The organism is Pseudomonas sp. SHLD1 (assembly GCF_028640935.1).
GTDB classification, from domain to species: domain Bacteria; phylum Pseudomonadota; class Gammaproteobacteria; order Pseudomonadales; family Pseudomonadaceae; genus Chryseomonas; species Chryseomonas aestiva.
Window position 1 is genome coordinate 386,374 of sequence record NZ_JAQZAD010000032.1, and the last position, 55,222, is coordinate 441,595.

General features: G+C 66.2%; 54 protein-coding genes, 1 tRNA gene and 1 pseudogene (2 of these 56 running past the window's edge). 21 read left to right on the top strand and 35 right to left on the bottom strand.

Annotated elements, in window-relative coordinates:
* Positions 1–1,369, bottom strand: the 5' portion of a protein-coding gene (locus PVZ77_RS22710; protein WP_273807025.1) for a mechanosensitive ion channel family protein. The gene continues 785 nt to the left of window position 1, outside the view; the window shows 1,369 of its 2,154 coding nt (coding positions 1–1,369); the start codon lies at positions 1,367–1,369; its stop codon lies beyond the left edge, outside the window.
* 70 nt (positions 1,370–1,439) lie between these two features.
* Positions 1,440–2,816, bottom strand: a complete 1,377-nt coding sequence (locus PVZ77_RS22715; RefSeq protein WP_273807026.1) for an MATE family efflux transporter — start codon at positions 2,814–2,816, stop codon at positions 1,440–1,442.
* A gap of 130 nt (positions 2,817–2,946) precedes the next feature.
* Between PVZ77_RS22715 and pdxB the strand changes: the two genes are divergently transcribed.
* A complete protein-coding gene (gene pdxB, locus PVZ77_RS22720; RefSeq protein ID WP_273807027.1) occupies positions 2,947–4,110 on the top strand; it encodes a 4-phosphoerythronate dehydrogenase PdxB in 1,164 nt (387 codons plus the stop codon).
* A gap of 68 nt (positions 4,111–4,178) precedes the next feature.
* On the opposite strand, the gene ppnP is transcribed toward pdxB, so the two are convergent.
* Entirely contained in the window at positions 4,179–4,460 is a 282-nt protein-coding gene (gene ppnP / locus PVZ77_RS22725; RefSeq protein WP_273807028.1) for a pyrimidine/purine nucleoside phosphorylase, read from the bottom strand.
* Between the two features lie 82 nt (positions 4,461–4,542).
* Positions 4,543–5,094, bottom strand: a complete 552-nt coding sequence (locus PVZ77_RS22730) for an exonuclease domain-containing protein (RefSeq protein WP_273807029.1) — start codon at positions 5,092–5,094, stop codon at positions 4,543–4,545.
* Between the two features lie 185 nt (positions 5,095–5,279).
* Here PVZ77_RS22730 and PVZ77_RS22735 point away from each other — a divergent pair, with 185 nt between their 5' ends.
* Together PVZ77_RS22735 and PVZ77_RS22740 are read left to right on the top strand one after the other, a co-directional pair.
* On the top strand, positions 5,280–5,534 hold the full coding sequence (locus PVZ77_RS22735; protein WP_027597778.1) for a YkgJ family cysteine cluster protein: 255 nt from the start codon (positions 5,280–5,282) through the stop codon (positions 5,532–5,534).
* A 50-nt stretch (positions 5,535–5,584) separates the two neighbouring features.
* Complete coding sequence (locus PVZ77_RS22740) at positions 5,585–6,184, top strand: START domain-containing protein (protein ID WP_273807030.1); 600 nt, start codon at positions 5,585–5,587, stop codon at positions 6,182–6,184.
* A gap of 163 nt (positions 6,185–6,347) precedes the next feature.
* Here PVZ77_RS22740 and msrQ read toward each other — a convergent pair whose 3' ends face one another.
* The 3 genes from msrQ to PVZ77_RS22755 all read right to left on the bottom strand — a co-directional run bounded on the left by msrQ (position 6,348) and on the right by PVZ77_RS22755 (position 10,345).
* Positions 6,348–6,959 carry a protein-methionine-sulfoxide reductase heme-binding subunit MsrQ gene (gene msrQ / locus PVZ77_RS22745; protein ID WP_273807031.1) on the bottom strand — a complete coding sequence of 204 codons (612 nt, stop codon included), beginning with the start codon at positions 6,957–6,959 and terminating at the stop codon, positions 6,348–6,350.
* The gene (gene msrP / locus PVZ77_RS22750; protein ID WP_273807032.1) at positions 6,959–7,969 is read right to left on the bottom strand and encodes a protein-methionine-sulfoxide reductase catalytic subunit MsrP; all 1,011 of its coding nucleotides are present in this window, start codon (positions 7,967–7,969) and stop codon (positions 6,959–6,961) included. Before msrP ends, msrQ begins: the two co-directional genes overlap by 1 nt.
* Before the next feature lie 126 nt (positions 7,970–8,095).
* A complete protein-coding gene (locus PVZ77_RS22755; RefSeq protein ID WP_273807033.1) occupies positions 8,096–10,345 on the bottom strand; it encodes a xanthine dehydrogenase family protein molybdopterin-binding subunit in 2,250 nt (749 codons plus the stop codon).
* A gap of 109 nt (positions 10,346–10,454) precedes the next feature.
* Between PVZ77_RS22755 and PVZ77_RS22760 the strand changes: the two genes are divergently transcribed.
* Entirely contained in the window at positions 10,455–12,152 is a 1,698-nt protein-coding gene (locus tag PVZ77_RS22760; protein ID WP_273807034.1) for a dihydroxyacetone kinase family protein, read from the top strand.
* On the opposite strand, the gene PVZ77_RS22765 is transcribed toward PVZ77_RS22760, so the two are convergent.
* The 3 genes from PVZ77_RS22765 to speB all read right to left on the bottom strand — a co-directional run bounded on the left by PVZ77_RS22765 (position 12,149) and on the right by speB (position 16,190).
* Positions 12,149–13,528, bottom strand: a complete 1,380-nt coding sequence (locus tag PVZ77_RS22765) for a sodium:solute symporter (protein WP_273807035.1) — start codon at positions 13,526–13,528, stop codon at positions 12,149–12,151. The two genes, PVZ77_RS22760 and PVZ77_RS22765, sit on opposite strands and share 4 nt — an antisense overlap.
* A 63-nt stretch (positions 13,529–13,591) precedes the next feature.
* The gene (locus PVZ77_RS22770) at positions 13,592–15,097 is read right to left on the bottom strand and encodes a purine-cytosine permease family protein (protein ID WP_273807036.1); all 1,506 of its coding nucleotides are present in this window, start codon (positions 15,095–15,097) and stop codon (positions 13,592–13,594) included.
* 142 nt (positions 15,098–15,239) lie between these two features.
* The gene (speB, locus tag PVZ77_RS22775) at positions 15,240–16,190 is read right to left on the bottom strand and encodes an agmatinase (protein ID WP_273807038.1); all 951 of its coding nucleotides are present in this window, start codon (positions 16,188–16,190) and stop codon (positions 15,240–15,242) included.
* A 136-nt stretch (positions 16,191–16,326) separates the two neighbouring features.
* On the opposite strand from speB, the gene PVZ77_RS22780 reads away from it, so the two are divergent.
* From PVZ77_RS22780 to PVZ77_RS22795, 5 genes and pseudogenes are all read left to right on the top strand, one after another.
* Positions 16,327–17,226 carry a LysR family transcriptional regulator gene (locus PVZ77_RS22780; RefSeq protein ID WP_273807039.1) on the top strand — a complete coding sequence of 300 codons (900 nt, stop codon included), beginning with the start codon at positions 16,327–16,329 and terminating at the stop codon, positions 17,224–17,226.
* A 107-nt stretch (positions 17,227–17,333) separates the two neighbouring features.
* Positions 17,334–17,663: pseudogene (locus tag PVZ77_RS26230) on the top strand (PAS domain-containing protein); the annotation flags it as partial.
* Between the two features lie 93 nt (positions 17,664–17,756).
* Complete coding sequence (locus tag PVZ77_RS22785; RefSeq protein ID WP_405046282.1) at positions 17,757–18,899, top strand: methyl-accepting chemotaxis protein; 1,143 nt, start codon at positions 17,757–17,759, stop codon at positions 18,897–18,899.
* A 60-nt stretch (positions 18,900–18,959) separates the two neighbouring features.
* Positions 18,960–19,571, top strand: coding sequence for a tRNA-uridine aminocarboxypropyltransferase (locus PVZ77_RS22790; protein ID WP_273807041.1), 612 nt, complete (start codon positions 18,960–18,962; stop codon positions 19,569–19,571).
* Between the two features lie 57 nt (positions 19,572–19,628).
* On the top strand, positions 19,629–19,805 hold the full coding sequence (locus PVZ77_RS22795; protein ID WP_273807042.1) for a hypothetical protein: 177 nt from the start codon (positions 19,629–19,631) through the stop codon (positions 19,803–19,805).
* Positions 19,806–19,871: 66 nt separating this feature from the next.
* Here PVZ77_RS22795 and PVZ77_RS22800 read toward each other — a convergent pair whose 3' ends face one another.
* Positions 19,872–20,270, bottom strand: a complete 399-nt coding sequence (locus tag PVZ77_RS22800; protein ID WP_273807043.1) for a YbaN family protein — start codon at positions 20,268–20,270, stop codon at positions 19,872–19,874.
* Positions 20,271–20,273: 3 nt separating this feature from the next.
* Positions 20,274–20,858: a UPF0149 family protein gene (locus tag PVZ77_RS22805; RefSeq protein ID WP_158895048.1), complete on the bottom strand. Its 585-nt coding sequence runs from the start codon at positions 20,856–20,858 to the stop codon at positions 20,274–20,276.
* Between the two features lie 162 nt (positions 20,859–21,020).
* Between PVZ77_RS22805 and recQ the strand changes: the two genes are divergently transcribed.
* The 3 genes from recQ to PVZ77_RS22820 all read left to right on the top strand — a co-directional run bounded on the left by recQ (position 21,021) and on the right by PVZ77_RS22820 (position 26,117).
* Positions 21,021–23,159, top strand: a complete 2,139-nt coding sequence (gene recQ / locus PVZ77_RS22810; protein WP_273807044.1) for a DNA helicase RecQ — start codon at positions 21,021–21,023, stop codon at positions 23,157–23,159.
* A 73-nt stretch (positions 23,160–23,232) separates the two neighbouring features.
* Positions 23,233–23,670 (top strand): MarR family transcriptional regulator, encoded by a 438-nt coding sequence (locus tag PVZ77_RS22815; protein WP_007162293.1) that lies wholly within the window; start codon positions 23,233–23,235, stop codon positions 23,668–23,670.
* A gap of 239 nt (positions 23,671–23,909) precedes the next feature.
* The gene (locus tag PVZ77_RS22820; RefSeq protein ID WP_273807045.1) at positions 23,910–26,117 is read left to right on the top strand and encodes a FimV/HubP family polar landmark protein; all 2,208 of its coding nucleotides are present in this window, start codon (positions 23,910–23,912) and stop codon (positions 26,115–26,117) included.
* Here PVZ77_RS22820 and PVZ77_RS22825 read toward each other — a convergent pair whose 3' ends face one another.
* A complete protein-coding gene (locus PVZ77_RS22825) occupies positions 26,118–28,316 on the bottom strand; it encodes a patatin-like phospholipase family protein (protein ID WP_273807046.1) in 2,199 nt (732 codons plus the stop codon). It abuts the gene before it with no gap.
* Between the two features lie 71 nt (positions 28,317–28,387).
* Between PVZ77_RS22825 and PVZ77_RS22830 the strand changes: the two genes are divergently transcribed.
* The gene (locus tag PVZ77_RS22830; RefSeq protein ID WP_273807047.1) at positions 28,388–28,708 is read left to right on the top strand and encodes a SelT/SelW/SelH family protein; all 321 of its coding nucleotides are present in this window, start codon (positions 28,388–28,390) and stop codon (positions 28,706–28,708) included.
* 2 nt (positions 28,709–28,710) lie between these two features.
* Here PVZ77_RS22830 and cspD read toward each other — a convergent pair whose 3' ends face one another.
* The gene (gene cspD / locus PVZ77_RS22835) at positions 28,711–28,986 is read right to left on the bottom strand and encodes a cold shock domain-containing protein CspD (protein WP_133859227.1); all 276 of its coding nucleotides are present in this window, start codon (positions 28,984–28,986) and stop codon (positions 28,711–28,713) included.
* 221 nt (positions 28,987–29,207) lie between these two features.
* On the opposite strand from cspD, the gene clpS reads away from it, so the two are divergent.
* Together clpS and clpA are read left to right on the top strand one after the other, a co-directional pair.
* Positions 29,208–29,564 (top strand): ATP-dependent Clp protease adapter ClpS, encoded by a 357-nt coding sequence (gene clpS, locus PVZ77_RS22840; protein ID WP_007162298.1) that lies wholly within the window; start codon positions 29,208–29,210, stop codon positions 29,562–29,564.
* Between the two features lie 48 nt (positions 29,565–29,612).
* A complete protein-coding gene (gene clpA / locus PVZ77_RS22845) occupies positions 29,613–31,883 on the top strand; it encodes an ATP-dependent Clp protease ATP-binding subunit ClpA (protein ID WP_133859226.1) in 2,271 nt (756 codons plus the stop codon).
* 71 nt (positions 31,884–31,954) lie between these two features.
* On the opposite strand, the gene infA is transcribed toward clpA, so the two are convergent.
* The 3 genes from infA to aat form a co-directional block, all read right to left on the bottom strand.
* Positions 31,955–32,173 carry a translation initiation factor IF-1 gene (gene infA, locus PVZ77_RS22850; protein ID WP_002553999.1) on the bottom strand — a complete coding sequence of 73 codons (219 nt, stop codon included), beginning with the start codon at positions 32,171–32,173 and terminating at the stop codon, positions 31,955–31,957.
* Between the two features lie 95 nt (positions 32,174–32,268).
* On the bottom strand, positions 32,269–32,976 hold the full coding sequence (locus PVZ77_RS22855) for an arginyltransferase (protein WP_273807105.1): 708 nt from the start codon (positions 32,974–32,976) through the stop codon (positions 32,269–32,271).
* Between the two features lie 35 nt (positions 32,977–33,011).
* Positions 33,012–33,701, bottom strand: coding sequence for a leucyl/phenylalanyl-tRNA--protein transferase (gene aat, locus PVZ77_RS22860; RefSeq protein ID WP_273807106.1), 690 nt, complete (start codon positions 33,699–33,701; stop codon positions 33,012–33,014).
* A gap of 256 nt (positions 33,702–33,957) precedes the next feature.
* Between aat and PVZ77_RS22865 the strand changes: the two genes are divergently transcribed.
* From PVZ77_RS22865 to cysG, 5 genes are read left to right on the top strand one after another with little or no spacing between them, the layout of a single operon-like run.
* Entirely contained in the window at positions 33,958–36,441 is a 2,484-nt protein-coding gene (locus PVZ77_RS22865; protein WP_273807107.1) for a DNA translocase FtsK, read from the top strand.
* Positions 36,442–36,458: 17 nt separating this feature from the next.
* Positions 36,459–37,082, top strand: a complete 624-nt coding sequence (lolA, locus tag PVZ77_RS22870; RefSeq protein WP_007162303.1) for an outer membrane lipoprotein chaperone LolA — start codon at positions 36,459–36,461, stop codon at positions 37,080–37,082.
* 9 nt (positions 37,083–37,091) lie between these two features.
* Positions 37,092–38,420, top strand: a complete 1,329-nt coding sequence (locus tag PVZ77_RS22875) for a replication-associated recombination protein A (RefSeq protein ID WP_273807108.1) — start codon at positions 37,092–37,094, stop codon at positions 38,418–38,420.
* Between the two features lie 47 nt (positions 38,421–38,467).
* The gene (gene serS, locus PVZ77_RS22880; RefSeq protein ID WP_187979147.1) at positions 38,468–39,745 is read left to right on the top strand and encodes a serine--tRNA ligase; all 1,278 of its coding nucleotides are present in this window, start codon (positions 38,468–38,470) and stop codon (positions 39,743–39,745) included.
* Positions 39,745–41,139, top strand: coding sequence for a siroheme synthase CysG (cysG, locus tag PVZ77_RS22885; RefSeq protein ID WP_273807109.1), 1,395 nt, complete (start codon positions 39,745–39,747; stop codon positions 41,137–41,139). The genes serS and cysG overlap by 1 nt, the downstream gene beginning before the upstream one ends.
* A gap of 2 nt (positions 41,140–41,141) precedes the next feature.
* Here cysG and PVZ77_RS22890 read toward each other — a convergent pair whose 3' ends face one another.
* The 7 genes from PVZ77_RS22890 to PVZ77_RS22920 all read right to left on the bottom strand — a co-directional run bounded on the left by PVZ77_RS22890 (position 41,142) and on the right by PVZ77_RS22920 (position 45,273).
* Positions 41,142–42,143 (bottom strand): glutathione S-transferase family protein, encoded by a 1,002-nt coding sequence (locus PVZ77_RS22890; protein ID WP_273807110.1) that lies wholly within the window; start codon positions 42,141–42,143, stop codon positions 41,142–41,144.
* A 65-nt stretch (positions 42,144–42,208) separates the two neighbouring features.
* Positions 42,209–43,192 (bottom strand): glycosyl transferase family protein, encoded by a 984-nt coding sequence (locus PVZ77_RS22895; protein ID WP_273807111.1) that lies wholly within the window; start codon positions 43,190–43,192, stop codon positions 42,209–42,211.
* Complete coding sequence (locus PVZ77_RS22900) at positions 43,189–43,503, bottom strand: TusE/DsrC/DsvC family sulfur relay protein (RefSeq protein ID WP_273807112.1); 315 nt, start codon at positions 43,501–43,503, stop codon at positions 43,189–43,191. The genes PVZ77_RS22895 and PVZ77_RS22900 overlap by 4 nt, the downstream gene beginning before the upstream one ends.
* A gap of 2 nt (positions 43,504–43,505) precedes the next feature.
* Positions 43,506–43,805 carry a sulfurtransferase complex subunit TusB gene (gene tusB / locus PVZ77_RS22905; RefSeq protein ID WP_273807113.1) on the bottom strand — a complete coding sequence of 100 codons (300 nt, stop codon included), beginning with the start codon at positions 43,803–43,805 and terminating at the stop codon, positions 43,506–43,508.
* Positions 43,802–44,158, bottom strand: a complete 357-nt coding sequence (gene tusC, locus PVZ77_RS22910) for a sulfurtransferase complex subunit TusC (RefSeq protein WP_273807114.1) — start codon at positions 44,156–44,158, stop codon at positions 43,802–43,804. Before tusC ends, tusB begins: the two co-directional genes overlap by 4 nt.
* 1 nt (position 44,159) lies before the next feature.
* On the bottom strand, positions 44,160–44,555 hold the full coding sequence (tusD, locus tag PVZ77_RS22915) for a sulfurtransferase complex subunit TusD (protein WP_273807115.1): 396 nt from the start codon (positions 44,553–44,555) through the stop codon (positions 44,160–44,162).
* Positions 44,556–44,604: 49 nt separating this feature from the next.
* Positions 44,605–45,273 (bottom strand): Bax inhibitor-1/YccA family protein, encoded by a 669-nt coding sequence (locus tag PVZ77_RS22920; protein WP_273807116.1) that lies wholly within the window; start codon positions 45,271–45,273, stop codon positions 44,605–44,607.
* A 127-nt stretch (positions 45,274–45,400) separates the two neighbouring features.
* On the opposite strand from PVZ77_RS22920, the gene PVZ77_RS22925 reads away from it, so the two are divergent.
* Positions 45,401–45,488: transfer RNA gene (locus PVZ77_RS22925), tRNA-Ser, on the top strand.
* Between the two features lie 445 nt (positions 45,489–45,933).
* Here PVZ77_RS22925 and PVZ77_RS22930 read toward each other — a convergent pair.
* The 11 genes from PVZ77_RS22930 to PVZ77_RS22980 all read right to left on the bottom strand — a co-directional run.
* Complete coding sequence (locus PVZ77_RS22930; RefSeq protein WP_273807117.1) at positions 45,934–46,152, bottom strand: hypothetical protein; 219 nt, start codon at positions 46,150–46,152, stop codon at positions 45,934–45,936.
* Positions 46,153–46,450: 298 nt separating this feature from the next.
* Complete coding sequence (locus PVZ77_RS22935; protein ID WP_273807118.1) at positions 46,451–46,600, bottom strand: hypothetical protein; 150 nt, start codon at positions 46,598–46,600, stop codon at positions 46,451–46,453.
* 350 nt (positions 46,601–46,950) lie between these two features.
* Entirely contained in the window at positions 46,951–47,532 is a 582-nt protein-coding gene (locus PVZ77_RS22940) for a hypothetical protein (protein WP_273807119.1), read from the bottom strand.
* A 295-nt stretch (positions 47,533–47,827) separates the two neighbouring features.
* Positions 47,828–48,091: a hypothetical protein gene (locus PVZ77_RS22945; protein ID WP_273807120.1), complete on the bottom strand. Its 264-nt coding sequence runs from the start codon at positions 48,089–48,091 to the stop codon at positions 47,828–47,830.
* A 112-nt stretch (positions 48,092–48,203) separates the two neighbouring features.
* Complete coding sequence (folE2, locus tag PVZ77_RS22950) at positions 48,204–49,109, bottom strand: GTP cyclohydrolase FolE2 (RefSeq protein ID WP_273807121.1); 906 nt, start codon at positions 49,107–49,109, stop codon at positions 48,204–48,206.
* A 14-nt stretch (positions 49,110–49,123) separates the two neighbouring features.
* Complete coding sequence (gene zigA, locus PVZ77_RS22955) at positions 49,124–50,359, bottom strand: zinc metallochaperone GTPase ZigA (protein ID WP_273807135.1); 1,236 nt, start codon at positions 50,357–50,359, stop codon at positions 49,124–49,126.
* A 198-nt stretch (positions 50,360–50,557) separates the two neighbouring features.
* The gene (locus tag PVZ77_RS22960; protein ID WP_273807122.1) at positions 50,558–51,292 is read right to left on the bottom strand and encodes an SDR family NAD(P)-dependent oxidoreductase; all 735 of its coding nucleotides are present in this window, start codon (positions 51,290–51,292) and stop codon (positions 50,558–50,560) included.
* A gap of 129 nt (positions 51,293–51,421) precedes the next feature.
* A complete protein-coding gene (locus tag PVZ77_RS22965; RefSeq protein ID WP_273807123.1) occupies positions 51,422–52,393 on the bottom strand; it encodes a LysR family transcriptional regulator in 972 nt (323 codons plus the stop codon).
* Positions 52,394–52,485: 92 nt separating this feature from the next.
* The gene (locus tag PVZ77_RS22970; protein ID WP_273807124.1) at positions 52,486–54,006 is read right to left on the bottom strand and encodes a tripartite tricarboxylate transporter permease; all 1,521 of its coding nucleotides are present in this window, start codon (positions 54,004–54,006) and stop codon (positions 52,486–52,488) included.
* Positions 54,003–54,521, bottom strand: coding sequence for a tripartite tricarboxylate transporter TctB family protein (locus tag PVZ77_RS22975; RefSeq protein WP_273807125.1), 519 nt, complete (start codon positions 54,519–54,521; stop codon positions 54,003–54,005). The genes PVZ77_RS22970 and PVZ77_RS22975 overlap by 4 nt, the downstream gene beginning before the upstream one ends.
* 28 nt (positions 54,522–54,549) lie before the next feature.
* Positions 54,550–55,222, bottom strand: the 3' portion of a protein-coding gene (locus PVZ77_RS22980) for a tripartite tricarboxylate transporter substrate binding protein (protein ID WP_273807126.1). It continues 326 nt past the right edge of the window; the window shows 673 of its 999 coding nt (coding positions 327–999); its start codon lies off the right edge, out of view; the stop codon is at positions 54,550–54,552.

Sequence of the window (55,222 nt, forward strand, 5' to 3'; positions counted from 1 at the left end):
TCCACACCAGCCAGGCCAGCAGCAGGGTGCCACCCAGGCCAAAGAACTTGCTGGCGACCGCATGGCCGTCACCCTGGCTGAATCTCAGCAGCGAAAGATTCCAGGCGCGCAGCGCCAGCTCGATCCCCACCAGCCAGATGACGATACCCAGCACCAGCACGAAGAAGGCCCGCAGCCGTTCGGCATAGGCCTCCTGGATCCGGCCGTGCGGTCGCCGGCGCAGCAGGCGCGCCCGCACCAGGGCGTTGAGCCCCAGGGCGGCGCCCATGGTCACGGCGAACAGCAGCGCCCGGCGCAGGGCGTCGCTGGTATCGCCGGCGGAGACAAAGGTGGCCACCACCGAGACCGCCACCAGGATCAGCAGCGGCAGGTGCCAGAGGCGGGCGATCAGATGGCGCACGCCCTGCAGCCCGTGCAGCGCCTGGCGCTTGGCCAGCGGCTGGTTGCGGATCAGGTGGGCGATGGGTCGGCGGAATCTCAGGGCGAACTGGGCGGTGAGCAGCGCCGCGCAGATGTTGGCGCCGATGGCGATGACCGCGGCCAGGTGTGGCCCCAGGGTCTCGGCCAGGTGCGGATCGCTGGCGGCGCCACCCAGGGCCGCCAGGCTGCCGATGATCCATAGCGGGCGAAAGGCGCGGCGACGCAGGATCAGCAACGCCCGGCTGCGGTGAGCGCCGCTGGGCAGGGAGCAGATCACCACCACCGTTGCCGCGAACAGCGGGCCAATGACGGCGGCATAGGCCAGGGTGACGGCGACGGTCTTGCCCAGGGAGTCCGGCATCCACAGGGATACCAGCAGGGTGATGACGAACGCCAGCAGCCAGGGTGCCAGCTTGCGCAGGGCGAAACGCACCAGGTCCAGGGTCCGTGGCCTGAGCGGGAGTTCCTCGGAGAGCCTGAACCTGATGCGCAGCCGATGACTGATGCTCTTCAGGCCCAGGGCGCAACCGGCCCAGAAGGCCAGGGTGATGACGAAGCCCGAGAGCAGATTGAGTCGCTGTTCGGGCGCGGGTGCCAACATGGCCAGCTCCGCGCCCGCCTGCTCCAGCTGGAATTGCCAGCGCTCGCGCAGGTTGTCGCGCTGCAATTGCTGCTCGACCACCGTCATGGTGTCGGTGATCAGCCCGATCACGCCCTGGGAGGCGCTGGGTTCGGCCTTGGCCTGGGCCGCCTGTAGCTTCTTGAGATCCGCCAACAGACGATTGCGCTGCTGCTCGCTTTCCAGGGTCTTGATGACCTGGTCCAGGGACTGGCCGAATTGCGGATCGACCTGATCCTTCTGGGCGCCCGGCAGCCCGGGGAGGGCGGCCTGGACCGGGCCGATGAACAGGAAGCAGAGGCAAAACAGCTGTAGCAGGCGAAAGATCATCGAAGCCGCACGCTCGCGAAAGGGGGAAACGCCCGTCCTGAACGGCCCAGGGCCGTCCGACGAGAGGGGGTCAGTGTAGCAAGGGCTTGGCGCTGTGGATGCGTCGCCGGGCACTGCGGGCCAGCCGCACCGAGAGCAGGATGGCCGCGCAGGTCAGCCCCAGTACCAGACCCTGCCAGAGGCCGGCCGGACCCCTTGGTGCCCCGAACCAGTCGCTCAGCCCCAGCGCCCAGCCCACCGGCAGGCCCACGCCCCAGTAGGCCAGCAGGGTGATGACCATGGTCGCGCGGGTATCCTGATAACCGCGCAGGGCGCCCGCGGCGGTCACCTGGATGGCATCGGAGAACTGGAAGATGCCGGCGAACACCAGCAGCGAGGCCGCCAGCTGGATCACCGCCTGGTCCTGGGAATAGAGGCCGGCGATAGCCGTGCGCGCGGTCAGCATCAGGGTGCAGGAAACGCAGGCGCAGAGCAGTCCGGCGGCCATGCCGACCCCGGCGGAAAAGCGCGCCTCGCGCGGTTCGCCGCGCCCCAGCGCCTGGCCGACCCGCACCGTCACCGCCATGCCCAGGGCCAGGGGCACCATGAACACCAGGCCGGAGAAATTGAGCGCCACCTGGTGCCCGGCGACCACGGTCGGACCCAGCTCGCCGATCAGCAGGGCCACCACGGAAAAGATGCTGGATTCGGCGAACACCGCGATGCCGATGGGCACGCCGATGGCCAGCAGGGCGCGCAGCGTGGGTCCGTGCGGTCGCTCGAAGCGGGCGAAGATGGCGCAGGCGCGATAGCGCTCGGTGCGGATGATCGCCAGCATGGCCAGCAGCATCGCCCACATCACCGTGCCCGAGGCGAAGCCGCACCCGGCGCCGCCCAGGGCTGGCATGCCCAGGTGCCCATGGATGAAGATCCAGTTCAGCGGCACGTTCAGGGCCAGTCCGGCGAGGCCCACCAGCATCGCCGGCCGGGTACGCCCGAGACCGTCGCTGAAGCAGCGCAGCACATAGTAGAAGGCCGTGGCGGGCAAGCCCATGGCGATGCCCTTGAGATAGAGCAGGGTCGGCCCGATCAGCTGGGCGTCGACGTGCATGGCCACCAGCAGCGGTCGGGCGTTGAGCAGCAGCAGGCTGGCGATGAGGCCGCAGCCCAAGGCCAGCCAGAGCGCCTGGCGGACCAGCGGGCCGATCTCCTGGCTGCGGCCGCCGCCATGGCGCTCGGCCACCTTGGGCGTGGTCGCCAGCAGGATGCCGGTCATCAGCAGGAACACTGGAATCCACACGGAATTGCCCAGGGCGACGGCGGCGAGGTCCAGCGGGCCAACGCGACCGGCCATGACGGCGTCGACGAAGCCCATGGCCGAATGGGAGAGCTGGGCGATGACGATGGGCGCGGCCAGGGAGAGCAGGGCGCCGAATTCACGTCTGATGCGGGGCAGGGAGGCGGTCACTTGATCGTTCGGTCAGCTTCGGGGCCGATAGTCTAGTCCTCATGGCCCGGGTGGCAACCCTCGCGGCGACCGTTGCCTGCTGCCGGTGGCCTGCTAAAGTGCCGGTCCCCGCCCTTGCGAGTGCCCAGGCATGCACATTCTCGCCGACGAAAACATACCGCTGCTGGACGCCTTCTTCGGCACCCACGCCACTCTCGAACGCCTTCCCGGTCGCGCCTTCGACCGCGCTGCCGTGAGTCGCGCCGATGCGCTGCTGGTGCGCTCCATCACCCGCGTCGACGCGGCGCTGCTGGCCGGATCTCGGGTCGGCTTCGTCGGCACCTGCACCATAGGTACCGATCATCTGGACCTCGGCTATCTGGAGCAGGCGGGCATCCGCTGGAGCAATGCGCCCGGCTGCAATGCCCGCGGCGTGGTGGACTGGGTGCTCGGCGCCCTGCTGGCGCTGGCCGATGGCGCTGGCGCCGATCTGGCCGGGCGCACCTATGGCATCGTCGGCGCCGGCCAGGTCGGGGGCCGCCTGGCCGAGGTGCTGCGCGGACTGGGCTGGACGGTGCTGGTCTGCGATCCCCCACGTCAGGCGATTGAGCAGGGCGACTTCCACCGCCTCGACGAGCTGGTCGAGCGCTGCGACGTGCTCTGTCTGCACACCCCGCTGATCCGTGATGGCGAGCGGCGCACCCTGCACCTGTTCGATGGCGCTCGCCTCGCCAGCCTGCGTCCGGGAACCTGGCTGCTCAATGCCTGCCGGGGCGAGGTGATCGACAACGCTGCGCTGCGTGCCCATCTGGCGGGTGGCGCCGAGCTGGCGGTGGCACTGGATGTCTGGGAAGGCGAGCCCGGTATCGATCCTGAATTGGCCCGTCTCTGTCAGCTGGTGACGCCCCATATCGCCGGGCACAGCCTGGAAGGCAAGTGGCGCGGCACGGCGCAGATCTACGAGGCGTTCTGCGCCTGGACCGGGGAAACGCCGCGGCTGGGTCTGGGCGATCTGTTGCCGCCGCAGCAGTTGGAGCGCCTGGTGTTTGGCGCGGATACGCCCGAGGCGACGGCCTTCAGGCGCGTCTGTCGTGCGGTCTATGACCCGCGCGACGACGATGCGGCGCTACGCGCGACCCTCGCCTTGCCGGCCCAGGCGCGGGCTCAGGCGTTCGACGCGTTGCGCAAGGGCTATCCCATGCGTCGGGAGATTCCGGGGCTGGTGCTCGAAGGGGCGGGCATGGCTCGGCTGGCGAAGGCCCTGGGCTGCGACTGGCGACATGGCGACGGTTCCGAAAGCGGCGGTGTCGCTTAGGACCGGGGCGAAGCGGAAGCGTTCAGGCGGGACAACGGACTCCCGCCTGCCGGCTCGGGCGGCCGAACTCAGTGGTATTCGCAGAGGTAGGCGGTGTCTTCCGCGACCTTGAGCTGGAACTTGGCGTTGGCCGGCACGGTGAACTGGCTGCCCGCGGCGAAGGTTTCCCAGGTCTCGCTGCCCGGCAGCTTCACGGTCAGGGCGCCGGCCACCACGTGCATGATCTCCAGCTGGCTGGTGCCGAATTCGTATTCGCCGGGGGCCATGACGCCCAGGGTGGCAGGCTTGGACTTGAGGCTGAAGGCGATGGATTTGACGGTGCCGTCGAAGTATTCGTTGACCTTGAACATTGGATTTCCTTGTGCGAGAGCGGTTAGAACCGTCGGCGAGTATGCCCAAGGCCGAGGCCCACTGTCACCGCTCCAGACGAGGCTAGCGCGCGAGCGCCGGCAGGCTGGCCGGTATCAGCTTGGCGGTGTTGCGCGCGTCGGTCTCGGCGCGGTGCAGCACCCCGGTAAAGGCCAGTCCGGCCGATTCCAGGGCGGCGGTGAGACCCAGCGGACGCGCCAGGCCACGGGCCTTGGCGAAGGCCTGCTTGAGATTGCGATGCGGGACCCGGGCGAGGTGGGTGTGCAGATCGTATTCGCGCCAGGCCCGCTCCAGCAGACGGCGGTCGAAATCGCCCCAGCTGCACCAGCCGGCGAGGGTGGTCTCATAGGCGCCCAGCCAGGCCTCGAACGCCGGCCAGGTACTTTCCAGGGGCTCGGCGCCATCGACGTCGGCCTGGCTGATATGGGTGAGGTCGCGGCAGAAGGGCGTCAGCAGCGGCAGGCGCCGGGGCTGGACGAAACTCTGATAGCGACCGAGCTCCTGGCCCTCGGTATCCACCATCACCGCGCCGATCTCGATGATCTCCATCAACTCCAGCGGCCAGCCGCCTTCGTCGGTGGTCGCTTCCAGGTCCAGCACCAGCCAATGCTTCATCGTCACGCCCTCGGGCAGCCGCCTCGCTCGTCGCAGATAAGACGGTGGAAAGGCCGCGGGGTTGCGTGGCGAGGTGCGAATGGACGTTACATTCATGACTCGATAGCGACATCTGGTCACGATTCGCTTGTGAGGCCCCAGCCTTGCTCTTAAGCTTGAACCCTCTTTCTCTGCGAGTTTCACCCATGGAGTGCCGTCCGGGTTGTGGCGCCTGTTGCATCGCGCCCTCGATCTCCTCACCGCTGCCACGCATGCCCCAGGGCAAGCCCTCCGGGGTGCGCTGCGCTCATTTGGACAGCACCAATCGCTGCGACCTGTTCGGCTCGCCGCTGCGCCCGGCGGTGTGCGGCGGCTTCCAGGCCGAACTGGCGTTCTGCGGTACCAGCAGCGCCGAGGCCATGGCCATCCTGCTGCGCCTCGAAGGTGAAACCGCTGCCTGATCCGGTTTTGAATTGCGCTCTCCGACAACCACAACAACAAGGGACGTCCCATGCACAAGCCGCTTCGCTCCATCCTCGCCCTGACTCTGCTCGCAGCCACCGGCCTGGCCCAGGCCGAGGACTGGGAACTCGCCAAGCAGGAAGACGGGATCCAGGTCTATACCCGGGCCGTCGCCGGCTCCAAGTACAAGGCCTACCGCGGCGTGGTCCAGATCAAGGCCGATCCGGCCACCATCGCCAAGCGGCAGGACGATCCGGTGGGCTCCTGCAAATGGATCTTCCGCTGCCAGTCGCTGCAGGTGCTCAAGCGCCAGGACAACCAGGCCTGGACCTACATGCGCATCGACATGCCCTGGCCGGTGACCGCCCGTGACGTGGTGCTGCACATTACCGAGCAGAAGACGCCCGATGGCGGCTTCACCCGCACCCTCGAAGGCCAGCCGGACTATCGTCCCGCCGCCGACGGCTACGTACGGGTTGCCAGCTTCCAGGGCCAGTGGCGCGTGGTACCGAAAAACGGCGGCTCGGAAGTGACCTACGAGGCCCAGAGCGAGCCGGGTGGCAGCGTGCCGTCCTGGCTGGCCAACAGCTTCGTGGTGGATGCCCCGCTCAACACCCTGAAGGGCCTGCGCCAGGCCGCGCAGCGCTGACCGACCGCCTCCAGGGCAACGGCCTGGCCCGCTGGCGCCAGGCCTATTTATGACCGCCCTGTGAGCCGTGGCAGTCCACCCGCACTCCTGAATAGCTGTATTTAATACCACCCCTATGGTCTTGAGGCATGAAGGGTCGACCCCTCCGTCTCGGCAGTGGTAATCAGCGCGCAGGGACGGTCGCTGCCCGACTGCGCCTTTTACGGCGCCATCCATCCACCAGGCGGAAGGCCAGCAGCGCGGCGCCGATGGCGGCGTAGATCGCCCACTCTTCCAGGTCCGAGCGCACGATCCAGAGGTAGTGCAGCAGGCCCAGGCCCAGCACCAGGTAGGCCAGCCGATGCAGCTCCTTCCAGCGCTTGCCCAGGCGGCGCATGGCCGGGCGATTGGAGGTAACGGCCAGGACCAGCAGGATCAGCAACGCCGCGGCACCGACGATGATGTAGGGGCGGCGCTGCAACTCCACGCCCAGTTGCGACAGGTCGAAGCCCAGCACGAAGGCCAGGTAGCCCAGGAAGTGCAGCAGGGCATAGGTGAAGGTCCAGAGGCCGAGCTGACGGCGGATCACCGGCCAGAGCTTCCAGCGGGTGAGGCGCGACAGCGGGGTCAGACTCAGCGTCAGCAACAGCAGCACCAGGGCGCCGGTCCCTAGCTTGTCCACCAGCGCCTTGCCCGGATCCGGGCCAAGGGCGAAGATCCAGGCCTGGTACAGCCACCACAGCGGCGGGCAGAGTGCGGCGACGAACACCGCGACCCGCCAGAGCAGCAATCCCATCAGTAGTTTCTCCGCAGATCCATGCCGCTGTAGAGCGACGCCACTTCCTCGCCATAGCCGTTGAACATCAGTGTTGGTCGCACGTTGGGGCTGAACAGGCCGCTGGGTAGCCGGCGTTCGCGGGCCTGGCTCCAGCGCGGGTGATCCACTTCCGGATTGACGTTGGCATAGAAGCCGTACTCGTTGGGTGCCATGCCTTGCCAGGTGGTGCGGGGTTGCTCTTCCACCAGGCTGATGCGCACGATGGACTTGATGCCCTTGAAGCCGTACTTCCAGGGCACGATCAGCCGCAGCGGCGCGCCGTTCTGGTTGGGCAGCACCCGGCCGTACATGCCCACCGTCATCAGCGTCAGCGGATGCATGGCTTCATCCAGGCGCAGGCCTTCCACATAGGGCCAGTCCAGCAGGGCGAAGCTGGAATTCATGCCGGGCATGTGCTGCGGGTCCTTTAGCGTCTCGAACTTCACGTAGCGCGCCTTGCCCGTGGGTTCGACCCGCTTGAGCAAACTGGCTAGCGGAAAGCCCAGCCAGGGGATGACCATCGACCAGGCCTCGACGCACCTCATGCGGTAGATGCGCTCCTCCAGGGTATCGGGCCCGAACAGGTCTTCAAGACCGTAGGTGCCGGGTTTGCCCACCTCGCCATCGACCACCACGCTCCAGGGCTGGGTGGGCAGCTGAGCGGCGTGGGCGGCGGGATCGCTCTTGTCCGGCCCGAACTCATAGAAGTTGTTGTAATGGGTGGCGTCCTTGAAGGGCGTGATGTCCTCGCCCTTCACCGTGGCCGCCTGCCAGCGGGTAGCGGGCAGCTTGCGTTCGAACCAGTCCGGGCCCTTGGCGGCTTCGACGTCGCCATAGCTGGAAGCGGCCGCCAGCGCCCAGCCGGGCAGGGCGGCGCCGGCGAGCAGGGCGCCGCTGGCCCCGAGCAGCTGGCGCCGGGACAGGTAGACGGCTTCGGGGGTGATCTCCGACCCCAGGCAGGCAGAGCGCGGAACGATCTTGATCGGCATGACGGACCTCGGCGGGGAATGCGCGCAGGAGAGCGGCTGGCTAACAGCGTGAGACATCCCGGTCCTGAAAAGCTTCCCAGCGCAGACGATAGCCTGCCGCCCCGGTCGGGCGGAAGGTCGTTTCGCTCAGCCGAGCAGCCGGTCCAGGGTGATGGGCAGCTGCCGTACCCGTATGCCCGTGGCATGGAAGACGGCATTGGCGATGGCCGGGGCGACGCCGACCACGCCGATTTCGCCGAGGCCCTTGATGCCCAGGGGATGCCCGCGGCTGTCGTCTTCGTCCAGCAGCAGGGCCTGCAGCTCGGGCACATCGGCCTGGGTGGCCACCAGGGCTTCGGCCAGGTCGGCGTTCATCCAGCGCCCCTGGCTCGGGTCCAGTCGGCTCTGCTCCAGCAGGGCCTGGCCCAGGCCCCAGAGCATGCCGCCTTCCAGCTGGTTCTGCGCCAGCCGGCGATTGACGACACGGCCGCCGGCGAAGGCCCCCACCAGCCGGCGCACCCGCACCGTACCCAGCTGCGGGTCCACCGCGACCTCGGCGAACTGGGCGCCGAAGGCGGCGCGACCGAGGGCGGGACGATTCGCCAACTGGCCGGCGGTGCTGGCTTCGACGCTCACCTCCGCGAGGTCATGGCGGCGGAGCAGTTCCACCAGGGCGTGACGTTGCCCGGGGGCCGTGCGGCTCACCAGGGCGCCCTTGGCGAGTCGCCAGTCCCCGGCGTCGGGCGAGGGGGTATCGACCAGTGCGGCCAGGCGCTGGCGCAGGTGGTCGGCGGCCGCCTGGATGGCCGCGCCCAGGCTGAGGGTGGTGGAAGAGCTGGCGGTCAGCGAGCTGTAGGGCAGGTCGGTGTCGCCGCCATGCAGGCGCACGAGTTCCAGGGGCAAGCCGAGGGCTTCGGCCGCGAGTTGGCTCAGGGCCGTCCAGCTGCCTTGGCCCAGTTCGTGGGTCGAGCTTTCCACGTCCGCCGTGCCGTCCGCCTGCAGCCGGATGCGCGCCGAGGCCGCCATCTGGGCAACGTGGTAGACCGCGGTCGCCATGCCGTAGCCGATCAGCAGCTCGCCATCGCGCATGGCGCCGATGCCGGGATCGCGGTCCGCCCAGCCGATGGCCGCCGCACCGGCCGCATAGCACTGGCGCAGACTCTTGCTCGACCAGGGGTTGCCACTCTGGGGCTCCACCTCGGCATGGTTGCGCAAGCGGACCTCCAGCGGGTCGAGACGCAGATGGTGGGCCCATTCGTCCAGGGCACTCTCCACGGCGAACTGGCTGACTGCCACCCCCGGTGCGCGCAGCCAACTCGGGGCATTGAGCGGCAGCCGCACCGTGGCGTGGCCGGTGCGCAGGTGTGGGCAGGCATAGAGCTTTGGCGTCATCTCGCCGACCGGTTCGATGAAGTTGGAGGTGTGGGCGTTCTGGATCAGGGCATCCTGCAGCAGCACGCTGAGCTGGCCATCGCGGTGGCCACCCAGGCGCAGTCGCTGGCGGGTCGCCCCGCGATAAGGCATCAGGGCGAAGGTCTGGCGTCGACTCAGCACCAGCTTCACCGGGCGGCCGAAGAGCTTGGCGGCCATGGCCGCAAGCAGCGGATGGGCATTGCCCTTCTTGCCACCGAAGCCCCCACCGACCAGTGGCGAACGAAAACGGATGTGGGTGGAGAAGTCGGGCTCGGCGCGGCCCGCGCGCATGACCGCCGGAAAGTCCTGGCTGACGCCAAGCGCGAAGGCCTGCGCCAGGGCGTAGGCGTCGCCATAGGTGAATTGGGTGCCGGCATCCACGACCAGTCGGCCCCGATTGTCCCAGGCTGCCAGGGCGGCGCCGGGCTCCAGGGCATTGTGGTGCTGGGGCTCCGTGGTGTACTCCAGCTCCAGGCGTTCCGGCGCCGCTGCCCAGGCGACGTCGGGTTGGCCGCGCTCGGTGATCGCCGGTTCGCCGGCGCCGACCACTTCCGGATACTCGACGGGCAGTCGGGTGAAGTCGAAGTCCTGGCCCAGCGACTCCGCGCCGTACTCCACCTCGATCAGCTGGGCGGCGAACTCGGCCTGGTCCGCTCGCTCGGCCACCACCACCGCGACGACCTGCCCGCTGTAGTGGAGGCGGTCGTCCTGCAACGGCAGAAAGCGCCCCAGTTCGCCGCCGGGCAGGGTGGTGATCGGTTGCAGGCGCGGGGCGTTCAGGTGCGTCATGACCAACAACACCCCGGGCGCCTGCTCGGCGGCTGCCACTGCCAGGCGCTGGATACGCCCCTGAGCCCGTTCGCTCTGCACCAGGGCGGCATGGGCCGGCGTGCCCGCGACCTCGCTGTGGGAGAGGTCGGCGCTGTAGCGGGCGGCGCCGGTGACCTTGGCCAGGCTTTCCAGACGGTGAGGGGCAGAGGACATGGACGGGCTCCGGTAGGTGGCCCTTCGGCAGACTGCCCCGGGTGACGCGCCGTTCGTGCCACTGGTCGCATGCCATACTGCGGCGACCCCTAGCCCTCAGGAGTGCCCGATGAAGAAGCTGATCAATAGCCCCGCCACCGTGGTTCGCGAGCTGCTCGAAGGACTCGTGAGCCTGGACCCCGGACTCGCCCTGCTGGCCGAGGAACAGGTCATCCTGCGCCAGCCCCTGGCCGCTACGGGAGATCGCCCGGTGGCGGTGATTTCCGGCGGCGGCAGTGGTCATGAACCGGCCCATGCCGGCTACGTCGGTGAGGGCATGCTGACCGCCGCGGTGGCGGGCGACGTCTTCACCTCCCCCAGCGTCGATGCCGTGCTGGCGGCCATCCGCGCGGTGGCCGGTCCGGCGGGTGCCCTGCTGGTGGTCAAGAACTACACCGGCGATCGCCTCAACTTCGGGCTGGCCGCCGAACTGGCGCGCAGCGAAGGCATTCCGGTCGAGACGGTGCTGGTGGCGGACGACGCCGCCTTGCGCCATACCGTAGCGCCGGAAAAGCGCCGGGGTATCGCGGGGACCGTGCTGATCCACAAACTCGCGGGCGCAGCGGCCGCCGCCGGGCGATCCCTGGTCGAGGTAGCCGCCCTGGCCCGCGCGGCGAGCGCCGACCTGCGCAGCATGGGTGTCGCCCTGGGTGCCTGCACGGTACCGGCCGTGGGCCACCCGGGTTTCCAGCTGGCGGAGGATGAGGTGGAATGGGGCCTCGGCATCCACGGCGAGCAGGGCGTCGAGCGTGGCCCCTGGCTGGGCGCCGATGCCACCGTGGCGCGCCTGCTGGATACCCTGGTCGAAGACGGCGGCTATCCCGCGGGCACCCGCCTGGCGCTGCTGGTCAATGGCCTCGGTGCAACGCCGCCGCTGGAACTCGCCCTGGTGGCACGGGCGGCATTGAGTCAGTTGCGCCAGCGGGGCCTGGTGGTGGAGCGCGCCTGGACCGGTACCTTCCTCAGTGCGCTGGACATGCCCGGCTGTTCGCTGTCGCTGCTGCCGGTGGACGAGGCGCGCCTGACGCTGCTGGATGCGCCGACCCTGGCCCGTGCCTGGCCGGGTGACGGCCGGGTACCGGCTGCGCCCACCTTATTGCCCACCCCCGCGGTGATATCCGAGGCGAACCCCCGTACCCCGGGCCCCCTGGCGGAGTCCCTGCAGGGGGCGGTGGACGCCGTGATCGCCAGCCTGCTGGCCAACGAAGCCCGCCTCACCGACCTGGACAGCCGCTCGGGTGACGGTGATCTGGGCACCAGCCTGGCCCGTGGCGCCGAGGCGTTGCGTGCCCTGCCGGCCAGCGCCTGGTACACCCCCGCCAGTGCCTTGGCGGCCATGGGTCAGGCGCTGCGCCGCGCCATCGGTGGCAGCTCCGGACCCTTTTATGCCTGTGCGCTGGTCCGCGCCGCTCAGCTGCTGGACGGTGTGGAGCGACCCACGCTGGCCCAGTGGGCCGACGCCTTCGCCGGCGGCGTCCAGGCCCTGGCCGAACTGGGTGGCGCCCAGCCGGGCCAGCGCACCATGCTCGATGCCTTGCGGCCCGCGGCGGATGCCCTGCTCGCCGGTGGCCAGGCGGGCGCCGGCCCCGCGCAGGCCTTTGCCACAGCCCTCGCCGCCGCTCGCCAGGGGGCCGAGGCCACCGCCGAGATGCTGCCGGCACAGGGCCGCGCCAGCTACCTGGGCGAACGCGTCCGCGGCATTCCCGATGGTGGCGCCGTGGCGGTGGTCTGCTGGCTGGAAGCCCTGGAACCGGTGATCGCCGGCTAGGCCGACCGCGCGACTACCTGGGTACGCGCCGTGAGCAGGCTCACCAGCACGAAGCTGAGCAGGCTCAGGCCCAGGCTGAAATAGATCGGCGTATTGGCCTCCAGGCCGTCCTTGAGCATGAAGACGATGGCCGCGCCGGAACCCAGCAGCATGCTTGCCAGGGCGCCGGCCGTGGTGGCACGCGGCCAGAGGATGGCACCGAGCAGCGGCACCAGGATGCCGCCCACCAGCAGGTTGTAGGCCAGCGTCAGGGCACCGATGACGTCGCTCACCAGCAGGGCGACGGCGAGCACGGCCAGACCGGTGAGCAGGGTGAAGAGACGCGCCATGCCCAGGGTCGAGGCCTTGCCGCCGCGCAGGCGCGGCAGCAGGTCTTCGGTCAGGGTGGTGGCGGCCGCCAGCAGCCCGGCACTGGCGGTGGACATCATGGCCGCCAGGGCGGCGGCGATCACCAGGCCGCGGATACCGTCGGGCAAGGCGCTACGGACGATGGCGGCGAAGGCATTGTTGGCGTCCGCGAGGTCCGGCAGCAGCACCCGGGCGCACATGCCGATCAGGGCACCCACCAGGCCGTAGATCACGCAGTAGACGCCGGCCAGGCTGCCCGCCACTCGCGCCACGCCTTCGCTGCGAGCGGTGAAGACCCGCTGCCAGATGTCCTGGCCGATGAGGATGCCGAAGAAATAGATCAGGAAGTAGGTGAGGATGGTGTCATAGCCGAGGGTGGTCAGGGCGAAGGCGCTGGCTGGCAGCTTGGCCACCAGGGCGTCCCAGCCGCCGACCCGGGTCAGGCAGATCGGCAGCAGCACGAACATCAGGCCCGCGGTCTTGATGACGAACTGGACGATATCGGTCAGCGTCAGTGACCACATGCCGCCGATGCTGGAGTAGATTACCACCACGCCACCGCCGAGCAGGATGGCGCTCCAGAAGGGCAGGTCGAACAGCACCTGGATCACCGTGCCCATGGCCAGCACCGAGACCACGCTGAGCATCAGCGCATAGATGAACATGATCGCGGCGCTGGCCTGGCGGGCCAGCGGCGTGTAGCGCCGTTCCAGCACCTGGGTCACGGTGTAGATGCGCAGCTTGAGCAGCGGCTTGGCGAGGAACAGGTTGAGCACCAGGATGCCGCCGCCCAGCATGGCACACAGCCAGAAGCCGGACAGGCCATGGATGTAGCCCAGGCGGACCGTGCCCACGGTGGCGGCGCCACCCAGCACGGTGGCGGCCATGGTGCCCAGGTAGCAGAGCGGGCCGAGGTTGCGGCCGGCGACGAGGAATTCTTCCTGATTGCGCGCGCGGCGCATGCCGTACCAACCGAGCAGGAGCATGGCCAGGGCGTAGGCCAGGACGACGGAAATATCCAGGATCATTGACGGGATCTCTTGTAGCGGAAGGCAGGGCCGGACGCACCGGCCCATCGAAGGGGCTCGGGGTCAGGCGGCGCGAATGCCGTCCAGCGGTGCGCGGGCACCATGGCGTCTGGGCCGCCGTGCGCCGGCCGGGCCATAGACGGCAGCCGGTTCCGGGAACAGCAGGAGCAGCAGCAGATAGAGCAGCGCGGCGCTGCCCAGCGCCAGCGGCAAGCTCAGGTCGATGCCGCCCGCCAGCTCACCCAGGGGGCCCACGAACTGGCCGGGAAGATTGACGAAGGCGAGGCCGAGCAGGGCGCTGGGAACCCAGGCGCCCATGCCGCGCCAGTTCCAGCCATGGTGGAACCAGTAGCGACCCCCCTGCTCACCGCGGGTGAACACCTGCAGGTCGTCCGGGCAATAGAAGCCACGGCGTACCAGCAGGCCGAGGATCATGATCACCATCCAGGGGCTGGTGCAGGTCACGATCAGCACGGCGAAGGTGGACACGCTCTGTACCAGGTTGAAGCTGAAGCGCCCGATGAAGATGAAGGCGATGGCCGCCAGGCCGATCAGCAGGGTCGCCCGCACCCGGGTCAGCAACCGCGGCAGCACGCTGGAGAGATCCAGGCCGGTGCCATAGAGCGCCGTGGTACCAGTGGAAAGACCGCCGATGACCGCCAGCAGGCAGACCGGCAAAAAATACCAGGTGGGGGCGATGGCCAGCAGGCCGCCGACATAGTTGTTCTGGGCGATGTAGTCGGGGGCCTTTACCGCCACCAGCGAGGCGGTGGCCAGGCCGAACAGGAAGGGCAGCAGGGTGGCGGCCTGGGCCGCGATCACCGCCAGCAGGATGCGCAGGCGCGGCGTGCGTCGGGGAATGTAGCGCGACCAGTCGCCGAGAAAGGCGCCAAAGGACACCGGATTGCTCATGGCCACCAGCGCTGCGCCGACGAAGGCCGCCCAGAAGCCGGGCTCGCCCAGTCGCAGGGTGCCGGCGTAACCGGCATCGAAGCCGCCGACGAAGGCCGGGATGCCCAGCAGGAACAGCAGGCTGGCACTCACCACGGCGATCTTGTTGACCCATAGCATGAAGCGAAAGCCATACAGGCAGACCGTCAGTACCAGCACGGCGAACAGCCCGTAGGCCAGCCCCAGGCTGAGGGCGTTCTCCGGCAGTCCGGCCAGGCGCTGGGCGCCGCCCACCAAGGCGTCGCCGGAGCTCCATACCGACAGCGAGAAGAAGGCGATGGCGGTCAGCAGCGAGAGAAAGGAGCCGACGATACGGCCATGGACGCCGAAGTGAGCGCCGGAGGAGACGGCGTTGTTGGTGCCGTTGAGCGCCCCGAACAGGCCCATGGGCGCCAGGATGAGGGCGCCGCACAGGACGCCGGTCGCGATGGCCAGCACCCCGGCCTGGAACGACAGGCCGAACAGGATCGGAAAGCTGCCGAGCACGGCGGTGGCGAAGGTATTGGCCCCGCCGAAGATCAGGCGGAACAGATCGAAGGGCGTGGCATGGCGTTCGGGATCGGGAATCTGCTCGACGCCAAAGGTTTCGATACGGGTGATGCCGTCATGATGGTCCATGGATGACGCCTCGACACGGTTATCCGCGGGGCAGGCCCGCGTTCTTGTTGTCGGCGGGCCAGGCGGCCCACCGGTGTTCGGCAGCGAAAAAAAAAGGCAACGGGTGGGCGACCGTCATGGCGGGTCGCCGCACCTTGGAACGTCAGCGGTAAGCCACCCCCGGCAGTACGCAGAGCATCTCGTAGAGCAGATTGGCACCGAGCAGGGCGGTGTTGCCGGTGGTGTCATAGGGCGGCGAGACTTCCACCAGGTCGCAGCCCACCAAGTCGAGGCCGCGGCAGCCGCGGATGATCTCGAGCGCCTGGATGGTGGTCAGCCCGCCGATCTCCGGGGTACCGGTGCCTGGCGCCCAGGCCGGGTCGATGCTGTCGATATCGTAGGACAGGTACACCGGCCCGCCGCCAACCCGCTCGCGGACCTCGGCCATCAGGGGCGTGAGCGACCGGTGCCAGCATTCCTCGGCCTGGATTACCCGGAAGCCCTGCTCACGGCACCAGTCGAAATCGTCGGCGGCGTAGCCCTGGGCGCGCAAGCCGATCTGCACCACCCGGTCGCAGTCCAGCAGGCCTTCCTCCACCGCACGGCGGAAGGTGGTGCCATGGGCGATCTTCTCGCCGAACATGTGCTCGTTGACGTCGGCATGGGCGTCCACGTGCACCAGGCCGACCTTGCCGTACTTCTTCTTCATGGCGCGCAGGATCGGCAGGGTCAGGGTGTGGTCACCGCCCAGGGTGAGGGGGATGGCCTCGTGCTCCAGCACCCGGTCGTAGTGCTCCTCGATCAGGCGTACCGTATCGAGCAGGTTGAAGGTGTTGATGGCGACGTCGCCAAGGTCGGCGACACTCAGGGAGTCGAAGGGCGCTGCACCGGTGGCCATGTTGTACGGCCTGATCATCACCGACTCGCTGCGCAGCTGCCGCGGACCGAAGCGGGTACCGGACCGCAGCGAGGTACCGATGTCCAGCGGTATGCCGATGAAGGCGGCGTCCAGGCCAAGAGGGGAGGTGAGGTGGGGCAGTCGCAGCATGCTGGCGATACCGCCGAAACGGGGCATCTCGTTGCCGCCCAGCGGCTGGTGCAGGATCTTTTCCACGGGTCATCCTCGTTGTGCTGATGACCCGATTGTGCAAAGCCGCCGCCAGCCGAAGAATCGGCGCGGACAAAAAATCACTTCAGAGATTTCTGAACTAATGGCTAGACTGCCGGGCCGTGTCCACCGGGAGTCCGCCATGGCCAATGCCCTCCACGACATCCGCCTGCTCAAGCTGTTCGCCTGTGTGGTACGCCACCAGGGCTTCGCCGCGGCGCAGCAGGAATTGAATCTGTCGACCTCGGCCATCAGCACCTACATGAGCCAGCTGGAGGGTCAGCTCGGCATCACCCTCTGTCATCGCGGTCGTGGTGGTTTCGCCCTGACCAGCAAGGGTGAACTCTTCCATCAGGAAACCCTGCGCATCCTGGGCGAGATCGAAGGCTTCGAACGCTATGCCACCACCCTCAAGGGCGAGCTGAGCGGTACGCTCAACCTGGGCGTGCTGGATTCGCTGTCCAGCGAGCCGGCGCTGCCGCTGGCCAATGTGATCGGCAGCTATACCCACGACTATCCTGGCGTTCACCTGCACCTGGCCGTGACCAGCCCCTATGAATTGCAGCTCGGCGTACTGGAAGGGCGGCTGGATCTGGCGGTGGGCGCCTTTTCCGCGCGGATGAACGGGGTGGTCTATCAGCCGCTGTATCGCGAGCAGCACTGGCTCTACTGCAGCGATCGCCATCCGCTGTTCCAGGAGCGGCGCATTCCCGCCGAGGTGATCACTCGCCAGCGCATGGTGCGGCGGGGCTACTGGAGTCAGGCGGAACTGGCTCGGCATGGCTTCAAGGAGAGCGCCGCCACCGTCGAAAGCATGGAGGCGCAACTGATCCTGATTCTCTCCGGAGCCTATATCGGCTATCTGCCGGAGCACTATGTCCACGCCTGGGTCGATCAGGGCCGGCTCAAGGCCCTGCAGCCGGCGACCTTCGGCTATCAGGCGCCGTTCTCCCTCATCACCCGTCGAGGACGCGGACGAGAGCCGCTTATCGAGAGTTTTCAGCGCATCCTTAAAGCCCAGATGCAACATGCCGATAGTTAGTATGACGATAACCAAATGGTTACCGTTGGCGCCTGTGCAGGCAGTTGGCCACCATTGAACTGGTTGATGTCGCACGGAGTAGATAACCCGCTAGATAAGGCACCCGCATGCGCACGAATTTGCCGGTCACCCAGCAAGGCCGTACCTTCAAGCAAGAGGAACGACTCATCTCCACCACTGACCTGCAGGGGAACATCACCTACTGCAACGAGGCCTTCATCGCCATCAGTGGCTATACAAGGGAGGAGCTGATCGGCAGTCCGCACAACCTGGTGCGTCATCCCGACATGCCGCCGCCGGTGTTCGGCCACATGTGGGCGACCCTCAAGGAGGGCAAGCCGTGGATGGGCATCGTCAAGAATCGCTGCAAGAACGGCGATTTCTACTGGGTCAGCGCCTATGTCACCCCGATCCTCGAACAGGGCCGGGTGATCGGCTACGAATCCGTGCGTTCGCTGCCCAGCGCCAGCGAAGTCCGTCGCGCTGGCGAACTCTATGCCCGCATCAATGCCGGCAAGGCGCCCGTGCCCGTGACCCGCCGCCTGGGCAGCGCCATCGCCGCCTGCTGGTCGACGGTAGCGGCCACCGGCGTCATCCTGAGCGGCCATTTCCTGCTGGATGACACCAGTCAGGCGGTCCTCATCGTCGCGGCGCTGCTGGGTATCAGCGCGCACCAGCTCTATCGTCAGCGCGCCAGCATCGAGCGCATCCTCGCCGATCATCCGAAGATGTTTTCCAGTGCCGTGGTGGCCCCGACCTACAGCGACCAGTGCGGCGCTCCGGCACGCCTGGATCTGGCGCTGCACAGCGAAGCCGCGCGCCTGCAGACGGCCCTGACCCGTCTGGCCGACGTGGGCGACAGCGTGCGCGTCAAGGCGCGCGAATCCTCCCAGCTGGCCCAGTCCGAGGCCGAATTGCTGGATCAGCAGCGCCACGAGACCGACCAGTCCGCCGCGGCCATCACCCAGATGACCTCCACCATCCACGAGGTCTCGCAGAACGTCCAGGAGACCGCTCAGGCGGCGGCCAACGCCGAGAGCCTGGTGCACTCCGGGCGTGATAAGGCCGAAGAGAGCCTGACGTCCATGCGCGAACTCGGTGCCGCGGTCAGCGACATCGGCCAGGCCGTGGGCGAACTGGCCAGTTCGACCCAGAGCATCGGCAGCGTCGCCGATGTCATCACCGCCATCGCCGAGCAGACCAACCTGCTGGCCCTCAACGCCGCCATCGAGGCCGCCCGTGCCGGTGAGGCCGGTCGCGGATTCGCCGTGGTGGCCGACGAGGTGCGCTCGCTGGCCTCCCGCACTCGCGAATCCACCGAACAGATCCACCAGATCATCGCCAATCTGCAGGCCAATGCCGACCGCGCCGTGGCCACCGCCAGTCGCGGCGAAGAGACCTCGCGCCAGAGCGAACGCCATTCGGCGGCGGTACGCGAGTCTTTGGAAGGCATCAGCGAATCGGTCAGCCTCATCACCGCCATGAGCCAGCAGATGGCCACCGCGGTGGAAGAGCAGAGCCATGTGTCCGAAGACATCAACCGGCAGATCAGCCGCATCGCCGATCTCTCCGATCACAGCTCCGCCCAGGCTCGTCGTGGCTCGGAACTGAGTCGTGAACTGGAAGGCATGGCCGACTATCTGCACGATCTCACCGCCCGCTTCAATCGCTGAGTCGGGGAGGGCGGCGGTGATCCGGTATGATCGCCGCCCCGATTCGCTCCGGAAGTCCAGATGTCCCGTCCCGCCTGCGCGCGCTGTCAGCGGCCCCTGCCGTTGTGCCTGTGCGCGCTGATCCCCTCGCTGACCAGCCGCACCCGGGTACTGCTGCTGCAGCATCCCAGTGAGCGCCGTCACCCGCTCAACACGGCACGCCTGGCGGCGCTGGGACTCAGCAACGCACGCCTCGAAATCGGCGAGACCTTCGCCGAATTGCCGCTCTGGCTCGTCGGCCATGACGCCTGGCTGCTGTTCCCCGGGCCCGGGGCGATCCCGGTGGATCGGTTGCCGCCCACTGCTGCGACAGAATCGCGACGGCTGCTGGTGATTCCCGACGGCACCTGGCGCAAGGCACGCCTGCTGCTGCATGCCAATCCGCTGTTGGCGGCCCTGCCCAGGCTCACCCTGCCGCCCGGCGCACCGTCGCGTTACCGGGTACGCAAGGCACCGGCGGCGGATGCGTTGTCGACCGTGGAGGCCGTGGTCGCGGCGTTGAATGCACTGGAGGCTCCGCGCCGCTTCGACGCCTTGCTGGCACCTTTCGAGGCGCTGATCGACGGCCAGATCGCCGCCATGGGACCGGAAACCTTTGCTCGCAATCATGGCGGGGCAGCACCAGGCGATTGAGGGAATTACCCCGCGGCTGGACGACTCTACCTAGGGAGTCAGCAGAGGAGTCACCCCATGTCCCGCTTCCCGATCCACCAGCACAGCGAACTCGCCAGCTTTACCGCCCTGGTCCAGCCCCGCGCGGGCGGTGAACCCGATCAGCCCGATCCCGCACCCATCCAGCCCAGCGAACCGGGCGAGCCCACCGTCCCCGATCAGGCGCCCCCGACCCCCATGGCCAGGGCCGCCTGACGCCCCAGCGCCACCCATGAAAAAGGGCGATCATCGCTGATCGCCCTTTTTCATGCCTGACGGTGGCTAGTGTCGGGTCTTTTGCCGGAGCAGGTAAACCGTTACCGCCGCGCAACTGGTGAAGGCCGCCACCCGGGCCCAGACATAGGGCACCAGCCAGCAGGAAAACCCCACGCTGATCCACATGGCGACGATGGCGTAGACCTTGCCCTTGAGCGGGATGCCGTCGCCTTCCAGATAGGGTTTGACCCAGGGCCCCAGCCATCTGTGGTTGATCAGCCACAGGTAGAACCGCTCCGAACTGCGCATGAAGCAGGCCGCGGCCAGCAATAGGAAGGGCGTGGTGGGCAGCAGCGGCAGAAAGGCGCCGATGATGCCCAGGGCCACGCTCAACCAGCCGATGCCCAGCAGCAGGTAGCGGACCCAGCCCTTGCGCTGGCGGGGTCTGGGAGTGGCCTCGTCCATCGCTCAGTGACGCGGCTTCAGCAGCGCCGGCTTTTCTTCGGGGGAATGGCAGAGCAGGAACAGCTGGGTCAGCAATTCCGGAATCTGCACCATCATGTCGGCGACCAGGCGGCGGTCCTGGGCGATCTCGGCGAACTCCGGCTGTTCGTCGAACAGACCCGAACCAACCATGATCGGCAGCAGCAGCTCGCTGACTTCGTCCTCGGCATCTTCGAACCACACGGCTTCGCGCAGGAAGACCCCTTCCATGAAGCCGATGCACCAGCCGCGCAGCTCGGAGTCGTCCGGCTCCGGGCCGAGCTCCAGGTCGCACGGCAGGTCCAGCTCTTCGTCACTGCCCAGCACGCGCAGGATATGCGCCTTGAGCTGCACCAGGGAGCGCTCGATCTCTTCCTGCTGGGCAGCGTCGCGATACTGCGGCGGTTCGGCGAAGAGCGCGTCGATCCACTCGCGTTCGGGAACCTCTTCCGGGCAGATGGACAGGGCGGTCAGGTAGCCATGGGCGGCTACGTAGTCGAGCGCTTCTTCGTGCAGATCGTCTGCATCGAGAAAATCGCGCAGACGGGTCAATTGTTCGGCGAAGGACATCGGCTACTTACCTCGGAAAGGATTCGAAAGGGCAGAACGGCCGGAATTGTAGACGAGCGCCCGGGTCACGTCGAACCCGACGGCCTGGGGCCGGCCGACGGAAAAGCACCGCCGCAGCGACCCCGGCATCCGTATAATGGCCTTTCCATTCGAGGAGGCTTCATGTCAGAACCCGCGCTGCGCATCCTTAAAGACGTCTTTGGCTACGACGCGTTCCGTGGCAACCAGGCCCGGATCATCGAGCGTGTGGCCAGTGGTGGCGATGCGCTGGTGCTGATGCCCACGGGCGGCGGCAAATCCCTGTGCTACCAGGTGCCGGCGCTCCTGCGGCCCGGTGTGGCCGTGGTGGTCTCGCCACTGATCGCGCTGATGGACGACCAGGTCGCCACCCTCCTGGAGCTGGGCGTGTCGGCGACGGCGCTCAATTCCACCATGACCGGCGAACAGCAGAGATCCGTCGCCGCGCAGCTGGAGCGCGGCGAGATCAAGCTGCTCTATCTCGCGCCCGAGCGCCTGGTCCAGCCGCGCATGCTGGACTTCCTCAAGCGCCTGCCGATCGCCCTGTTCGCCATCGATGAAGCCCACTGCGTGTCCCAGTGGGGGCATGACTTCCGTCCGGAATACATGCAGCTCGGCCAACTGGCCGAACACTTCCCCGACGTGCCGCGCCTGGCGCTCACTGCCACCGCGGATTCCCGCACCCGCGAAGAGATGGCCAGCCGCCTGCACCTGGAAGAGGCCGAGCGTTTCCTCTCCAGCTTCGATCGCCCCAACATCTTCTACCGCATCGTGCCCAAGGAAGCGCCGCGCAAGCAGCTGCTGGCCTTTCTCGCCGAGCGTCGCGGCGATGCCGGCATCGTCTACTGCATGTCGCGCAAGAAGGTCGAGGAGGTGGCCGAGCAGCTCAGCAACCAGGGCTTCCCCGCCTTGCCCTATCACGCCGGCCTGCCCAACGACGTGCGCGCCGCCAACCAGAAGCGTTTCCTCAACGAGGAAGGGCTGATCATGGTCGCCACCATCGCCTTCGGCATGGGCATCGACAAGCCCAACGTGCGCTTCGTCGCTCACCTCGATCTGCCCAAGAGCCTGGAAGCCTACTACCAGGAAACCGGCCGGGCCGGCCGCGATGGCCTGCCCGCTGACGCCTGGATGGCCTACGGCCTGCAGGACGTGCTGCTGCTGCGGCAGATGATGCAGAACTCCGAGGGCGACGAGCGCCACAAGCGCATCGAGCGGCACAAGCTCGAAGCCATGCTGGCGCTGTGCGAGGAAACCCGTTGCCGGCGCCAGGTGCTGCTGGCCTATTTCGACGAGCACCTGCCCCAGCCCTGTGGCCATTGCGACAACTGCATCGACACCGTCGAGACCTGGGATGCCACCGAGCCGGCGCGTCAGGCGTTGTCGGCCATCTACCGCAGCGGTCAGCGCTATGGGGTAGGGCACCTGGTCGACATCCTGCTCGGTCGCGAGACCGAAAAGATCACCAGCCTCGGCCACCAGCGGCTCGCCGTGTTCGGCCTGGGCAAGGCCCGCGGCGAGGACGAGTGGCGCACCCTGTTCCGCCAACTGGTGGCCCGCGGCCTGGCCGAGGTGGATGTCGACGGCTATGGCGGCCTGCGCCTGACCGAAAGTTGCCGGCCGCTGCTGCGGGGCGAGGTTCGCATCGAATTGCGCCGTGACCCCAAGCCCCAGCGTGGCCGGGGCAGCAGTGGCAGCGGTTCGGCTAGCGCCGCCAGCCAGCTGGTGCGCGCCGACGAGCGCGAACTCTGGGAGGTCCTGCGCACCCTGAGACGCAAGCTGGCCGAAGAGCATTCGGTGCCGCCCTATGTGATCTTCCCCGACGCCACCCTGCTGGAGATGCTGCGCAGCCAGCCGCGCTCGCTGGACGAGATGAGCCGGGTCAGCGGCGTGGGCGCCCGCAAGCTGGAGCGTTATGGTCAGGCTTTCCTCGACGTCCTCAATGACGGCGACGCCGCGGCGGCTCCGGTCGCCGACGTACGCCACGAGGTGCTGACCCTGGTACGCGCCGGCATGACGCCCGAGCAGGCTGCGCGGCAGCTCAATTGCTCGGAAAAGAATGTCTATGCACTATTGGCCGAAGCCATCGCCGGGCAGCAGATCGCCCTAGAACAGGCCCTCGACCTGCCGGAGGATCTGCTGGCGGAAATCCAGGATGCCTTCCTCGAAGACGAGGGCGAGTTGCCACCGGTCGCCCATGTCGCCGCGCGCTTCGAGGGGCGGGTGGCGACTGGGGCGCTGTACTGTGTGCGGGCAGCCTTGCAGGCGGAATTGGCGGACTAGCGAGGCGCGGCGGTTGCCCCGCCATGCCTGTAACCAGAATAATGAGAAAATCCAAGTACAAGGTTTAGCCTGAATGACCCCTACCGATCCACACCTGTTTGGCCGCCAGATCTTCCACGTCTCCCGTGCCTGGCGCGCCGAGCTAGACCGGCGCCTGAGTCACCTGGGGCTGTCTCAGGCGCGCTGGCAGGTGTTGCTGAACCTGGCCCGGATGAAGGGTGTGCAGCCCACCCAACGTGAACTCGCCCAGAGCATCAGCATCGAGGGGCCGACCCTGGCACGGTTGCTGGACGGCCTGGAAAAGCAGGGTCTGGTCAAGCGTCTGGCGGTCACCGAGGACCGTCGCGCCAAGCGCATCATGCTGACCCAGGAAGCCGGTCCGCTGATCGAGAAGATCGAGACCATCGCCGAAGCCCTGCGCAAGGAACTGCTCAGCGGCCTCGACGATGAAGAGATCGCCATCTGCCAGCAGGTGCATCAGCGCGTCCTGGCCAATCTCGAGCGCGGCTGACCGCCGTCTGGCGGCTAGGGGCGCCCGGGCTCCTCCGCCCAGCCCCGGGGTCGGGTCTGGCCGGAGCGTCTGGCATCGCTGCTGGCGCTCCCAGCCATCCTTGGCCGCTTTTCTGCGCGCGCGGCCATCGGTTTGCCGTCTGTCGGTATCGATGCTACGTTCCAGCGTAGCGGAGGCGATTTTTGTGAGCCACCGCGCTAAAACACCGGTTTCCTCGAATACCTGACGCAGCGGTATCCATGGTCGCGAAACGCCGTCCCCTTGCCTTTGTTCTTCTGTCGGCCGCCGCGCTGACTCCTCTTCCTCAAGCGGCGTTCGCGCTCGGCCTGGGGGGCATCACCCTGCAGTCTTCGCTCAACGAACCTCTGCGCGCGCGGATCGAGTTGGTCAACATCGGCGATGCCGGTGCCGAGGACTTCCGCATCCATCTGGCGGCGAACGAGGCCTTTGCCCAGGCCGGAGTGGATCGCACCCAGTTCCTCGACGATCTGAAGTTCACCCCGCACCTGCGCACGGCGGCGGGCAGCTATGTCGAAGTGACCTCGCGCCGCTCGCTGGTCGAGCCCTATCTGGGCTTCATCGTTCAGCTGGAACAGCCGGGCGGCAAGCAGTTGCGCGAGTTCACCCTGCTGGTGGATCCGCCGCGCAGTGGTGGCGCCCCCACCAGCGTCGCCAGTACCGCCCCGGCGCGCGTCCAGGCGGCGCCCGCTCGCGCCGCCGCCCCGGCCGCCGATCCGGTGGTCCGTCAGGCCGTATCGGCACCGCGCCAGGGGCTGGCGCCCTCGCCGGACCTGGCCGCCGGGGAGGGCGTCTACCAGACGCGTCCCAGGGATACCCTCTGGAGCATCGCCAAGCGCCTGGGGCCAATGGCCAATCGATCGGCCGAGCAGCTCATGGCCGATCTGTTCGCCCTCAATCCGGCGTCCTTCGCCAACAATGATCCCGGACGGCTCAAGGCCGGTCAGCGCCTGCGCCTGCCCGTGGGTGTCAGTGAACCTGCGCCGCGGCAGCCGGCAGTCGCCAGGACCACGCCGCCCGCGCCGAGCCCGATACCCGCTGCACCGGTCGCCACGGCGCCCGCTCTGGCACCGGCATCTGCTGCGCCAGCACCTGCCGCGGCACCCGTCGCTGCGCCCGCACCGGCACCGGTACCGGAATCAGTGGCGCCTCCAGTAGCGGCGCCGCAGCCGGCCGGAAGCTCTGCCGAAGACACCAAGCCCCTACTGGTGACGCAGGACCTCGGGCGGCAGGTTGGCGACCTGGAAGGTCAGCTGACTCAGCTGCAGGAGCGTTACGACGCACTGCTGGCACAGAAAGAGGTGATGATCGAGCAGCTCCAGCAGGACCGTGAAGGTCTGCAGCAGCAGTTGAAGCAGGCGCGTTCGGTGGCCCTGGCCACGCCGACGCCCGCTCCCGCGACGCCGGCACCGGAAAGCCCTGCCGCTCAATCGGCGCCCGTTGTCTCCAGTCCTGCCGCGGGCGGCACCGACGAAGGCCTGTTGTCACTGCGCTCGCTGTTGTTGGCGGGTGGCGCGGCCCTGCTGGCCCTGGCCGGCGTGCTCTGGTGGCGCCGGCGTAAGGCGGAAGACGTCGTCTTCGACGATGCGGATGACGTCGCAAGTGTCGAAATGGTCGAGCCCTTGCCCGAGCCCGTGCTGGCCGCGACCCAGCCGGTGGTTGCCAAGTCCAGGGCCAAGCCCGCAGCCGTCGCCGCCAGCCCGGCGCCGGTCGACGATCATGCCGGTCGTGCGGAGATCTACATCGCCTATGGCCGCTATGGCCAGGCGCGGGAAGTGCTGGAAAGCGGCCTGGCCGAAGATGATCGGCGTCAGGATCTGCGGCTGCTGCTGCTCCGGGTGCTGGCCACCCTGGGCGAGGCTCCGGCGTTCAGGGAGCACGAGCAGCGTTTCCTGGCGCTGGGAGGCGTGGCGGCGAGCCTGGCGGTGCTGCACGCCCAGTTTCCCGGCATGTCCGCCGATCCGGTGGAGCCCCTGCTGGAGGACGATCTGGACCTCGACCTGCCAGCCTTCGATGCGCCGGCCAGCGAATGGTCGGCGGAGTTGCAGTTCGCCGAGCCGGCGGTACCCGCGCCGGTGACCGAAGAGCACTACGATCTGGATCTGGCGGATCTGAGTCTCGATGAAGCCATTGCCCTGACCGAAGAGCTGGATGCCGATTCGGGGTGGAAGCAGGTCGATGCCCTGGAAGTCTCCCTGGAAGACGACTTTCCCGAAGGCCTGGGCGAGTTGCCGGGCGTCATGGAGCTGGACCTGAGTCTCGACGAGCACTTCATGGCCGATGCCATTGCCCGGCGGTTTGCCGAGGCCGAGGCCTGTCTCGACCAGGGCGACGTTCAGCACGCCGCCTCGCTGTTGCAGGAAATCGTCAGCGAAGGCAGCGACAGCCAGCGCGAGCGGGCCGAGATCCTGCTGTCCCGCATCGCCTGATCAGAAGCTGTTGCCCAGGTTGATGTAGAAGGCGTGTTCGCCCTGGTCGCTCAGGCCATAGGTGAACTTGAGCGGTCCCAGTGGCGTGTCCAGCCCGAGGAACAGGCTGGCCGCGCTGATGTTGCCGCTGTCGTAGTCGTCATCCCGATTCCAGATGCGTCCCTGTTCCAGGCTGCCGCCCAGATAGACCGGGGTGTCCAGCGGGAACAGCGAGCGCTGCGTGAGCTGGTGGTAGTAGATCAGCCGCGCCAGGCCGTAGTTCTGGCCGGACAGGGCATCCTGCCGATAGCCCGAGAGCTGCCAGGCACCCCCCAGCAGGAAGCTGCTGGTTACCACGTTGGTGTCGCTGTCCGTCGACAGGGTGCGCCCCAGGCCGCCCCCCAGCACGAAGGTGTTGTAGCCATAGCTGAGCGCCTTGTTCAGGTGCAGGTCCAGCTGACGGTAGCGTGAGTCCGAACCCAGACTCGGATCGAACTGCCTGAGCGTCAGCGCCAGGTCCTGGCCCTCTCGCGGGAAGTTCACGTCGTCCAGATCGTCCAGCGAATAGCGTAACTCGTAGAAGCCTTCGGTAAAGGATTCCTCCGGGGTGTCGCGCGGTCCGACATGCACCTTGGTACTGCCCCAGTCATGGCCGATACCCAGGCGCAGCTCGGCCTTGTTGCCGATCTGCCGACCCACATTGAGGCCGAAGCCATAGCGCTCGCGCCGGTATTCGGCGATGGGGTCGTTGCGCTCCAGTTGCTCGATGTTGCGGGCCTCGCCGCCGACGTAGGGCGCGATGAAATAGCGTGAGCCCACATCCAGAGGCTGGTAGAACTCGCTGTAGAGCTCCTGGTGATCGCCGATCTGCATCCGGGTCAGCCATTCGCCGCCCAGGCGGTTGAGGCCGTTGATGCGATAGCTGGCACCGAAGTTGAAGGCGCTGTCGCCCCGCAGGTCGTCGGATAGATTCAGGCCCAGCCGCAGGAAGTCCGTACCGCTGCGCTTGCCGCGGGCATAGATCACCAGCACGTTGTCGCCAGGGCCGTCCCGGCGGATGCGGTATTCCACCTGGTCGAAGTAATCCAGGCCGTAGAGGGTGCTCATGTCGTCCTGCAGGCGCTCGACATTGAGGGGTTCGCCCAGGCGCTGGCGGATGTAGTGACGAATGACCTCGTCTTCGACCTTGGAGTCGTTCTCGATGCGGATGGCGTCGATGACCGGGGTGCGGTTGCTGGGCGCGCGCGCGGCTGCCACGGCCGTGGAGCGCTCGCTTTTCGCGTCCTTGCGCAGCACCGCCAGTTCGCTCGCCATCGCCATGGTCGCCCGATAGCCGGCATCGATCAGCGCCCTGACCTCGCTGAAGTCGGCGCTGGTATAGCTGGCCAGTGGCGGCTGGATCAGCAGGTCCTGCTTGCCCAGGGTCGCCAGCTGCGCCTGGGAATTGTTGCGCGTCATCAGGGTGGTGGACTGGTTGAGCACGTCCAGTACCGTGGTCAGGTCCCTGCGCTTGAGCAGCGGGGTACCGATGTCCACCACCACCACCCGCTGCGCGCCCATGTCCCGGGCCACGTCGATGGGGATGTTGTCGACCATGCCGCCATCCACCAGCAGCCGGCCGTCGATTTCCACCGGAGCGAACACCGCCGGAATCGACATGCTGGCGCGGATCGCGCGGGGCAGATGACCATGATCGAAGACCACCTTCTCGCCGGTGGTGATGTCCGTGGCCACCGCGCGGAAGGGGATGGCCAACTGGCTGAAGTCCCGGGTATCGCTGGTATGCACGAACAGCTTTTCCAGCATCATCCCCAGGTTCTGGCCCTGGATCACCCCGATGGGCAGGCCCAGGGTGCCGTCATCCCGAAAGCTGAGCTTCTGCTTGACCAGGAAGTCCCGGTCATCCTGCTTGCGCCGGTAGGGCACGTCCTTGCGTGGCGGCTGGTCGGACAGTACCTGGCCCCAGTCCATGTCCAGTGCGATGCGTTCCAGTTCCTCGGCGCTGTAGCCGGCGGCATAGAGGCCGCCGATCACCGCGCCCATGCTGGTGCCGGCGATGGCGTCAACCTGGATGCCCTGTTCCTCCAGCGCCTTCAGCACGCCGATATGCGCCAGTCCCCGGGCCGCGCCGCCAGACAGCACCAGGCCGACCTTCGGCGGCGGGGCACTCCAGGCCAGGGCGGACAGGAGAAGACAGGCTACCAGCAGCAACAGGCGCATAGGACGGACCACATGGCGGACGGAATCGGGAGCTGCGTATTATAGGGAGCCCAGGCCTTGCGAGGTGTACCGTGGCGGACGCCAGACCTATCATCACCATCCACTACTGCACCCAGTGCCAATGGCTGCTGCGCTCGGGCTGGCTGGCCCAGGAGCTGCTCAGCACCTTCGGTACCGATCTGGGGGGAGTGACATTGTTACCGGGAACCGGTGGCGTGTTCGAGGTCGCCTGTGGCGAAGAGGTGCTCTGGGAGCGGAAGAGGGATGGCGGCTTTCCCGATGCCAGAGCGCTGAAGAATCGGGTCAGGAACCTGCTGTTTCCGGAGCGCGATCTTGGGCACAGCGAAGGACAGCGGCGCGAAGGGGGAGATGGCGCCCCCGAAGGGGCGTGAGATCAGGCTTCCGTACTGACCGTATCCCGCACATCGAGGGTATTGGTGGCCGGCGCAGCGGCGGGTGCGCTCACTTCGGCCGCGCGAATCTCGACGGCGTGCAGGCCCTTGGGACCCTGAACGATATTGAAGTTGACCGCCTGGCCCGCCTTCAGCGTGCGGTAACCGTCCATCTGAATGGCCGAGTAATGAGCGAATAGGTCTTCATCACTGTTATCTGCAACGATGAAGCCATATCCTTTGGCGTTGTTGAACCATTTGACCTTGCCACTGAGCATACCGGCTCCCTCTGCAAAGGACTCCAAGCCTGGAGTATCATTCGACTACAGTTCCAGTGAATCCACACAGACGCCACTACAACGGAACCCTTGGTACCTCGTCGGTACAGGATGTTTGTAACACCCTTTCAGCCTTAGTCAAGGCAAGGCAATAGGCGGCTGAGACGTGGATCAAGCTCTTTTTTTCCTGCTATTCATCCCGTAATTCGGAATCGATCAGAATGCGTGTAATCGACCCCATCCGACTGGCGGCGGACGACAACGAACATCAGGACGGCGACAACGGCGGCCTGGCGGTGCAGGAGGCGAAACCTGCACTAAAACGGCCAGCCAGATATCGAGTTCTGATGTATAACGATGACTACACCCCGATGGAGTTCGTCGTCGAGGTGCTGGAACGCTACTTCAGCATGAACCGCGAAGCGGCTACCCAGGTGATGCTCACTGTGCATACTCAGGGAAAGGCAGTCTGCGGAACATTTACTCGCGATGTCGCTGAAACCAAGGCCATGCAAGTCAATCAATATGCCAGGGAGTGCAACCACCCGCTGCTGTGTGAAATCGAAATCGAAAGTTAGATCTGTGCTGCTTGGGCTACTGTGCTGCTTGGGCTATGAGGTGAAGCTATGTTGAATCGTGAGCTCGAAGTCACCCTGAATCTCGCCTTCAAGGAGGCGAGGACGAAGCGTCATGAATTCATGACCGTTGAGCACCTCCTGCTGGCGCTGCTGGACAATGAAGCGGCGGCCACCGTGTTGAGAGCCTGCGGCGCCAACATTGATCGCCTGCGGCGCGATCTGTTGGAATTCATAGATTCCACCACGCCCCTGATCCCACAGCAGGACGACGAGCGCGAAACCCAGCCGACGCTGGGTTTTCAGCGTGTCCTCCAGCGTGCGGTCTTCCACGTGCAGAGCTCGGGCAAGCGCGAAGTGACCGGGGCCAACGTCCTGGTCGCCATCTTCAGCGAGCAGGAAAGCCAGGCAGTGTTCCTGCTCAAGCAGCAGAGCGTGGCGCGGATCGATGTGGTCAATTTCATCGCGCACGGCATCTCCAAGGTGCCAGGGGCCGCACCCGAAGCCGAGCAGGATCAGGACGCTGCCGAGGAGGAGGGTGCCGAACCCAGCTCTTCCAATAATCCGCTGGAAGCCTACGCCAGCAACCTCAACGAGCAGGCTCGCCAGGGTCGCATCGATCCGCTGGTGGGGCGTGAATCGGAAGTCGAGCGCGTAGCCCAGATCCTTGCCCGGCGCCGCAAGAACAACCCGCTGCTGGTGGGCGAGGCCGGCGTCGGCAAGACCGCCATCGCCGAAGGCCTGGCCAAGCGCATCGTCGACGGTCAGGTCCCCGACCTGCTGGCCGACAGCGTGGTCTATTCCCTCGATCTCGGTGCGCTACTGGCCGGGACCAAATACCGCGGCGATTTCGAAAAGAGATTCAAGGCCCTGCTGGCGGAGCTGAAGAAGCGGCCCCACGCCGTGCTCTTCATCGACGAGATCCACACCATTATCGGTGCCGGCGCAGCCTCGGGCGGGGTGATGGACGCCTCCAACCTGCTCAAGCCGCTGCTGTCCTCCGGTGAGATCCGCTGCATCGGCTCGACCACCTTCCAGGAATTCCGCGGCATCTTCGAAAAGGACCGGGCACTGGCGCGGCGCTTCCAGAAGGTCGATGTCGTCGAGCCGTCGGTGGATGATACCTACGGCATCCTGCGTGGCCTCAAGGGGCGCTTCGAGCAGCATCACCACATCGAGTACACCGACGAGGCCCTGCGTGCCGCAGCCGAACTGGCTGCGCGCTACATCAACGACCGGCACATGCCCGACAAGGCCATCGACGTGATCGACGAGGCAGGTGCCTACCAGCGCCTGCAGCCCGAAGACCGTCGTGCCGAGCGCATCGACGTGCAGCAGGTCGAAGACATCGTCGCCAAGATCGCGCGGATCCCCCCGAAGACCGTCAACAGTTCCGACAAGGAGCTGCTGCGCAACCTGGAGCGCGACCTCAAGCTGACCGTCTTCGGTCAGGACCTGGCCATCGAATCCCTGTCCACCGCGATCAAGCTGTCCCGTGCAGGTCTGAAATCTCCGGACAAGCCGGTTGGTTCCTTCCTCTTCGCCGGTCCCACCGGGGTAGGCAAGACCGAGGTTGCCCGGCAGCTGGCCAAGGCCATGGGCGTCGAACTGGTGCGCTTCGACATGTCCGAGTACATGGAGCGGCATACCGTGTCTCGCCTGATCGGTGCGCCTCCCGGCTATGTCGGTTTCGACCAGGGTGGTCTGCTGACCGAAGCCATCACCAAGACGCCGCACTGCGTGCTGCTGCTTGATGAGATCGAGAAGGCTCACCCCGAGGTGTTCAACCTGCTGCTGCAGGTCATGGACCATGGCACCCTGACGGACAACAACGGTCGCAAGGCCGACTTCCGCAACGTGATCCTGATCCTGACCACCAACGCCGGCGCCGAAACCGCATCCCGTGCCTCCATCGGCTTCACGCTGCAGGATCACACCACGGATGCCATGGAAGTCATCAAGAAGAGCTTCACGCCCGAGTTCCGCAACCGTCTGGATACCATCATCCAGTTCGGCCGCCTGAGCACGGAAGTCATCAAGAGCATCGTCGACAAGTTCCTTACCGAACTCCAGGCGCAGCTCGAAGACAAGCGTGTCCAGCTTGAGGTCACGGATGCGGCCCGCAGCTGGCTGGCAGAGCGTGGCTACGATGTGCAGATGGGTGCTCGTCCCATGGCGCGCCTCATCCAGGACAAGATCAAGCGGCCGCTGGCCGAGCAGATCCTGTTCGGGGACCTGGCCGACCATGGCGGTATCGTCCACATCGACGCGGTGAACGACGAGCTGGAATTCGAGTTCGAGACCACGGCCGAACCTGCCTGAGGGCAGGTCGCGATTTACAATCGCTCATGAAAAAGCCCGGCATTGCCGGGCTTTTTCATGAAAGGATTCGCTTAACGCGCGCGGTAAGTGATCCGGCCCTTGCTCAGATCGTAAGGCGTCAGCTCCACGCGAACCTTGTCGCCCGTCAGGATGCGGATGTAGTTCTTACGCATCTTCCCGGAGATGTGCGCGGTGACGACGTGCCCATTTTCCAACTCCACGCGAAACATGGTGTTGGGAAGGGTGTCGACGACAGTACCTTCCATTTCGAAGCTGTCTTCTTTCGACATATATAGAAAAGCCCTCGGTGACAAAAATTGGCCCAGAGCAGTCCGGGCGAAAAAGGCCCATATTCTGACAGAAATTCAGAAAAAGCGCTATTTCGTCAGGCCAGGGCAACCCAGCGCTGATTGACGAAGAGCTCAATGGGACGATACTCGGTCTTATAGGACATCTTGCGACACCCTTTGATCCAGTAGCCGAGATAAACCGCGTCGAGGCCGAGGCGGCGCGTTTCGGCGACCTGCCAGAGGATACCGAATACGCCCAGGCTGCGCCTTTCTTCGCTGGGGTCGTAGAAGGTGTAGACCGCCGACATGCCGTTGGGCAGCACATCGGTCACCGCGATGCCGATCAGGCGGTCTTCCACCCGCATCTCGTAGAAGAAGGCGTAGGGCAGGTGGCTGACCAGGAAGGTGGAGAACTGGCCGCGACTTGGCGGGAACATGTCGCCGTCAGCGTGGCGCTCGCTGATATAGCGGGCGTAGAGCTGATAGCGCTCTTCGGTGAAACCCGGGTCGCAGCGCGTGACCTTGATGTCGAGATTGCGCTTGAGTACGCGCGTCTGCTTGCGGCTGGGGCGAAAGCGAGCGACGGGGATGCGGGCGGGAACGCAGGCTTTGCAGAGTTGGCAGTGGGGGCGGTAGAGGTGATCGCCGCTGCGGCGGAAGCCCAGTTCGGACAGCTCGGCGTAGATCTGGCCGTTCATGGGTTGCGAGGGGTCGAGAAACAGCGTGGTCGCCTGCTCGTTGGGCAGGTAACTGCAAGCGTGAGGCTGGGTTGCGTAAAACTTGAGTCTCGCCAGCTCGGTCATGTCGAATCTCTACATAAGCCTGGCCTGAGTGTAAGTCACCCGCAGAAGGTAGGCCAGGCGGCCATGCTGGCCTGATCCAGGTATTTGGCCAGGTATTCGGCAAAGCGTTCCCGGGAGAGACTGCTCGCGCCGAGACTCTCCAGATGCGCGGTTTGCATCTGGCAGTCGATCATCACGAAGCCCCAGGCGGCCAGGTCCCGTACCAGGGTCACGAAGCCGATCTTGGAAGCGTTGTCGGCGTGGCTGAACATGGACTCGCCAAAGAACAGCTTGCCCATGGCGATGCCGTAGAGACCGCCGACCAGCTGGTCGCCGTCCCAGACTTCCACGGAATGAGCCCAGCCCTGGGCGTGCAGTTCCTGGTAGGCCTGGCGCATCTCCGCGGTGATCCAGGTGCCGTCGGCATCGCGTCGCGGGCCGGCGCAGGCCTGGATCACCCTGGCGAAGGCCTGGTCGTAGGTGACGCGCAGCGGCGTCTTGCGCAGGGTCTTCGCCAGGCTGCGGGAGACGTGCAGGTCTGGCGGGAAAAGCACCGTACGGGGATCCGGCGACCACCAGAGCAAGGGCTGGCCAGCCTGGTACCAGGGAAAGCAGCCGTGGCGATAGGCGCCGATCAGGCGTGCCGCGCTCAGGTCGCCGCCGACGGCCAGGAGGCCGTTGGGTTCGCGCAGCGCCTGCTGCAGGGGCGGGAAGTCAGGGCTTTCGCGGGTCAGCCATTTCACCATGGTAGGGGAGGGCGCCTTCTGATGGGTGAAGCCGAAGGGGTGCGGCTTGTGCGTAACAAGCTCAAGAAATCGTCATAACTCTTTGTCAGGACAACGAAAGAATGCTCCAATGTTGTGCCTGAAGGCGGTTCCGGTACGTCCGTCCGCTATCGTGCCATGTTTCGCCGCGGGACTGTAGAAGCAGGGCCCGGGCGATCTAGAATGGCGCACTGTTTTTGATTCACGGTCACACGTTCCGTGTGCGGGAAAAGCGCGCTTGAAGCAATCCAGTTCTGTCAGCCACGTCAACCAATGGCGTGAGCATCTGCATTATCGTCTCAAGGAGGTGGTGCTCATCGCACTGGCCGCCTTGTGCCTGTATCTGCTCATGGCTCTGTTGAGCTACGACCCCTCCGATCCGGGCTGGACCCACACCAGCCGCATCGATCAGGTCCATAACACCGCGGGCCGCGCCGGCGCCTGGCTGGCCGACGTGCTGTTCATGGCGCTCGGCTATTTCGCCTTCGTGTTCCCCGTCCTGCTCGCCGTCAAGACCTGGCAGATCTTCCGCAAGCGGCACCTGCCCTGGGAGTGGAGCGGCTGGCTGTTTTCCTGGCGGCTGACCGGCCTGGTCCTGCTGGTGATCTCAGGTTCGGTACTGGCCTATATCCATTTCCATGCGGTCTCGGCGCTGCCGGCGTCCGCTGGCGGCGCGCTGGGCGAGAGCCTGGGGCAGCTGTCGGTAGCCGCCCTCAATGTCCAGGGCAGCACGCTGCTGTTCCTCGCACTCTTCCTGCTGGGATTGACGGTCTTCACCGATCTGTCCTGGTTCAAGGTGATGGATTTCACCGGCAAGGTCGTACTCGACCTGCTGGACCTGGTGCAGGGTGGCCTCAGCCGCCTAGCCGGCGGTCGCCGCCAGGCTCCGGAACTGGACGTCTTCGACGAGCCGGTGTCGCCGCCGGTCGCGCGCAAGAGCAAGGCGCGCGAGGTGCCAATTCCCGTCGCCGACGAAGATCTGGACGATCTGCTCGACGTCGCGCCGCCACCACGGGTGGAGCGTGCTGCGCCGCGCATCGAGATGCCCGCGCCCAGTCGCCTTGTCGCCGAAGCGTCCGAGTCCGCGCCTGTGGCTACCGCGCCTGTCCCCGCGCCGGCCAGTGTCGCCATGCCTACGCCGCCGCCGCGCAAGGCGGCGCCAGCACCGGCCCCCGCGCCCTATTCGCCGGCGGCCGCCGTGGTCCGGGTCGACGCGGATCTGGAAGGTACGCTGCCGCCGCTGTCGATCCTGGATCGCGCCGAGAAGAAACAGCAGAGCTATTCGCCGGAATTCCTCGAGAACATGTCGCGCCTGCTCGAGGTCAAGCTCAAGGAGTTCGGTGTCGAGGTGATCGTGGAGAGCGTCCACCCCGGCCCGGTGATCACCCGCTTCGAGATTCAGCCAGCGGCCGGCGTCAAGGTCAGCCGCATTTCCAACCTGGCCAAGGACCTGGCGCGTTCGCTCGCCGTGTTCAGTGTCCGGGTGGTGGAGGTCATTCCCGGCAAGACCACCGTGGGTATCGAGATTCCCAACGAAGATCGCCAGATGGTGCGCTTTTCCGAGGTCCTCGAGTCGCCCGAGTACGCGGCGGCCAAGTCACCCGTCACCCTGGCCCTGGGTCACGACATCGGTGGCAAGCCGGTCATCACCGACCTGGCCAAGATGCCGCACCTGCTGGTGGCCGGTACCACCGGTTCCGGCAAGTCGGTGGGCGTGAACGCCATGCTCTTATCGATCCTGTTCAAGTCGAGCCCGGAAGACGCTCGCCTGATCATGATCGATCCCAAGATGCTGGAACTCTCGATCTACGAGGGCATTCCGCACCTGCTCTGTCCGGTGGTGACCGACATGAAGGAAGCCGCCAACGCCCTGCGCTGGAGCGTGGCGGAGATGGAGCGGCGCTACAAGCTGATGGCGGCCATGGGCGTGCGTAATCTGGCCGGCTTCAACCGCAAGGTGAAGGACGCGGAGGAGGCAGGTACGCCGCTGACCGATCCGCTCTATCGTCGCGAGAGCATGGACGACGAGGCACCGCTGCTGAAGACGCTGCCAACCATCGTGGTGGTGGTGGACGAATTCGCCGACATGATGATGATCGTCGGCAAGAAGGTCGAAGAATTGATCGCGCGGATCGCGCAGAAGGCGCGGGCCGCCGGTATCCACCTGATCCTGGCCACCCAGCGGCCCTCTGTGGACGTCATCACCGGTCTGATCAAGGCCAACATTCCGACGCGGATGGCCTTTCAGGTGTCGAGCAAGATCGACTCCCGGACCATTCTCGACCAGGGTGGCGCCGAACAGCTGCTCGGTCACGGTGACATGCTCTATCTGCCACCGGGTACCGGCCTACCGATCCGCGTCCATGGCGCCTTCGTGTCCGACGACGAGGTCCATCGCGTCGTCGAGGCCTGGAAGGAGCGCGGCGCCCCCGACTACATCGAAGACATTCTCAGCAGTCCGGACGAAGGCGGTGGTGCGGGCTTCGACGGCGGGAGTGGCGAGGGTGGCGACAGCGACGAGGACGATCCGCTCTATGACGAGGCGGTGCGCTTCGTCACCGAGAGTCGTCGGGCCTCGATCTCCGCGGTCCAGCGCAAACTCAAGATCGGTTACAACCGGGCGGCACGGATGATCGAAACCATGGAAATGGCCGGTGTCGTATCGCCCATGAACACCAACGGCTCGCGCGAGGTCACAGCGCCTGCTCCGGTGAGAGACTGACATCCATGAGGATCTCGATGCACAAGCTGCGTTGCTTCGCCCTGGCCGCCCTGGCTGCCGTAAGCTTTTCCGCCCATGCCGATCAGGCGTCCGTGGGTCGCCTGTCGCAGCTGCTGGACAAGGCCCAGACCCTGACCGCGCGCTTTTCGCAGTTGACCCTGGATGGTTCGGGTACTCGTCTGCAGGAAACCGCTGGCAACATGAGCCTCAAGCGTCCCGGGCTGTTCCGCTGGCATTCCGATGCACCCCAGGAGCAGCTGCTGGTCTCCGACGGCAAGCAGGTCTGGCTGTACGATCCGGACCTGGAGCAGGTCACCATCCGCAAGCTGGATCTGCGCCTGACGCAGACGCCGGCGCTGCTCTTGTCGGGTGACATTTCCAAGATCGAAAGCAGCTTCGACGTCACCAGCAAGGATGCCGGCAACGTCGTCGACTTCGTGCTCAAGCCCAAGACCAAGGACACCCTGTTCGACAGCCTGCGGCTGTCGTTCCGCAACGGCGTGATCAACGACATGCAGTTGATCGACGGTGCCGGTCAGAGAACCAACATCCTCTTCTTCAACGTCAAGCTCAACGAGCCGGTGGCCGCGTCCCAGTTCACCTTCCAGGTGCCCAAGGGAGCCGACGTCATCCAGGAGTGATCGCACCCCATGGATCTCTTCAGCACCGCACCCGTCGGGCAGCCCTTGGCTGCCCGCATGCGTCCCGCGACCCTCGATGAATATGCGGGTCAGCAACACCTGCTGGCGCGAGGCAAACCTCTGCGTGAGGCGCTGGAGCAGGGCGCGCTGCATTCGATGATTTTCTGGGGCCCCCCCGGCGTGGGCAAGACCACCCTGGCGCGGCTGCTGGCCCAGGTTTCCGATGCCCATTTCGAAACCCTCTCGGCGGTGCTTTCCGGGGTCAAGGAGATCCGCCATGCGGTGGAGGTGGCCAAGCAGCAGGCCGCCCAGTATCGCCGCCGCACCATCCTCTTCGTCGACGAGGTGCATCGCTTCAACAAGTCGCAGCAGGATGCCTTCCTGCCCTATGTCGAAGACGGCACCCTGATCTTCATCGGGGCGACCACTGAGAATCCCTCCTTCGAGCTCAACAACGCGCTGCTCTCGCGGGCCCGTGTCTATGTGCTCAAGAGTCTGGACGACGAGGCCCTCGGCGGCCTGGCACGACGGGCTCTGACCAGTGCCAAGGGCCTGGGTGAGCGACAGCTGAGTCTGCCGGACGACGCCCTGGCGCTGCTGCTGGCCGCCGCCGACGGCGATGGCCGGCGGCTGCTCAATCTGCTGGAGAACGCCGCGGACCTGGCCGAGGACGGTGGTGTCCTGGACGCCGAACTGTTCCAGAGTCTGCTGGGCGATCAGCGCCGCCGCTTCGACAAGGGCGGCGAAGCCTTCTACGACCAGATCTCCGCGTTGCACAAGTCGGTGCGCGGCTCGAATCCCGATGGCGCCCTCTACTGGTTCGCCCGCATGATCGACGGCGGCTGCGACGCGCTATACATCGCCCGGCGCGTGGTGCGGATGGCCAGCGAAGACATCGGCAACGCCGATCCGCGCGCCCTGAGCCTGTGCCTGGACGCGTGGGATGTCCAGGAGCGCCTGGGCAGTCCGGAGGGCGAGCTGGCCATCGCCCAGGCGATCGTCTATCTGGCCTGCGCGCCCAAGAGCAACGCCGTCTATATGGGCTACAAGGCCGCCCTGGCCGACGTGCGCCAGAACGGCTCGCGCGAGGTGCCGCTGCACCTGCGCAATGCGCCGACCAAGCTGATGAAGAACCTTGGCTATGGCGACGAATACCGCTATGCCCACGATGAGCCCGAAGCCTATGCCGCGGGTGAAGACTACTTTCCCGAAGAACTCGAGCCGCGCCGCTACTATGAGCCGGTTCCCCGTGGGCTGGAGCTGAAGATCCGCGATAAACTGCAGCACCTGGCGGACCTTGACCAGTCCAGCCCGCGCCAGCGCCGGCGGCGTTCCTGACGCTCCGCTCACACCGCTGCCCTCATTCCTAAGCAAGAGACACGGACATGCTTGATTCAAAACTGGTTCGCACCCAAACCGAGGAGGTGGCCGCACGTCTGGCGACCCGTGGCTACGTCCTCGACGTCAGCCTGGTGGAGTCGCTGGAAGCCCGTCGCAAGGCCGTGCAGACCCGCACCGAGACCCTGCAGGCGGAGCGCAATGCCCGCTCCAAGGGTATCGGCCAGGCCAAGGCGCGCGGTGAAGACATCGCGCCGCTGCTGGCCGAAGTCGATCGCATGGGCAGTGAACTGGAAGAAGCCAAGCGTGAGCTGGACCTGGTCCAGGGCGAGCTGGATGCCCTGCTGCTGGGCCTGCCCAACCTGCCTGACGCCTCGGTACCGGTCGGCAAGGACGAGGACGACAATGTCGAGGTCCGTCGCTGGGGCGCCCCGCGTGACTTCGATTTCGAGATCAAGGATCACGTCGCCCTGGGCGAGACCCATGGTTGGCTGGATTTCGAGACCGCCGCGCGTTTCTCCGGCGCCCGCTTCGCCGTGATGCGTGGCCCCATTGCCCGCCTGCACCGTGCCCTGGCGCAGTTCATGCTCAACCTGCACACCGGCGAGCACGGCTACGAAGAGACCTACACCCCCTACCTGGTGCAGGCCGAGACCCTGCAGGGCACTGGTCAGCTGCCCAAGTTCGAGGAAGACCTGTTCAAGATCGGCCGCGAAGGCGAGAGCGATCTCTACCTGATCCCCACCGCCGAGGTCACCCTGACCAACCTGGTCGCCGGCCAGATCCTCGATGCCAAGCGCCTGCCGCTGAAGTTCACCGCCCATACCCCCTGCTTCCGCAGCGAAGCCGGGGCCTCGGGGCGCGACACCCGCGGCATGATCCGCCAGCACCAGTTCGACAAGGTGGAGATGGTCCATATCGTCGAGCCGAGCACCTCCTTCCAGGCCCTGGAAGAGCTGACCGGCCACGCCGAGACCGTACTGCAGCGCCTGGAACTGCCCTACCGGGTGCTGTCGCTGTGCACCGGCGACATGGGCTTCGGCGCCACCAAGACCTACGACCTGGAAGTCTGGGTGCCGAGCCAGGGCAAGTATCGCGAGATCTCGTCCTGCTCCAACTGCGGTGATTTCCAGGCGCGCCGCATGCAGGCCCGCTACCGCAACGCCGAGGGCAAGCCCGAGCTGGTGCACACCCTCAACGGCTCCGGCCTGGCCGTGGGTCGTACGCTGGTCGCCGTGCTGGAGAACTATCAGCAGGCTGACGGCAGCATCCGCGTCCCCGAGGTGCTTAAGCCCTACATGGGCGGCCTCGAGGTCATCGGCTGATGGATTACCTGCCGCTCTTCCACAAGCTCGATGGCCGTCCGGTACTGGTGATCGGCGGGGGCGATATCGCCTTGCGCAAGAGCGTGCTGCTCGCCGAAGCCGGCGCACGCATCACCCTGGTGGCGCCGGAGATCGAGCCGGAGGTACGCGCCTTCGTCGAGGCGCGGGGCGGCAGTTGCCGGGTCGAGCGCTATGCGGCGGATCACCTCGCCGGGCATTGCCTGGTGATCGCGGCCACCGACGATGACGAGGTCAACGAGACGGTGTCTCACGATGCCCAGGCGCTGGGCCTGCCGGTCAACGTGGTGGACGCTCCGAAGCTGTGCACCGTGATCTTTCCGGCCATCGTCGATCGTTCGCCCCTGGTGATCGCCATTTCCAGCGGCGGTGACGCCCCGGTGCTGGCGCGTCTGGTGCGCGCCAAGCTGGAGAGCTGGATTCCGGCGACCTATGGCCAGCTGGCGCAACTCGCCCAACGCTTTCGCGCCCGGGTGAAGACACGCTTCGCCGATCTGCAGGCACGGCGCATCTTCTGGGAAGAGGTGTTCCAGGGCGAAGTCGCGGAAAAGGTCTTTTCCGGCCAGCCCCAGGCTGCCGAGCAACTGCTGGAAGCCAAGCTGAACAGCGAGACGGCCACCTTTCGCGGCGAGGTCTACCTGGTCGGCGCTGGTCCCGGTGATCCGGACCTGCTGACCTTCCGCGCCCTGCGGCTGATGCAGCAAGCCGATGTGGTGCTCTACGACCGGCTGGTGGCGCCGACCATCCTCGACATGTGCCGGCGCGATGCCGATCGCATCTATGTCGGCAAGCGGCGCGCCGAGCATGCGGTGCCCCAGGACGATCTCAATCGCCTGCTGGTCAAGCTGGCCCAGGAGGGCAAGCGGGTCCTGCGGTTGAAGGGAGGCGATCCCTTCATCTTCGGTCGCGGTGGCGAAGAGATAGAAGAGCTGGCGGCTGAAGGCATTCCCTTCCAGGTGGTGCCGGGCATCACCGCGGCCAGTGGCTGTGCGGCCTATGCCGGCATTCCCCTGACCCACAGGGACCATGCCCAGTCGGTGCGCTTCGTTACCGGCCATCTCAAGGACGGCTCGGCCGATCTGCCCTGGACCGATCTCGTGGCGCCGGGGCAGACCCTGGTGTTCTACATGGGCCTGGTGGGGCTGCCGACCATCTGCGCGCAACTCATTGCCCATGGCAAGGATCCGGCGACGCCGGCTGCGCTGGTGCAACAGGGCACCACGCTCAACCAGCGGGTGTTCACCGGTACCCTGGAAGATCTGCCGCGACTGGTGGCCGAGCATGAGGTCCATGCACCGACCCTGGTGATCGTCGGCGAAGTGGTCGCGCTACGCGAGAAGCTGGCCTGGTTCGAAGGCGCCCAGGCGGCGGTCTGATTTCAGGCCGCGCCCTGGATCCCGGCACCGCTCAGGGCCTCCCGGCCATGGGGCAGATCCAGCTCCAGGGCCGGCCCCTTGGGCACGATACCGGTCGGGTTGATCTGCTCATGGCTGCCATAGTAGTGGTGCTTGATGTGCTGGAGGTCCACGGTCTCGGCGATCCCCGGCCACTGATACAGCTCTCGCAGCCAACCCTGTAGCGCCGGATAATCCCGAATGCGCCTCAGGTTGCACTTGAAGTGGCCATGATAGACGGCGTCGAAGCGAATCAGGGTGGTGAACAGGCGCCAATCGGCTTCGGTCAGCCATTCGCCGGTGAGATAGCGCTGGGTCTGCAGCAGCTTTTCCAGATCGTCGAGGGTGGCGAAGACCTCGTCGAAGGCCTCTTCGTAGGCCTCCTGGGTGGTGGCGAAGCCAGCCCGGTAGACACCATTGTTGACCGTCGGATAGATACGGTCGTTGAGGGCATCGATGCGATCGCGCAGGGCCTCCGGGTAGAGATCCAGGCGATTGCCGGTCAGCTCGTCGAAGGCGCCGTTGAACATGCGGATGATCTCGGCGGATTCGTTGCTGACGATGCGCTCCTCCTGGCGATCCCAGAGCACCGGGACGGTAACCCGCCCGGTGTAGTCGGCCTGGTCGCGCTGATAGAGCTGGTAGAGGCGGTCGAGGTGATAGAGGTCGTCACCGCTGGAGCCCTTGGCCAGGTCGAAGGTCCAGCCTTCCTCACGCATCAGCCAGCTGACCACCGATACGCCGATCAGGTCTCCGAGGCCCTTGAGCTGGCGATAGATCAGGGTGCGGTGCGCCCAGGGGCAGGCCAGGGACACATAGAGGTGGTAGCGACCGGCTTCCGGGGCATAGCGTGCGGCGCCTTGCGGAATGGCTTGCTCGGGGCGGGCGATCCAGTCCCGACGCTGGGCTTCTTCCCGTTTGAAATGGCCATCCTTGCCATTGTCATACCAGCGGTCCTGCCACTGTCCATCGACCAACAAGCCCATATCGTCATCCTCCGCTACGTTGCGGTTAGGAACCCGGGGAGCCGCTCCGGGTTCCTGAGGTGACGTCAGAGCGCCCGGTCGCGCGCTTCCCAGCGTCGCTCGGCTTCACGCTGGGCGCTGGCATGATCCTGACCCAGGGCGCGCAGGGCCACGGCCAGGGTGGCGATAACCGCCAGGCGCCCATAGGGATCTTCCGCTTCACCCCGCCAGGTGGCGGCCAGCAGGGCCGGATCGAGGCGCTCCGGCTTGACCTGGCGACGCTCGGTCAGCGCCGGCCAGCTTTCGTCCCAGGCCTCGCCAGCACGGGTGCCATAGAGATGGGCGATGACATCGGGATTGCGCTCGACTTCACCACCTTCGCCCTTGATGACGATGCTGTCATCAGCCAGCAGGCGACTGGCCTCGCGGTGCACCTCCTGGTAGCCCGGGTGGAAGATGCTCTGCAGGATGCAGCGCGCCTGGCTGGGGTTGAGCAGCCGTACCAGGGAATGGATCGGCGAGCGCAGGCCGAGCTCGGCCTTGAGATCGATCATCCGCTGCAGGGCCGGCATCCAGGCGGCCAGTGGCAGGAAGGCCGGCTGGCCGCGATCGAGCAGGGCGCCGACGTCCTGCCAGTCCGTAGCGGTCGGCATCCCCAGGTCGGCCAGGCACTGTTCGGTATAGAGTCGGCCCGCGGTGTGGGTGCCGCCGCCATGCATGACCACCCGCACGCCGCTACCGGCCAGGCATTTCACCGCCAGCAGGTACCAGGGCAGATGACGCTTCTTGCCGGCGTAGGAGGGCCAGTCGAGGTCGACCATGAAGCGTGGCGGCCGCAGCCGTGCTCGGACGGCGCGGGTGAAGCCGGCCAGCTCCTCGGCGCTCTCTTCCTTGTGCCTGAGCAGCATGAGAAAGGCGCCGAGCTGGGCATCGGTTACCCGGCCGTCTAGGATGAGGCCCATGGCCATTTCCGCCTCGGCCTCGGTCAGGCTGCGGGCGCCACGCTTGCCCTTGCCCAGGGCCCGGACATAGACGGCGAAGGGATGTTCTTCGGGCGTGGTGAAGGTCATAGACAGTTATCCGGTTTCGGCAGGCCGGCCAGTTTGGCGCCCAGCTTGGCTGGCGCCCCCTTGAACAGCAGGTTGAGCTGCAGACTGGTACCCAGTTCCGGGCCCAACGTCTGGGCAATGTACTTGATCAGCGGCCGATTGGCCGGCGAAAGCTGGAATTGTGCGTAGAAGGCACGCAGCGCCTGCAGCACCTGCCAGTGGCGCTCGGTCAGCTCGATGCCCTCCTTGAGCGCCAGTTGCTGGGCCACGTCCGGACTCCACTGGGAGAGGTCGCGCAGATAGCCTTCGGGGTCGAGGTCGAGAGGAGGCATGCTCAGGTCCAGCTGATGACCTTGGCGCAGCTCACGCTCAGGTCGACGAAGGTGGGGTAGTCGATCAGGGTCACGGCTCGTTCGGGGTGCAGGCGACGCGCCTGGACGTCTTCCGCCAGGGCATAGAGGGCCGCCTCTGCTGGAAGTTGCGTGAGCAGCTCGGCCGCCGGGCTGCCAGGGCGCAGGGCCTCGACGGCAGCGCCGGTGAGCAGAACGGTGTCCTCGCTACGGACCCAGCTCAGGCCGTCCAGAGCACCGGCGTCCAGCAGCGGCGAGCGGGAAAACAGGTGCAGGGTAGTCAAATGGAAATCACCTGGTCATGGTCGTGGATCAGCGCCGCCAGGGCCGCGGGCTCCAGGGGCGTCACCCAGGCGGGCAACTGCTCGGGCGTGATGCCCAGGCGCTGCAGGGCGGTGGCCTCGGCATAGATGGTCTCGACACCGAACAGCGGCAGTGCGGAGAGGTTGGCACTCAGGTCCTTTTGCTCCAAGGCAGCGCTGTCGGCTGCCAGCAACTGGGTCACGCCAGGACCGGCGAACAGCAGCGCCAGGGGCAGTTCGAAGGCACCGCCGGCCAGTACGATATCCAGGGCCTCGCGAGGACCGGGGCCGCTCAGTGCCGGCTGGCGGGAGATGACGAGGGTGCTCTTGGCCATGCTAGTCGCCTCCAAAGCAGAGCAGGCGATCGGCGTCCTGCACCGCCTCATGCAGTTGGCCCAGACCGGACAGCTGCCAGGGCGCCCGCACGTTCACCGCGCCTTCACGCTCGTAGCGCCGCGCTTCGCTCTCGTCCAGCAACCCGCGCTTGAGGGCGGCGGCAATGCAGACCACGGCATCGATCTGGTGGCGTTCGATCAGTTCGCGCCAGCGCGCGGGCAGATCGGATTCGTCCTGGCCACTGACCAGGGCGTGGGAGGCGTTATGGACACCGTCGCGGTAGAGAAAGAGGCGCGACAGTTCGTGACCCTCGGCCAGCAGCGCCTCGCAGAAGCGCAGGGCTCGACGCGCCGAGGGCGCCTGGGGTGAGGAAAGGACAACGATGGCAAATTTCATGGATGTAGAAAGGCCCGCCGGAGCGGGCCTCTCGGACTACCGCTGTTGATCAATCGTTGTTGCTGGCGAATCCGAAGATTTGCAGCAAGCTGATGAACATATTGTAGATCGAGACGTACAGGGTGATGGTAGCCATGATGTAGTTGTCTTCACCACCGTGCACGATGGCACTGGTCTGCAGCAGGATGGCCGCGGCGGAGAACAGCACGAAGCCCGCGCTGATGGCCAGTTGCAGACCACTGATCTGAACGAAGAAGGACAGCACCACGGCGCCCAGCAGGATCCAGAACCCCGCCATCAGGAAGCCGCTGAGGAAGCTCATGTCCTTGCGGCTGATCAGGGCGTAGGCCGACAGTCCGAAGAAGGCCAGGGCGGTCATGCCGGCGGCGGAGGCGATCACGCTGCCACCGTTGGGCAAGCCCAGGTACATGTTCAGGATCGGGCCCAGGGTATAGCCCATGAAGCCGGTCAGGGCGAAGGTGCTGACCAGGCCCCAGCCGCTGTCGCGGGTCTTGACGGTCAGGAAGAACAGGCCATAGAAGCCGATCAGGACCACGAAGATGTTGGGGTAGGGCAGTCGCATCTGCTGCGAGACGAAGGCAACCAGGCCGCTGAATGCCAGAGTCATGGCCAGCAGGGCATAGGTGTTGCGCAATACACGGCTAACGTCCCGCGGTTGCGCGATGGCAGGGTTGTAGGCGTATTGACGCTCGTTCATGGTGTACTCCAAAGCTAGATTAACGGTGTGATGTACCGTACGACCCCGAAGATAGCAAATGTTGCTTAAGGATCGCTTGCGACTGTTTGACAGTGTGTTGCCATCAGGTACTATGCGCCCCTCTTACGGAAGTGTGGCCGAGTGGTTTAAGGCAGCGGTCTTGAAAACCGCCGACTCGCAAGGGTCCCAGAGTTCGAATCTCTGCGCTTCCGCCACCTTCGAAGCCCCGTTCCTACGGGGCTTTTTGCTATCTGCAGCGCTGGATTTCAAGGGCCGTTGGGCGAGTGAAAAAGAGGAGTTCCGCAACCCATTCGGGACGACTCCGCTGCCTGGCCTGCTAGGGCACTCGATCCCGATGAAGCTGATCATCGCGATAACCTTGGCGCTACCTGGGAGCGAGGGCTGAGTGGTGGTCGAGGAGAGCTGCTTTTCCAGGAGGAGCAGGCAGTACGGTCGGAGTCAGGACGTGCAAGGCGTCGACGACCGATCAGTCGTCCGCTGAGGCTACCGGTACTGATCGTGCGTGATCGTCAGCAGGCCACCATGGCCACCACGAAGATGGTCGCCAGCCCGATACACATGGCGCCCAAGGTGAGCGCCAGTAGGCCTTGATCGCCAGCCAACGACCCTGGACGAATGAGTGCAGATTTCAACGGGACGCTATTTATCCGGTGGGGCCTGGACTCGAAGAGCGTCACTGTCCTTGTTAACTGATAGCGCAACTGAAATATCCTTTTCAGTTTCGGTGCCGGGCTGCGGAGCCCAGCTATTGGCTGCGATTGTGGCTTCAGCGAAGCTCAACAGCAAGACAATTGCTGATACGCAGGTTCCTATGGCAATCGCATTGATCACCTTCTGTTCTTTCACAGGCGCATTCATGTTGATTGCCTAGCACGGGTCGACGTCGAGAGAGGACGTCTGACAACCGAAAGTGGCAGAAGTGCGGGCGTCCATCGAGCGTTGCAAGGTGGCCATTACACTCACCACCGTGGGAAAGAGTCACCAGTCAGTTGGAGGCCGCAGATCGCAACCTCCGGTCGGACCGTCGCTGGGACTGGCACGCTGCTAGATCACTGGACATCGCCGTTTCACTTCCGGCAGGGGGCCTGGCCAGGGTCGCTGCTAGATTCTGTTCGCAATCGAGACCCGCGGCTGTTCCGTGAGACTGCCCAGACCTTCACTGATATTTCCGCCACTCGCGATATTTCTCGCCGATGATCTGGTTCAGTGCCTTGGGCTGCTGGCACTCGACGCCGGCCAGGGGGTTCGGCTCGCAGAGGGTGCTTCTGTTGAAATAATGGCTGCAGCCCAGGAGCAATAGGGTCATTCCCACTAGCGTCATGTATTTCACGGGGTCTCCACGATTCTGAAGCGCCAGTAGCTGGCGGTCATTTCCGAGCTCTGTGCCCGACAGGGGCTGATGGACTGCAGGGAGGGCTCGGGCAGTTGGATACCGATCTCGGCCAAGATCCTGTCTTGCTACCTTTTACTCCGGTTTTCCTGCTTCGATGCGCCTTTGGCACGCCATCCCTGTAGCTTAGCTGAAACACTTCACGCTCCTTGGCGTTCATGTCGATAGCTGTGCGCTGCGGTCTGCTGTGGATCCTGCTCCAGCACCTGTGGACATGAAAAAGCCCGCGCAAGGCGGGCCTTCTCCATAGCAAGTGCAGCGTCCAGTCAGGGCGTGTTGCCCTTGGCCAGGGCGGCGGCGATGGCCGGTGCGTCGATGGCGTTGGTCAGGACCTGGGTCCCCGAGAGGATGACGTTGTTGGTCGGGCCGCTGCCTTTGATCTCGTCGCTGGCGAGCACCTTGCCCTGGTCGTCGAGGACCTGGGTGATGACGTCATAGTCGAAGCGGACGCGCATGTAGGCGTCGGATTTCCACTCCCGCAGTTTCAGTACCAGCAGCTTCTGGCCCTGGGGGGCGCGGTCGCTGGTCTGGCTGGGCATGGCGGTGATGGCGGCGCGGGCCAGGGCCTTTTGCACGGCGTCTTGCAGATCGGCGGAAAGGGGGCTGCCGCTGTAGGTGCGGACGCTCCAGGGATTGTAGTAGAGGCCGCGGATGTTGCCGACGTAGGTGGCGTCCTTGTGCTGGGCGACGACATAGGGGCGCTCGTCGAGTACCGCGACGGCGACCGGCTTGTCGGCCTTGACGCTGAGTTGCGGGGCGGTCTGGCGGTAGTCGATCTTCTGGCCGATGGCGCAACCGGCCAGTTGCAGCGCAGCGAAGCTGATGAACAAGAGATGAGACGGCTTCATGCGAAACTCCTTTTTCGAGAGGCGCGCAGTCTAAGCCATCAGGGCTGTCATGCCAAAATAATGTGACGTAATTCACGGATTGGCTGGAGCGACTGCCAGTCGGACTCCGGGCCATGCAACCGGGTAGATGCGCCCGGTGCGCGCATCAGTTGAGTATCCAGGCCAGCGGGATTGCCTGTTGGGTGCAGTCGCTGTCTTTCAGTGGTCGGGATTCGGGCGACCTACCGCTGCTTCAAGGGAGCGAACAACGTTCGAGGACAAGCCAGTCCTTTGGCTCTGCCCCGACCCGGGTGGGTTACAGCGTCTTCTTGTATTCCTTGTCCACCTTCTTGTCTTCACGGTGGCGTTCCTTGTCCAGATGGGTATCGGTGCGGTCGGCTTCGTCGGCGGCATGGGCCGCGCCCTTGTCGACTTCCTTGCGGTCGTGGCGGGCGTCCTTGCTCACGTCACGGCCGTCCTGGCGGACGCTCTTTTCCACTGGGCTTTCGGCCAGCGCGACGCCTGTGCCGAGGACGCCCAGCAGAACGGTCATGGCTGCTGCGGTAAGGCGTGATTTCATCGAGAAGCGCTCCTGAGTTGAGACAGCGGGAGTGGTCGCCCAAGGCGACTGCTTCCTTGCAGTAAAGCGGTAAAGCGGCCGTTTTGAAAGGAAAGCAGCAGAGACGCTCTGGTCAAGTGGGCGAGCTGGAGGCCCAGGCGGACGCATCGTGCGGATGCAGGCTCTCCAGATGGCGCACCTGGATGCTCACGTCCTGGTGGCTGTCACGCAGGGCGACCAGCAGGCGGCGGGCGGCGTCCTCGACGAACATCAGGTTGCTGCCATTGAGCGCGGCGAATGCCTGTTCGTCGGCGCGCTTGACGGCGGTCTGCACCGGCGTGCCCAGGGCCTGTTCGCACTGGTCGATCAGGGGCAGCAGGCCGAAGTCGGCTGCATCTGCCGGTAGGCTGATCCGTACCCGGGCCAGGCTGCGCTGGCTGTGCGGGGTGGCCAGGGAGGCGTTACCGCTCAGCCAGTGGGCGACGGTGGCTGGATCGAGCTGCGTGGCGGCCCCGTGTTCGGCAAGAAAGGCCCGTTCGATCAGTTGGCGGGACAGGGCGGCGGAGCAGGGGCAGGTGGACGCGTAGAGGATCTCGATGCGGGCGCTGAGCTGGAAGACGCCAGCCACCCAGCTGGCGTCCAGGCGTACGGGATAGCGTTTCCAGCCGCTCAATTCGGGGGTCACCAGGGCGGGGCGGCGGATCAGCAGGGGGAAGTCCAGCCGCAGGCGGGCGGCGCGGGAGTCGCAGCTGCGATGGCTGGCGACCATGTCGCTCAGCAGCAGACGCAGGAGTGCGGGCGTCAGGAGGGCTTCGCCAGCCAGGCGATCCAGCAGCTGATAGAGCCGGGACATATGGATGCCCTTGGCGGTGGCCGTGGGCAGGTCGACCTGGACGTCGGCGCTGGCGGGCAGCAGGCCGCCAAGTACGTCCTTGCCGAGGCGGATCGGCAGGTCGATGCCCTGCATGCCGACCCAGTCGAGCGCGGCGGGCAGGGTAGCGGTTTCGCTGAGGGAGACGTCGGGGAGGATGGCATTCATGGGCAGGGTTCGACTCAGTGGGGATCGGCGGCCTGGGGCCAGTCGCTGAAGGGGTTGTGCAGCTTTTCCCATGCGTGGGGGCCGGCGGCGAGCTCGATATCGGTCAACAGGCAGGCGTCCAGCTTGGCGCGCAGGGAAGGTTCGTCCATGTCCATGCCGATGAGCACCAGCTCCTGACGGGCATCGCCGACGCTGGCGTGCCATTTCTCCTTGATCAGGGCGACGGTTTCTTCATCCTCTGGCCACTGCTCGGGGGGGACCGCGGCCCACCAGCGCCCGGCCACGCCATGGCGGGCCACGGCGCCGGCCTGGGACCAGGTGCCGGCGTGGGCGGGATGGCTGGCCAGCCAGAAGTAGCCCTTGGAACGGATCACGCCAGGCCATTCCTGCTCGACCAGGGCGAAGAAGCGCTCGGGATGGAAGGGGCGGCGCGCCTGGTAGACAAAGCTTGAGATGCCGTATTCCTCGGTCTCGGGAGTGTGTTCACCGCGCAGCTCCTGCAGCCAGCCCGGCGCCTGGACAGCTTTATCGAAGTCGAACAGGCCGGTCTGCAGCACCCGCTCCAGGGGCACGGCGCCAAAGCTCGTCAGCTCCAGTCGCGCGCGGGGATTGAGGCTGCGCAGGATGGCCAGCAGGCGATCACGTTCCGCCGCCTCGACCAGGTCCAGCTTGTTCACCACCAGGACGTCGCAGAATTCGATCTGCTCGATGAGCAGGTCGACCACGGTGCGTTCGTCTTCCTCGCCCAGGGATTCGCCGCGGGACTCCAGGAGGTCGCTGGAGGCGTAGTCGCGCAGGAAATTGAAGGCATCCACCACGGTGACCAGGGTATCGAGCTGGGCGACATCGCCGAGGCAGCGCCCGTCTTCGCCGGCGAAGGTAAAGGTCTCGGCCACGGGCAGGGGTTCGGAGATCCCGGTGGATTCGATGACCAACTGATCGAAGCGGCCGTCGCGGGCGAGGCGTTCGACCTCCAGCAGCAGGTCTTCGCGCAGGGTGCAGCAGATGCAGCCGTTGCTCATCTCCACCAGCTTCTCCTCGGTGCGCGACAGCTCGGCGCCGCCGTCGCGGACCAGGGCGGCGTCGATGTTGACCTCGGACATGTCGTTGACGATGACCGCCACCCGCCGGCCTTCGCGATTGTTGAGGATATGGTTGAGCAGGGTGGTCTTGCCGGCGCCGAGAAAGCCGGACAGCACGGTGACAGGGAGTTTCTTGCTGGGGAAGCTGGCTTGGGTCGTCATGGTCATCACGGCTAGGGTGGGTCGTAGGGCGGGGGCATCCCTAGAGCAGGATGTCGGGAAATGAATTTAACGTTATAACATAACCTATATGGTTGGTTAAGGGCGTACGGGTGCCCTGTATGGCGGCCTCTTCGGCTGACCGGGAGGGAGACTCAGGCGGCCCGCCACGAATCCAGGTGGGCCGCCCTCAGCCGCAGGCGCTACCTAGACGTGCTGACCGCCGTTGATATGGATCTCGGCGCCGTTGATGTAGCAGGAGCGTTCGCTGCAGAGGAAGTAGATGGTCTCGGCCACTTCGTCGGGGGTGCCCAGGCGCTTGAGTGGGACCTCGGCTTCCACCAGACCGTCGGTGCCGGGCGAGAGGATGGAGGTGGCGATCTCGCCCGGCGCTATGGCATTGGCGCGGATGCCACGCGGGCCGAATTCATGGGCCAGTTCGCGGGTGAGGGCGGCCAGGCCCGCCTTGGAGGCGGCATAGGCCACGCCAGCGAAGGGATGCACCCGCGAGCCGGCGATGGAGGTGACGTTGACGATGCTGCCTTGCGCCGCTTCCAGCTCCGGCAGCAGGGCACGGGCCAGCAGGGCGGTGGAGACCAGGTTGACGTTGAGCACCTGGGTCCAGGTTTCGGCATCGGAAGCCAGTACGCCAAGGCGACTGCCATCCGCTCCCTTGGGCGAGATCCCCGCGTTGTTGACCAAGGCGTGCAGCTTGCCGCTGGGCAGCCGCTCGCGGACGGTGGCGACCAGGCGATCGATCTGGGAGAGGTCGGCGAGATCGGCCTGGATGTGCGCGTCGCGGGCTTCCGGCCAGGCGCATTCCTCGGAGAACGGCTGGCGGGAGACGGTGAGCAGACGCCAGCCCAGGTTGCGGAACAGCTTGACGGTGGCATGGCCGATCCCGCGACTGGCGCCGGTGAGCAGCATGGTGCGCTGGGTCATGGGCGACCCCGGCAGGCAGCGGGGCGGACGAGGGGCGACAGGACGGGCATGGTAGGTGACTCCGGCGTCTGGCAGGCCGGTTCACTATGCCCAAGCAGGACGGGTGGGGCAATCGACGGGCGTTGCAGGTCAGCCTGGGGTGGCGGCTGAGCCGTCGTCGTGCCGCAGCCGCCCGTGCTCGCTGCGCACCGCCACCATGAAGGTCTGCATGGCCGAGGACTGCACTCGGTGCCGGCGACGGATCAATCCATAGGGCGGCAGCCGCGGCTCGAAGGCGATGGGCAGCACCGCCAGCAGGTGCCGGCCGGGGTAATCGTTGACCACCGACAGCGGGGTGACGCCGAGCATGTCGGTCTGCTGCACCAGCGCCAGCAGGGTCATGATGGAGGTGGTCTCGACGATGCTGCCGGGGATATCGACCCGGGCATCGTGGAAGGCCTGGTTGATGATGGCCCTCATCGGGCTGGGGTGCTGCTGCAGCACCCAGGTGTGCTCCTGCAATTCGCCCCAGGTCAGGTGGGTGGCCTGGGCCAGGGGATTCTGGGCGCCGGCGATCACGCAGAGCACCTCTTCGCCCAGGCTGTCGAACAGCAGTTCCTCGGCGCGGGCGCCGGTGGGGATACGCCCCAGGACCACGTCCAGCTGGTCTTGCAAGAGTGCCTGGACCAGCACGTCGCTGGTATCCACCTGGATCGACATGGACAGTCGCGGATGGCTCTGCTTGAGCGTGGCGATGGTGCGGGTCAGCAACCCCGACGCCAGCGCCGGAATGGCGCCCACCGCGACCCGGCCGAGATTGCCCGATTCCAGCGCGACCAGCTCCTCGCGCATGCCCGAGAGTTCGGCGAAGACCATCCGCGCGTAGTAGATCACCGTCTCGCCAAAGGCCGTGGCGCGCATGCCCCGCGGCAACCGCTCGAACAGCCCGACGCCCAGCAGGCTCTCGATCTCGTGGAGCATCTTGGTGGCGGCCGGCTGGGTCATGCCGATGTCGTCGGCGGCGCGGCGCAGGGAGCCGAATTCCGCCAGTGCCAGCACCAGCCGCAACTGGCGCAGGCGCAGGCGGCTGTGGATGGTATGGGCATCGGGAATGCGCGTCATGCTGGCGGACCTTGGGGCAGGGGAGCCGGCTAGGGTAGCGCATGAGCCAGGGCCTGGCGTCGGTGGGGTGCGTCCGCGCCAGGCCGGGGCGTTCACGAGGGCCGTACCTTGGCCCGCGGCTGGCCCGGGCGCAGGACCTGCAGTCCCCGCGCCAGCAACGGCCAGCAGAGCATCAGCAGCGCCGCGGTGGTCAGACTGCCCACCAGCGGGTTGGACCAGAAGATGCCCAGCTGGCCGTCGGAGAACAGCATCGACTGGCGGAAGGCGTCCTCGGCCTTGTCACCCAGCACCGCCGCCAGCACCAGCGGGGCGATGGGATAGCCGAGCTTCTTGAAGGCATAGCCGAGGATGCCGAAGCCGAGCATCAGCCAGACGTCGAACAGGCTGTTGTGCACCGAATAGGCGCCGATCACGCAGACGGTGAAGATGATGGGCGCGATGATGCAGAAGGGGATGCGCAGGATGGCGGCGAACAGCGGCACCGTCGCCAGCACCACGATCAGACTGACCACATTGCCCAGGTACATGCTGGCGATCAGGCTCCAGACGAAATCGTGCTGTTCGGCGAACAGGGTCGGCCCCGGATGCAGGCCCCAGATCATCAGGCCGCCCAGCATCACTGCGGCGGTGGCGGAGCCGGGAATGCCCAGCGTCAGCATGGGCAGCAGGGCGCTGGTGCCGGCGCTATGGTCGGCGGTCTCCGGGGCGATCACCCCTTCCAGCTCGCCCTTGCCGAAGCCCTCGCGATTCTTCGAGAAGCGCCGGGCCAGGCTGTAGCTCATGAAGGAGGCGGCGGTCGGGCCACCGGGCGTCACCCCCATCCAGCAACCGACCAGGGCGCTGCGCAGCCAGGTCAGCCAGTAGCGCGGCAGCTGCTTCCAGGTGCCGAGCACCGTACGCAGGGTGATGCGCGCCTGCTCGCCGCGAAAGACCAGGCCTTCCTCCACGGTGCAGAGGATCTCGCCGATGCCGAACAGGCCGATCACCGCCACCTCGAAGCTGATGCCCGAGAGCAGCGCCGGCTGGTCGAAGGTCAGGCGCAGATTGCCGGACACCGTATCCATGCCCACCGCCGCCATGGCGAAGCCTATCATCATGGCCGCCACCGTCTTCAGCGGTGGATTCTTGCTCATGCCGATGAAGGTGCAGAAGGCCAGCAGGTAGACGGCGAAGAATTCCGGAGAGCTGAATTCCATGGCGAAGGCGGCGATGCGGCTGGAGAGGAAGGTCAGCAGCAGCACTCCGACCAGGGCGCCCAGCAGCGCCGAGGTGAAGGCCGCGGTCAGGGCTTCGCCGGCACGCCCCTGGCGGGCCAGGGGATAGCCGTCGAAGGTAGTGGCCACCGACGAGGGCTCGCCGGGAATGTTGAACAGGATGGAGGTGATGGAACCGCCGAACAAGGCGCCCCAGTACATGCAGGAGAGCAGGATGATGGCCGAGGTCGGGCTCATGGTGAAGGTCAGCGGCAACAGCAGGGCGACGCCATTGGGCGCGCCCAGGCCGGGCAGCACCCCGACCAGGATGCCCAGCAGCACGCCGATCACCATCAGGGCGAGGTGATGAAAGGACAGGATCAGGCTCATCCCGTGCATCAGGGAATCGAATTCGCTCATGACAGGGTCCTCAGCAGGCGGGCGAGGTCGGCCAGGGGCCCAGCGTCCAACGGGACCTTGAACCAGAGGGCGAAGATCAGGTAGCTGGCCAGGCTGACCCCACCGGCGATGGCGAGGATCTGCAGCACGCCATAGCGCCTTTGTCGCTGGCGATCCCGCGCCATGAACCAGGCGATGAACAGGAAGGCCGTCAGATAAAGGCCGAGCAGGGGCAGGGCGACGACGAAGGCCAGCATCGGCAGGAATACCCGCAGCACCTGAGCGAAGGCGGCGCGCTCGACGAAGGTCGTGCGCAGCGCCTGCCAGCGCCACAGGGTCTGCAGCGCCGTGGCCAGGCTGGCCAGGCTCAGCAGCAGGCCGATGTAGAAAGGGAAGTAGCCCGGCTCGGGGCCGGCATCGCCCCAGCCTATACCCTGCTCCAGACTGCCAATCATCACGATGCCACCGAGCCCGGCGGTAAAGGCCGCCAGGCCCAGTTCCACCCAGCGGGTGGCGATCAGGGAATCTCCGGCCATGGCCGTCTCTCCTGTGTCGATGCGCCGATCAGCGCCTGAGCCAGCCCGCTGCCTCGAACACCGGGGTGACCCGGGCGGTGTCCTGGGCGATGTACTCCTGCAGCGCCTGGCCTTCGAGGAAGGTCGGCACCAGGGCATTGCGCTCGATGTAGGCCTTGAACTCCGGTGTCTGGCTGACCTTGCGCAAGAGCTCCACATAGAAGGTGCGCTGTTCGTCGCTGACGCCGCCTGGCAGCAGCACGGTACGCGGGAAGCGATACTGGTCGATGCCGAGTCCCTGCTCCTTGCAGGTAGGCACGTCGGACCAGGCCTGGGTGTCGGTGACCTTGGCGGTGTAGGCCATGCGCGCCTGGCTGAACACGCACAGTGGCACCACCTGCCCACCACGCCACTGGCTCAGGCTCTCGCTCGGGTTGTTGACATTGGAGGTGATGTGCTTGCCGGCCAGCTGGGTCGCCGCCTCGCTGCCGCTCTTGAAGGGGATATAGGTGAGCTTGGTGCCCTCGGTGCGATTGAGCAGCAGGGTCAGCGTCTGGTCGACGTCCTTGGACTGGCTGCCCCCCATGCGCTTGCCCGCCGGATCCTGCTTGATGGCATCGATGTAGCCACGGGCGTCCTTCCAGGGCGCGTCGGCGTAGCTCCAGAGAATGAAGTCATCCTCGGCGATGGCCGCCACTGGGGTGAGGTCGGCGAGCTGGTAG

Bases quoted from the DNA above. Each gene is read 5' to 3' on its own strand.
- pdxB (WP_273807027.1), top strand. From the start codon at position 2,947: ATGCACATTCTCGCCGACGAAAACATACCGCTGCTGGACGCCTTCTTC.
- ppnP (WP_273807028.1), bottom strand. From the start codon at position 4,460: ATGTTCAAGGTCAACGAATACTTCGACGGCACCGTCAAATCCATCGCC.
- PVZ77_RS22730 (WP_273807029.1), bottom strand. From the start codon at position 5,094: ATGAAGCATTGGCTGGTGCTGGACCTGGAAGCGACCACCGACGAAGGC.
- PVZ77_RS22735 (WP_027597778.1), top strand. From the start codon at position 5,280: ATGGAGTGCCGTCCGGGTTGTGGCGCCTGTTGCATCGCGCCCTCGATC.
- PVZ77_RS22740 (WP_273807030.1), top strand. From the start codon at position 5,585: ATGCACAAGCCGCTTCGCTCCATCCTCGCCCTGACTCTGCTCGCAGCC.
- msrQ (WP_273807031.1), bottom strand. From the start codon at position 6,959: ATGGGATTGCTGCTCTGGCGGGTCGCGGTGTTCGTCGCCGCACTCTGC.
- msrP (WP_273807032.1), bottom strand. From the start codon at position 7,969: ATGCCGATCAAGATCGTTCCGCGCTCTGCCTGCCTGGGGTCGGAGATC.
- PVZ77_RS22755 (WP_273807033.1), bottom strand. From the start codon at position 10,345: ATGTCCTCTGCCCCTCACCGTCTGGAAAGCCTGGCCAAGGTCACCGGC.
- PVZ77_RS22760 (WP_273807034.1), top strand. From the start codon at position 10,455: ATGAAGAAGCTGATCAATAGCCCCGCCACCGTGGTTCGCGAGCTGCTC.
- PVZ77_RS22765 (WP_273807035.1), bottom strand. From the start codon at position 13,528: ATGATCCTGGATATTTCCGTCGTCCTGGCCTACGCCCTGGCCATGCTC.
- PVZ77_RS22770 (WP_273807036.1), bottom strand. From the start codon at position 15,097: ATGGACCATCATGACGGCATCACCCGTATCGAAACCTTTGGCGTCGAG.
- PVZ77_RS22780 (WP_273807039.1), top strand. From the start codon at position 16,327: ATGGCCAATGCCCTCCACGACATCCGCCTGCTCAAGCTGTTCGCCTGT.
- PVZ77_RS22790 (WP_273807041.1), top strand. From the start codon at position 18,960: ATGTCCCGTCCCGCCTGCGCGCGCTGTCAGCGGCCCCTGCCGTTGTGC.
- PVZ77_RS22795 (WP_273807042.1), top strand. From the start codon at position 19,629: ATGTCCCGCTTCCCGATCCACCAGCACAGCGAACTCGCCAGCTTTACC.
- PVZ77_RS22800 (WP_273807043.1), bottom strand. From the start codon at position 20,270: ATGGACGAGGCCACTCCCAGACCCCGCCAGCGCAAGGGCTGGGTCCGC.
- PVZ77_RS22805 (WP_158895048.1), bottom strand. From the start codon at position 20,858: ATGTCCTTCGCCGAACAATTGACCCGTCTGCGCGATTTTCTCGATGCA.
- recQ (WP_273807044.1), top strand. From the start codon at position 21,021: ATGTCAGAACCCGCGCTGCGCATCCTTAAAGACGTCTTTGGCTACGAC.
- PVZ77_RS22815 (WP_007162293.1), top strand. From the start codon at position 23,233: ATGACCCCTACCGATCCACACCTGTTTGGCCGCCAGATCTTCCACGTC.
- PVZ77_RS22820 (WP_273807045.1), top strand. From the start codon at position 23,910: ATGGTCGCGAAACGCCGTCCCCTTGCCTTTGTTCTTCTGTCGGCCGCC.
- PVZ77_RS22825 (WP_273807046.1), bottom strand. From the start codon at position 28,316: ATGCGCCTGTTGCTGCTGGTAGCCTGTCTTCTCCTGTCCGCCCTGGCC.
- cspD (WP_133859227.1), bottom strand. From the start codon at position 28,986: ATGCTCAGTGGCAAGGTCAAATGGTTCAACAACGCCAAAGGATATGGC.
- clpS (WP_007162298.1), top strand. From the start codon at position 29,208: ATGCGTGTAATCGACCCCATCCGACTGGCGGCGGACGACAACGAACAT.
- clpA (WP_133859226.1), top strand. From the start codon at position 29,613: ATGTTGAATCGTGAGCTCGAAGTCACCCTGAATCTCGCCTTCAAGGAG.
- infA (WP_002553999.1), bottom strand. From the start codon at position 32,173: ATGTCGAAAGAAGACAGCTTCGAAATGGAAGGTACTGTCGTCGACACC.
- PVZ77_RS22855 (WP_273807105.1), bottom strand. From the start codon at position 32,976: ATGACCGAGCTGGCGAGACTCAAGTTTTACGCAACCCAGCCTCACGCT.
- aat (WP_273807106.1), bottom strand. From the start codon at position 33,701: ATGGTGAAATGGCTGACCCGCGAAAGCCCTGACTTCCCGCCCCTGCAG.
- lolA (WP_007162303.1), top strand. From the start codon at position 36,459: ATGCACAAGCTGCGTTGCTTCGCCCTGGCCGCCCTGGCTGCCGTAAGC.
- PVZ77_RS22875 (WP_273807108.1), top strand. From the start codon at position 37,092: ATGGATCTCTTCAGCACCGCACCCGTCGGGCAGCCCTTGGCTGCCCGC.
- serS (WP_187979147.1), top strand. From the start codon at position 38,468: ATGCTTGATTCAAAACTGGTTCGCACCCAAACCGAGGAGGTGGCCGCA.
- cysG (WP_273807109.1), top strand. From the start codon at position 39,745: ATGGATTACCTGCCGCTCTTCCACAAGCTCGATGGCCGTCCGGTACTG.
- PVZ77_RS22890 (WP_273807110.1), bottom strand. From the start codon at position 42,143: ATGGGCTTGTTGGTCGATGGACAGTGGCAGGACCGCTGGTATGACAAT.
- PVZ77_RS22895 (WP_273807111.1), bottom strand. From the start codon at position 43,192: ATGACCTTCACCACGCCCGAAGAACATCCCTTCGCCGTCTATGTCCGG.
- PVZ77_RS22900 (WP_273807112.1), bottom strand. From the start codon at position 43,503: ATGCCTCCTCTCGACCTCGACCCCGAAGGCTATCTGCGCGACCTCTCC.
- tusC (WP_273807114.1), bottom strand. From the start codon at position 44,158: ATGGCCAAGAGCACCCTCGTCATCTCCCGCCAGCCGGCACTGAGCGGC.
- tusD (WP_273807115.1), bottom strand. From the start codon at position 44,555: ATGAAATTTGCCATCGTTGTCCTTTCCTCACCCCAGGCGCCCTCGGCG.
- PVZ77_RS22920 (WP_273807116.1), bottom strand. From the start codon at position 45,273: ATGAACGAGCGTCAATACGCCTACAACCCTGCCATCGCGCAACCGCGG.
- PVZ77_RS22930 (WP_273807117.1), bottom strand. From the start codon at position 46,152: ATGAATGCGCCTGTGAAAGAACAGAAGGTGATCAATGCGATTGCCATA.
- PVZ77_RS22935 (WP_273807118.1), bottom strand. From the start codon at position 46,600: ATGACCCTATTGCTCCTGGGCTGCAGCCATTATTTCAACAGAAGCACC.
- PVZ77_RS22940 (WP_273807119.1), bottom strand. From the start codon at position 47,532: ATGAAGCCGTCTCATCTCTTGTTCATCAGCTTCGCTGCGCTGCAACTG.
- PVZ77_RS22945 (WP_273807120.1), bottom strand. From the start codon at position 48,091: ATGAAATCACGCCTTACCGCAGCAGCCATGACCGTTCTGCTGGGCGTC.
- folE2 (WP_273807121.1), bottom strand. From the start codon at position 49,109: ATGAATGCCATCCTCCCCGACGTCTCCCTCAGCGAAACCGCTACCCTG.
- zigA (WP_273807135.1), bottom strand. From the start codon at position 50,359: ATGACCATGACGACCCAAGCCAGCTTCCCCAGCAAGAAACTCCCTGTC.
- PVZ77_RS22960 (WP_273807122.1), bottom strand. From the start codon at position 51,292: ATGACCCAGCGCACCATGCTGCTCACCGGCGCCAGTCGCGGGATCGGC.
- PVZ77_RS22965 (WP_273807123.1), bottom strand. From the start codon at position 52,393: ATGACGCGCATTCCCGATGCCCATACCATCCACAGCCGCCTGCGCCTG.
- PVZ77_RS22970 (WP_273807124.1), bottom strand. From the start codon at position 54,006: ATGAGCGAATTCGATTCCCTGATGCACGGGATGAGCCTGATCCTGTCC.
- PVZ77_RS22975 (WP_273807125.1), bottom strand. From the start codon at position 54,521: ATGGCCGGAGATTCCCTGATCGCCACCCGCTGGGTGGAACTGGGCCTG.